Here is a 56,352-nt window from a genome sequence, read left to right as displayed (position 1 = left end):
GGCCAACCGCCTGGTCGGCAACCCCGAGCCCACCGCCGGCCTGGAGAGCACCCTGACCGGGTGCGCGCTGCGGTTCACCCGCGCCACCACCGTGGCGGTGACGGGGGCGGACACCGACGTGCGGGTCGGCGCCCGCCCCGGTGACGTCGGACGGCCGCTCGCCGTACCGGCCGGCGGGGTCGTCCGGGTCGGTCCACCCCGCACCGGCGTGCGGTCGTGGCTGGCCGTCGCGGGCGGGATCGGCGTCGAGCCGGTGCTCGGCAGCCGCGCCACGGACACGCTCTCCGGGCTGGGCCCGCCCCCGCTGCGGGACGGCGACCGGCTCCCCCTCGGTACGCCGGCCGGCCCGCCCGCCCCGGTGGACGTCACCGTCCCCGCGCCCCCCTCGGCCGAGCTGCGGTTGACGCTGCGCCTCGGCCCACGCGACAACTGGTTCACACCGCTCGCGCTCGACCGGCTGTTCGGCACCGCGTACACCGTCTCGCCGGTGAGCAACCGGGTCGGCGCGCGACTGACCGGCGCTGCCCTGCCCCGCGCGGTGGCCGGGGAACTGCCCAGCGAGGGCCTGGTGCTCGGCGCGGTGCAGGTGCCGGCGGACGGCCAGCCGCTGGTGTTCCTCGCCGACCACCCGACGACCGGCGGATACCCGGTCATCGGGGTGGTGGCCGACGTGACCCCGCTCGCGCAGGCCCGGCCAGGGACTACGGTGACGTTCCATGGACCTCAACGCTGACCTCGGTGAGGGCTTCGGCATCTGGCGGCTCGGCGACGACGCGGCGCTGCTGGACCTGGTCACCTCCGCCAACGTCGCCTGCGGCTTCCACGCCGGGGACGCCCCCACGATGCGCCGGGTGTGCGCCGGCGCGGCCGAGCGCGGGGTCGCGGTTGGCGCGCAGGTCGGCTACCGGGACCTCGCCGGCTTCGGGCGGCGGCACATCGCCTACGACTTCGTCGAGCTGCGGGACGAGATCCTCTACCAGCTCGGTGCCCTGGACGCGTTCTGCCGGATCGTCGGCACCCGGGTGCGCTACCTCAAGCCGCACGGCGCCCTCTACCACGCCGCGGCCTGTGCCGAGTCGCAGGCGGCGGCGCTGGTCGCCGCGGTCGGCGAGTACGACGACCAGCTGCCGCTGCTCTGCCCGTCCGGCTCGGTGCTCGCCCAGCTGGCCACCGGTGCCGGGCTGCGGGTGGTCGCCGAGGGCTTCGCCGACCGGGGCTACCTGCCGAACGGGCAGCTCGTGCCCCGGGGCACCCCGAACGCCCTCGTCACCGACCCGGAGCAGATGGCGCAGCGGGCGGTCCGGATGGCCACCGAGCGGAGCGTGGTCGCGGTGGACGGCACGGTGATTCCCTGCCCGGTCGAGTCGATCTGCCTGCACGGCGACACACCGGGCGCCGTGCGGTGCGCCGAACTGGTCCGCGCCGCCCTCGTCGACGCGGGGGTTCCGCTCACCCCGTTCACGTGAAAGGAAGGGCCCCTTGCTAACGCCTCGCGTTGTAGAAGGGGCCCTTGTTAACGGGGCTCAGGCGTCCAGGCCGCGCAGCACCAGCGGGAGGCGGGTGACGGCGCCGTCGACCACCCGGACCGGAACGCCCCAGTCCTGCCGGGTCAGGTGGCAGGCGGCGTGCTCGACGTCGGCGTCACAGGTGGCGGCCTGGGCGGTCACCTGCAGCACGCCCTCGGCCACCGCCTCGTTGACCACGAGCCGCCGGGACAGGTCGGTGCCCGTGCCCGCGCCGTCCAGCAGCAGCTCCGGCGGCGAGGCCGAGACCACCAGCCGGGTCGACGGCCCGTACGTCTCGTCGAGCTTCTGCCCCGGTGCCGGCGTGAAGATGACGTCCAGGGTGACCTCGCCGGCCGCCAGGTCGGTCGGCTTCCGCTCGGCGCGGTGCCGCGGTCCGTCGACGGTGCTGGCCCCCGCGGCGGTGAGCGCGCCCGGCGCGAGCCGGGTCAGCCGGTGGGCGGCCGACTCCACGACCAGCACGCCGCCGTCCGGCGTGACCACCAGGTCGCTCGGCTCGGCGAGCCCGTCGGCGACCGTGCCGACCGCGTCGGTCTCCGGGTCGTAGCGGCGGACCGCGCCGTTGTACGTGTCGGCGATCAGCACCGAGCCGTCCGGCAGCGCGCACACCCCCAGCGGGTGCTGGAGCAGCGCCTCCGCCGCCGGCCCGTCGATGTGCCCGAAGTCGAAGAGCCCCTGGCCGACGGCCGTGCCCAGGACCCCGTTCTCGACGTACCGGATGGCGCTGGTCTCGCTGTCGGCCACCCACAGCCGCGAGCCGTCGGCCGACACCGACAGGCCGGAGGGCTGGGCCATCCACGCCTCGGCCAGCGGGCCGTCCTTCAGCGCCTCGACCGTGGTGCCCGCGTACATGCCGGCGGTGCGCTTCACCGGGTCGAACCACCAGAGCTGGTGGATGCCGGCCATCGCGATCACGACCTTGTCGTCGTACCAGGCCAGGTCCCAGGGGGAGGAGAGGTCCACGGAGCGGGCGTCGTGCGCGTGGTCGTCGACCGTGGAGCGCCACTGCCGGCCGGTGCCGGCGACGGTGACCACCTCGCCGGTGGCGAGGCGCACCCCGCGCAGCAGGTGGTTGACCGTGTCGGCGACCACCAGGTCGTAGCCGGCGACCTCGGCGACGTGCGTGGGCAGCAGGCAGAGACCCTGCGGCTCGGAGAACGTGGCCGCTTCGGCCGGGCCGTCGGCCCGGCCGCGCTCACCGGTGCCGATCCGTCGGACCAGTGTCTCGCCGTCGGGCGCCAGCTCCGCGAGCGAGTGCCGGGCCGAGTCCGACACCAGCAGGTTCCCGTCGTCGAGTACGACGGCCTTGCCGGGGAAGCGCAGCGTGGTCTCCGGCTCGGCGGGCGGCACGTACGGGCCCTCGCCCCGGTGCAGCGTGCCCTTCGCCTCGTGGGTGGCGATCAGGTCGTCGATCAGCCGGGACAGCCCCTCGGCGTGGCCCTCACCGGCCATCGTGGCGACCACGTAGCCCTCGGGGTCGATCACCGCCAGGGTCGGCCAGGCGCGGGCGGCGTACTGCTGCCACATGTCGAGCTCGGGGTCGTCGAGCACCGGATGGTGCACCCCGTACCGCTCGACGGCGGCGGCCAGGGCGTCCGCGTCCTTCTCGTGCTCGAACTTGGGCGAGTGCACGCCGATGACGACGAGCACGTCGCCGTACTTCTGCTCCAGCGGGCGCAACTCGTCGAGCACGTGCAGGCAGTTGATACAGCAGAAGGTCCAGAAGTCCAGGACGGTCACACGACCTCGGAGGTCGGCGAGCGTGAGGACCTTCCCGCCGGTGTTCAGCCAGCCCCGGCCGCGCAGCTCGGGGGCTCGTACTCGTGCGCTCATGACCCCATCGTGCCTGACCACCGGCTGCGGACCGGCCCGAGGGGGCGGACGATCTCCCTGGCGGGCGTCATCCCGGCGAGCGCCGACCACTGCCGGAAGACGGCGGCGGGGCCACGGATCGACCGTGGCCCCGCCGTTCGTCGCGTCGGGTCAGGCTGCCGGCTTGAGGCAGAGCACCCGGTTCGTGCCCTCGCCCGGAAGCACCACGTGCGGCTGCGCCGGGTCGGCGCACTTGGCCGGGGCGTCCACCTTCGACACGACGGTGAACGCACCCGCCTCCCCGCAGTCGACGGCGCTCGCGCCACTGCCGGCCTGCTTGACGCAACTGCCCACCGGCGGGTCGAAGGCCGGGGCCTCGTCACCGCCGATCTTCCCGAGCAGCGCGAGCAGGCCCAGCGGGACGGCCAGGATCAGCACGGCGGCGACCAGCACGGCGGCCAGCACCCGTCCGTTGCGGACCTTCGGCGCGGGCGCGTCGGCGGCCGGCTCGGCGATCGGCTTGAACGAGTCGAAGCGGCTCTGGTCCGCCTCGGAGCCGGTCGGCCCTCCCTGGTCCCACGACGGCACGGTCTGCTGGGGCGCCGGGGGGAACGCGGGCGAGAAGGCCGGCTCGGGCGGAGGCGGGAAGCCGGAGCCGTTGACGGCGGCGGCGCCGGCGCCGGCGGCCGGAGCACCGAACTGGTCCGCGGGCCGGTCCGCGCCACCGTGGGGCCGGACGCCGTTCATCGGCCGGTCGTGGGCCGGCGCGTCGGCGAAGGTCGGCATGCCCGGCGGGAACGGGGGCGGCGGTGCCGGCGAGGCCGGGACGACGGGTGCGGCGCCCGCGAAGGCGGCCGGACCGGCGGGCCGGTCCCGGTCGTCGGCGCCACGGCCGAAGCCGTTGTCCGCACCGAAGGAGTTGCCGGGGGCGAAGCCGTTGTCCGGGCCGAAGCCGTTGTCCGGGGCGAAGCCGTTGTCCGGGCCGTGGTCGGGCCGGGCCTCCGGCCCGAACCGGTGCGGAGCCTGGTCAGCCTGGTGGCCGTTCACCGGCTCCACGTCCTCGGTGGACTCGGGGCGGGCCGGACGGCCGTACACGCGGGGCTGCGGCGCGGGCGTCGTCGGACGCAGGGCCTGGTCCGTCGGGGGCATGACACGGCTGGCCAGCGGCACCGAGGCGCTTCCCGACACGGCGCCGGAGGCGCCGCCGGACGGCACCGCGACCGAGGCGCGGCCCGTGGACTCCGGAGACGTACGCGGAGCGGGCACCACCGGGGCGGCTGCCGGCTCGTCCTGCCGGGCGGCGGCAGCCCAGTCCTGCTGCCCACTCTCGTAACCCGGAATCCCGGCGTCCCGGCCGGGCTGCTCCGCGGCGAACGGCGCCGGAGGCGCGAAGTCGGCCGGCGGGGCGGCAGCCAGGCTGGCGCCTGGTACGCGCTGCTCCTGCGGGGGCAGCGGCACCGCGTTCGCCGGCGAGATCCCCGGCCCGGGAGCGGGCTGGTAGGCCGGCGGCTCGTCCGCCCGCTCCGGCTCCCGCGCGTCCTGCGACGCGGCCGGCTCGGAGCGGCCCCACGCTTCGCCCGGCGCCCACGGCTCGGCCTCCGGAACGGCCGGCCGCTGCGCTGGCACCCAGGGCTGCGGCGCGCCCTCCGCGGGCACCGAGGCACTGGCCCGCGCCGGGGGCGTCGAGGTCGGCTCGGCCGGCTGCCAGCCGCCGTCGTTGGCGGTCGGCGCGGCGGCACGCGCCGCCCACCCGCCGCTCGGCGGCTGCTCGTCGTGACCCCCCCAGGTGTCGCTCGGGCGCGTCTCACCCGGCGCGTCCCGGTCACCGGAGGCCGCCCAGTCGGTCTGCGGCCGGTCGTCCTGGTGGCCGGCGGCCCAGCCACCGGACCGGGCGGGGTCGTCCTGGTGCCGCCGGTCGTCCGGCGTCGGCATGTCCGTGGCCCAACCGCCGGAGGACGCGGCGTCCTGCTGCGGGGCCGGCCAGCCGGACTGGTCCGATGTGGACTGCCGGGCCGCCTCGGCGGGGCGGTCGGGCTCCGGCCATGCCTGGGGCGTGCCGGGCACCTGCGCCGCGCCGCGCACCGCGGGTGCCCAGGCCGGCGCCGCCGCGTCCGCCGCCCAGGCGGGCTGCTCCGGCTGCGCGCCGGTGGCGTCGTCCTGCGGTGCGCCCCACTCGGGCTGCTGCGGCCGGTCGTCCTGGGTGGCGGTGCCGGTCGCCCATCCGCCGGAGGAGGACTGGTCGGGCTGGGTGCCGGGATGCCAGCCGCCGGAGCGGGCCGGGTCGGGGTGGGCGGTCCCGTTGCTCCAGCCGGTGGCCGACTCGGGCTGGCCGGGCGTCGGGTGGGCCGGGGACTCCTGGGCGGGCCATGCCTGCGGCACCTGGGCCGCGCCCCGGGCCGCCGGGCCGGGCTGCCCCCAGGCGGGCGCGGGCGGCTCGGCCTGGGCCCATGCCGGCGCCTCGGGGGCGGGCTGCTCGGTCTGTGCGCGCCACGGGGGAGCACCGCCGTCGGGTGCCCACGCGCCCGGGGCGGGTGCTTCGCTCTGCTGCGGCACCTGGGCGGCACTCCAGGTGGGGGTCGGCGGTGCCTCGTTCGGCCAGGCGGGCGCCGCCGGGTTCGGCTGCGCGGGCGGCGGGGGCGCCCAACCGAGGTCGGGGTTGCCGACGGCGTACCCGTTGTCCTGCTGCGCCGGCCGGTCGCCGTACGGCGTCGGTCCACCAGCGCCCGGCGACGCCTCGTCCGGCTGCTGGCCGGGGTGCTGCGTGCCCTCGGACGTCATGCGTGCGCCTCCTCCATCACCTGTCGGCCGCCGGCACCGCGTGCGCGGCACGGCGACCGGCGTCGCCGGTGGGTACCGGCCGTGCCGGCTCCCCGCACCGTATCCGGTGCCCCTGAAGGGGCATCGGGGAGCACTGGCCGTCACTCCGCGTCGCCGGACCGTGTCGATCGGCCTCTATCGGAACCGACCTGCCCGACGGGCGGGCGACGACCGGATCCCACCGTACCGGGCGCCGGGGTGATGGGGGAATCCCGGTGCCAGCCGGTGTGGGGCGGCCGATCGGTGGGCCCGCGTGAACGCCGACGGCCCGCCCGGGTTCACCCGGGCGGGCCGTCGGCTGAGGAGGCGAGGAACGTCGTGGAGCGTCAGTGCATGTGACGCTGGGCGATGGCGAGGATCTCGTCGCGTACCGCGGGCGAGTTGGCCGAGCGCAGCGCGCGCTCGATGGCGCGGGCGCGGCGGTTGGCGTCGCGGCGGTTGCGGATTCGCTCGATCATGCTCATGGGTCTCTCCATCCTGGCTATTCGGTTGTTGGCCCCTGGTGACTCCTATTTAACCGCGTCCAGCCCGAGATTTCCATCGATTATTAGGTGAGCTGAGACACCTGCCTAACAATCTAAGGCCAGACAGGGGTCCGGGCCGAAGTTCCGTCGCCGAATGGAAACGGCCGGTGTGCCGGGCGTTCACCCGTGGCACACCGGCCGTCCATCGCTCAGCCGAGGCGGACCGGTCAGGTCCAGGCGAGCAACGCCGCCTCCGGATCGGCGAGGAAGTCACCGACGTCCCGGAGGAACTTCGACCCGAGCTCCCCGTCGATGATCCGGTGGTCGAACGACAGGCCGAGCGTCGTGACCTGGCGCGGGCGCACCTTGCCCTTGTGCACCCACGGCATCTCGCGCACCGCACCGAACGCCAGGATCGCCGACTCGCCCGGGGGCAGGATCGGCGTACCCGTGTCCACCCCGAACACACCGACGTTGGTGATGGTCAGGGTGCCGCCGGACATGTCCGCCGGGGAGGTCTTCCCGGCCTTGGCCGTCTGCACCAGGTCGGTCAGCGCGTCCGCCAACTCCCGCAGGGTGAGCCGACCGGCGTCCTTGACGTTCGGCACGATCAGACCGCGCTCGGTGGCCGCCGCGATGCCCAGGTTGACGTACTCCTTGACCACGATCTCGTCACCGGCCCAGGTCGAGTTGACCATCGGGTGGCGCTTGACCGCCAGCAGCACGGCCTTGGCGACCAGCAGCAGCGGCGAGACGCGGACGTCCCGCCACTCCCGCCGGCTGCGGAGCCGGTCCAGGGCCTTCATCGCCCGGGTCACGTCGACGGTCAGGAACTCCGTCACGTGCGGCGCGGTGAACGCCGAGCGGGACATGTTCTCCGCCGTCAGCTTCCGGACCCCCTTGACCGGGATCCGCTGCTCGCGGTCGGCGCCGAAGCTCGCCGCCGCCGGGACCGCCGCCAGCGGCTCGGCCGCCGGGGTGCCGCTCGCCGCCTGATGGACGTCCTCCCGGGTGATCGAGCCGAGCGGGCCCGAGCCGGTCAGGGTCGACAGGTCGACGCCGAGATCCTTGGCGAGCTTGCGTACCGGGGGCTTGGCCAGCACGAGACCACCGGCGGTGGCGCCGCCGTGCCCGTTGCGGCCGCCCGCCGGCGGCGCGGCCACCGGCGCGGGGGCCGGCCGGACCGGCTCCGGGGCCGGCTGGACCGGCGCGGGCGCCGCCTGGGCCTGCGCCGGGACCTCACCCTTGCGCGGGCGGCGCTTCGCGGCGGTCGTACGCGGGCCGTAGCCCACCAGCACCGCCGTCCGGCCACCCGGAGCGGGACCACCGATCAGGCCCGGCTCGACCGCGCCCTCGGTCGGCGCGACCTCCACCGCCGCGAGCGACGCGGCCGACGGGGTGGGCAGGTCCCCGTCCGGCGCGCCGGTGGTGGTCGGCGTGTCCAGCGGGCCGGCGCCCGGGTCGGTGTCGATCGCGATGATCGGCGTACCGACCTCGACGGTCGTGCCCTCCCCGTGGAAGATCGCCTGGACCTTGCCGGCCCACTTCGCCGGGATCTCGACGGCCGCCTTGGCGGTCTCGACCTCGACGATCGGCTGGTTCAGCTCGATCGTGTCGCCGACCTTGACCAGCCAGCTGAGGATCTCGCCCTCGGTCAGGCCCTCGCCCAGGTCGGGAAGGTTGAACTCCTTGATCCGCGACATGCCGCTCACCAGCCGAAGGTGCGGTCGACGGCGTCGAGCACCCGGTCGAGGTCGGGCAGGTACTCCTCCTCCACCCGGGCGGCCGGGTAGGGGGTGTCGAAGCCGGTCACCCGCAGCACCGGGGACTCCAGGGAGTAGAAGCACTCCTCGGTGATCCGGGCCGCGATCTCCGCGCCGAGGCCGACGTTGGACGGCGCCTCGTGCACCACCACCGCGCGGCCGGTGCGGCGCACCGACTCGTAGACCACGCCGAGGTCGAGCGGCGAGAGCGTACGCAGGTCGATGACCTCCAGCTCCCGGCCGTCCTCGGCGGCGGCGGTCGCCGCGTCCAGGCAGGTACGCACCATCGGCCCGTACGCGAGCAGGGTGGCGTCGGTGCCGGGCCGGGCGACCCGGGCGGCGTGCAGCGGGTACGCGTCGCCGAGCGGCGCGTCGACCTCGACCGGGCCCTTCTCCCAGTAGCGGCGCTTGGGCTCGAGGAACACGATCGGGTCGTCCGAGGCGATGGCCTGCTGGATCATCGCGTACGCGTCCTGCGGGTTGGAGCAGGAGACGACCTTGAGGCCGGCGGTGTGCGCGAAGTACGCCTCCGGCGACTCCGAGTGGTGCTCGACCGCGCCGATGCCGCCGCCGAACGGGATGCGGATCACCATCGGGATCCGCAGCTTGCCGCGCGAGCGGTAGTGCATCTTCGCCACCTGCGACACGATCTGGTCGTACGCCGGGTAGACGAAGCCGTCGAACTGGATCTCGCAGACCGGCCGGTAGCCGCGGATGGCCAGGCCGATCGCGGTGCCGATGATGCCGGACTCGGCGAGCGGCGTGTCGATCACCCGCTGGTCGCCGAAGTCCTTCTGGAGCCCGTCGGTGATCCGGAAGACGCCGCCGAGCTTGCCGACGTCCTCGCCCATGATGACGACCTTCGGGTCGTTCTCCAGGGCCTTGCGCAGGCCGACGTTGAGGGCCTTGCCGAGGGTTAGCGTCTCCGTGGCCATCAGTGCGCGCTCCCCTCGAACGACTCCAGGTACCTGCTGAACTGTTCCCGCTGCTCGTCGAGGAGCGGGGACCCGTTGGGGTAGACGTGGTCGAACAGGGTGGTCGGCTCCGGGTTCGGCATGGCGAGTACCCGCTCGCGCAGGTGCACCGACTCGCGCTTGGCCTGCTCGTCGACGTCGGCGAAGAAGTCCGCGTCGGCGATCTGCTGCTTCTCCAGGAAGGCCTTCATCCGGGCGATCGGGTCCTTCGCCTGCCAGGCCTCGACCTCGCTGGCGATCCGGTACCGGGTCGGGTCGTCGGAGGTGGTGTGCGCCCCCATCCGGTACGTGTACGCCTCGATCAGGCTCGGGCCCTGCCCGTGCCGGGCGTTGTCCAGCGCCTGCCGGGTCACCGCGTACGTGGCGAGCACGTCGTTGCCGTCCACCCGGACCCCGGGAAAGCCGAAGCCGGCGGCCCGCTGGTAGAGCGGGATGCGGGTCTGCCGCTCCAGCGGCTCGGAGATGGCGTACTGGTTGTTCTGGCAGAAGAAAACCAGCGGCGCGTTGAAGACGCCGGCCCAGACGAACGACTCGTTCACGTCACCCTGGCTGGTGGCGCCGTCGCCGAAGTACGCGATCACCGCCTCGCCGTCGTCGGTGCCCGTCTTGCCGTCCATGGCGACACCCATGGCGTACCCGGTCGCGTGCAGGGTCTGCGCCCCGATCACGATCGTGTACATGTTGAACTTGAACTCGTTCGGGTCCCAGCCGCCCTGGTCGACGCCGCGGAACAGGCCCAGCGGCATGATCGGGTCGATGCCCCGGCAGTAGAGGACACCGTGCTCCCGGTAGGTCGGGAAGGCCATGTCCTGCGTACGCAGCGCCCGGCCGGACCCGACCTGCGCCGCCTCCTGGCCGAGCAGGCTCGCCCAGATGCCCAGCTCGCCCTGCCGCTGCAGGGCGGTCGCCTCGGCGTCCAGCTTCCGCACCAGCACCAGGTCCCGGTAGAGGCCCCGGTACTCCTCGTCGGTGAAGTCGACGCGGTACTCGGTGCCGTCCGGCCCCGTCACGCTGTCGATCCGCTCACCCTCGGGGGTGAGCAGCTGTACAAGCTCGGGGTCGCCGGTCGCGCCCTTCCTGGACCGGGGTGCGGCCCGTCGTCCGCCTCTGGTGACCCCGGGGTCGCCCTTTGCCATCCGTCTCTCCCTGTCGTGTCTGCGCCGGCACCGGGGGGTCACCCGGCAAACGCGCAACTCCTGCGCCTGTCCGGCTGGTGCCGGACCGGTTCCTGGCGACCGCGCCTAGCCCCGGTGGGGGTTGCCGCGCGGCGTGAGCCGGATCCAGGGGAGTGGATCCGGTTCGGGAGCGCCGGCGCCCAGCCGGGCCGTCCGCGGGGGTGCGCGGCGACCCCGGCTGCGTTGCCGTCGTGGTCCATATTCGCATCACACGTGAGCGGGCCCACAGCCCGACCGGCCCACACCTCACCGCCGGTCCGCTTCGTTACACGGATTGCCGAGTGTCTGCTCCATCGACGCACCGCCTTTCCGGTGATGGTTTGTCACCGTTCGGGCACATAGGCGTGTCGACACGCTGTAACGGGTTGGCTGACTGAGCGTGACTACGCCAGGGTGAGGGACGCGGGATCGCCGCGCCGCTCCCGGGCCGGCCGCGGTCGCCCGCCGTTTCGGGGACGACGAGGAGGAATGTGCGGTGTCCGAGCCAGGTGACGCTCCACGGCCGCCGGTCTACGGCCGGCACCGCTCGGGTACCGGCTACCGCCGGCTCGTCGGCGCCCACCGGGCACCCGCCGACGACGGCCCGTCGCGGGGCTACCTGTTCACCGTGGCACTGCTCGCCGGCACCGCCTCCATGCCGATCCTCGCCGCGATCAGCACCGGCTCGGCCACCGTAGGCAGCACCGCCCTTCCCGACGCGGGCACCCCGTTCATCCCCACCCCGTCCGTGGGTCCGGTGGTGATCCCGCTGCCGGCGACCAGCCAGCCCGGCGTCGTGCCGTCGCCCACGCCGTCGCCCGCCGTGGACGTCCCGAACGCCCCGACCTGGCGCTCCGTCGTGCGGCCGGTGGGGCGGCGTCCGGCCCGTGCCGCCGGCCGGCCGGCGCAGGATGGCCCCGCACCGGCTCCCGCGCCACCACCCCCGCCCGGTACGCCGCCATCCCCGCCGGGTACGACGCCGTCCCCGTCCCCGCCGGCACCGGTCCCGTCGCAGACCCCGACGCCGACCGCCACGCCGAGCCCGACGCCCGATCCGACGGGGAGCCCCACACCGACCGAGGGTCCGACCCCGTCGGTGAAACCGACGTACAGCTGGCCGCCGTCGGATCCCACGCCCACCGACGAGCCGGACGCGCCCACCGCGACCGGTGAGCCCCCGGAGCCCGAGCCGACGGGCGAGCCGTCCGGACCGGTGCCCACCGGTCGGCCGGAGCCGGCGGGGCCGGCCGTCCCCAGCCCGACGGTTGGTCCCCCGGCGGATCCCATCCGTACGTCGCCGACCCCCGCCGACCCGGCGCCGACCAGCGTGCCGCCGCCGGTCCCGGTGGGCACGACGCCGGCTGCCGACTCCCCGGCCGTACCCGTGCCGGGGCGGCCGTCGCGGTCGCCGGCCGCGACGACGGCGACCACCGAGGGCCGGTGAGCCCCGGCCGCCGACGTGCCGACCGGCAACGGGACGGCAGCGGCACGGCGCCGGCCGGAGCGGACCGCCCCGGCCCGGCCCGAGGGGTCAGGCTGGCGCGGATGGTCACCGAGGTGACGGCGCCCGCGATCCTGGTCTCGGTCCTCACCGTCACGGTCGCCTGGCACAGCGCCCGGGGCGGCCTCGACGGTCTGGCGTGGGGGCTGCTCGCCACCGTGTTCGTCAGCGGCATCCCGTTCGCGTACATCGTCGGCGGGGTCCGCCGCGGCCGGCTCACCGACCATCACGTCGGGGTCCGCGAGCAGCGCCGCGTCCCGCTGCTGTTCGGGCTCGGCTCGGTGGCGGCGGGCCTCGCCCTGCTCGCGGTGCTCGGTGCGCCGCGCCCGGTGCTCGGCCTGGCCGCCGCCGGGCTGGTCGGGCTGGTGGTCGCCGCGGCGGTCAGCCACTGGTGGAAGATGTCGATCCACTCGGCGGTCGCGGCCGGCACGGTGGTCGTCCTGGTGCTCACCTTCGGGGCGCGGTTGCTGGTCGCCGCACCGCTGCTGGCCCTGGTCGGCTGGTCCCGGGTGCGGCTGCGGGATCACACCGTGCCGCAGGTGGTCGCCGGTGGGGCGTTCGGCGCCCTGGTGGCGGGCCTGGTGTACGGCACCCTCGGGTGACCCCGTCCACCGTGACCGGCCCGACCACGCCTGACCCGGCCCTTGATCCACTCGGTGCCGCCGGCATCGCGCCGTCCGGCCGGCGGCGACACCACCATGCCGCCGGCACCGAGTTGATCTCGATGGGCGCGGCGGTCGGGGATGCGGTGGACGTCGGGCGCCGAGGCTCAGGCGCCGTCGTCGGTCAGGTGGTGGCGGTTGGCCTCGATCCAGGCGTCCAGCGCGGCCGGGTCGTCCGGGTCGACGCCGTCGGCCAGCAACTGGGCGACCGCCGCGGTCGCCGGGCTGCGCCGCTCACCCGTGGTGTAGAGGCGCGCGAACTCCGGCACCATCTCCTCGATCGCGGCGTCCGTCCGGGCCGCCGCGGTCTCCGGCAGCCCCTTCTTGCGGGCGCCGTACGCGGCCCAGCCGCGCATCACCCGGGGCAGCAGCGCCGCGTCGTCCATGTCCAGCACGGCCCGCCGGTGAACCCAGTCCAACAGGAACAGCCCGGCCACCGTCGGACTCCACCGCAGCGGGTCGGGGTCGGTGAAGGTGGCCGCGTGGTCGAGCAGCAGGCCGAGGCAGAAGTGCAGGGAGGCGAGCTGGGCCCCGTCGACGGCGTCCAGCCCGAACCGGGTGGCCTCCGGTGCGGCGAGGAACCGCCGGACGAGGTCCGTACGCTCCGCGGCGGTGAGCGGCTCCACCACCCGGACCGGCGCCGGCCGACCCACCGGCAGCAGGGCCAGCCGGGCCCCGACCAGCGCCCGGTCGGTGGCCAGCGACCCCTCCCCGGGCAGCTCACTCAGGTCGTCGGTGACGGCCAGGTGCCGGGTCACCTCGGCGTGCATGCGCGCCGGCTCCTCGTCGCGGAACCAGGTCAGCTCGTCACCGGCGCACATCCGGCGGATCTGGTCGAGGACGCGGGCGGGCGGGCCACCCACGAAGACGTCCTTGGTGATCCCGATGTTGTGGTCGACGAGCGCGACGAGCGCGTGCTCCGGCCCGCCCGCCGGGTCGTCGTACGCGAACGTCGCCAGGTACGAGGTCTGGTCGCCGTACACGTCCCCGTACGACCAGCAGCCGGTCAGGTGGACCCGGCCGAGCTGACCCGACCAGGCGGGGGCGGCGGCGCCGGGGCGGACCCGGTCGGCCCCCGCCGCGTCCGGCACCAGGGCGGCGAAGACCGAGCGGATGGTGGTCGCCGCCGCCGCGCGCCGGCGGGAGGTGGCGGCGAGGAAGTCGCCGACGAAATCGCGGACGGCGTCGTCGCGCCGGGTCTCGGCGACCGCGTACACGCTGCCGAGCAACGCCGCGCCGAGCATCTCGGCGTCCAGGGCGTTGTCGAGCTTGGCCACGTCGCGGGCCGCGTGCAGCACCGCGTCGTAAGGGGTCTGCGGAGTTCCCATCCACCGACCCTACGCCGCGACGGGCTCCCAGGTCGGCTGGAGCGGTGTGGGCGCCTCCGCGGGTGCGGCTCGGGCGGCCCCGGCCCGGCATCTCCCGGCCGCGACCTGGGGTCTCTCGGCAGCGGCTCGGCGTGTCTCCACCGGGGCTCGGCGTGTCGCGCGGAGCTGCCCGGCGTCCGCCGCGCCGGTCAGTGGCGGGCGGCCTCCGCCAGGGTCCGGCGGGCCTCGGCGTACGACGCCAGCACGCCGCGCACCGGCACGAGCACGTACGCCGCCCCGACGTCCGCCACCGCGGCGGTGAGCCGCTGCTCGGCCCGCCGCCGTGCCCGCCGCGCCGCCCACCGCAGCGCGGGCCGGGTCAACGCCGCCACCAGCAGCCCGGCGAGCAGGCCGCCGAGCAGCAGCACGGTGGGCAGGGGCACCACGCCGACGGTCGGATTGTCGAGCTCCGGCAGCCCGAGGGCGCGCAGCGCGTACCCCAGGGCCAGCCAGCCCAGCCCGACCACCGCCGCTGCCGTGACCAGCCACTGGAGGCCCCCGACGAGTCGCCACCACAGCGGCCGGCTGCCCATCCCGAGGTCGGTGCGGGCGATCGCGCCGTCCAGCGCGTCGGGCAGGTCGGCCAGCCGGGAGCGGGCGGCGGCGGTCACCGCCGCCGGCCAGGACGCGGGCAGGCCCGCGCCGGCGCGGTCGGCCACCGACCGGATGGCCAGCCCGAGCGCGGAGCGCTGCGCGGCGGTCGGATCGGGCACCGAGGTCGCGGCGACCAGGCTCTCCGCCGGGTCCGTGCCGTCGCCGGGAGCGCCGGGCAGGTGCAGCCGGCGCAGCGGATCGGGCCGCAGCCGCCGCCAGCCCCGGACCAGCGGCCAGCCGGTCGCCGCCGCGCCCCGGTGCCGGTACGCCGCCTCCACCGCCTCGGCGACGGCGGGCACCCCGGCGGCGCCGGCGAGGGCCCGGTGCAGCCCGGCGACCGTGGAGTCGTTCAACCCGGCCGGCTCGCCCGCGTCGACCAGTTCGGTCAGGTCGGCCACCACCGCGTCCAGGTCGCCGCGCAGCCGCCGCAGCGCGGCCTGCCGCTCGGCGACCGTCCGCTCCAGCGCCTCCCGCAGCCCGGCGATGCCGTCCGGGTCGACGGCGGCGGTTGCCAGCAGCGGTACGCCGTCCAGGCCGTCCGCGTCGAGCAGCCGACGCAGGTCGGCGACGACCCGGGGCAGCTCGGCCGGGGGCAGCCGGTCGGCCTGGTTGAGCACGACGAGGGTGACGTCCCGGTGCCGGTGGAACTCGCGCAGGTAGCTCGTGTGGATCACGCGATCGGCGTACTTCTGCGGGTCGACCACCCAGACCACCAGGTCGACGAGGCCGAGCAGCCGGTCGACCTCGAGCTGGTGGGACCGCTGCACCGAGTCGAAGTCGGGCAGGTCGAGCAGGATGAGCCCGTGCAGGGTCGACTCGTCGTCGCCGTCGAGCACGCTCTCCCGGACGAACCGGTGCCGGGGCAGCACGCCGACCCAGTCCAGCAGCCGGGTGGCGTCGTCGAGCGGTCCCCAGACGCAGGCGTGCGTGACGCCGGTGGTCGGACGGCGTACCCCGACGGGCGACAGCTCCATCCGGGCGAGGGCGTTGAACAGGCTCGACTTGCCGCTGCCGGTGGCGCCGGCCAGGGCCACCACGGTGTGGTCACGGGAGAGCGCGAGCCGGGTGCCGGCGCGCTCGACCAGGGTGTGCGCGGCGACGAGCTGCTTGTCCGGTAGGTGGCCGTCGACGAGCGCGAGGAACCGGCTGACCGCCTCCAGCCGGGCGACCAGGGCATTGGCGTCCACCCGTTGCTGACCACGGAACGCCTCGCGCATCCGCCCGACGATGTTGCTCACCGCGGCCCGTCCTCCTCGGCCGGCGCGTCGGCGGCGAGGCCGCTGCGGCGCCGGGCCAGCTCCACCCGGTCGGCGGCCCGGCGCAGCGTCTCGGCGGTCTCCGGGGCGGGCCGCGCGGCCGCCGTCCGGCCGAGGTAGCGCGCGGCCTCCTCGTCCAGCAGCGTCCGCACCCGCGCCAGTAGGTCCGTCCGGGCCTTGTTGGCCAGCGTACGCACCGCCTGGTCGCCGAAGATGGCCTGGAGCACGGCCTGACCGGCGACGGTCGTGCCGGCCCCGGTCGCGACCTCCAGCCCGGTGGGGATGAAGGCGGTCGACGCGAACACGGCGATCATGACGGCGAGCCCGGTGGCGTTCACCGCGTACGCGGCCGTCCGGGCCACGAAGCGCTTGTCGCCCCCTTCAACCCGCACCAGCTCCAGGACCCCGCGCTGCCACTCGCGGACCAGCCGTTCGGCGCGCTCGGGCAGGTCGGGTGACGGGTGGGCGAGCTCCGGGTCGAGCAGCGCCGTCCCGGCGGGGTGCGCCCGCCACGCGGTGTGCGCGGTCTCCGCCGCCTCCGAGGCGACCCCGCGAAGCAGCGTGACCAGCTGGGACTCGATCGCGACGCGTAGCTCGGCGGCGGGGGCGGGGCGGCCGGTCACCGCGGCGACGATGCGGTCCCGCAGGCGCCCGATGCGCGCCTCGAGCGTGCGGAAGAGCTCTCCGGTGCCCACGAACTCCTGCCAACGGGCCAGCACCTCGCCGCGCAGCAGCCGCCCGTCGGAGAGCCCCTGCTCGACCGTGCGGTGGGCGTTCCGGTACGCGGCGGCGACCCGTTCGTCGAGTGCGTCGGCGGTGGCCAGCTGCTCCTCGGCGGCCTCGGCGAGGCCTTCGACGGTCGGGTGGAGTGTCGCGAGCGCCCCGTCGAGGGTCTGCCGGACGACGGCGTCCCGGGCGTCGGCGTCGGCGGCGAGCCGGGCGAACCAGTCGGCGAGCGGCGCGGTGACCTGCTCGGGGAGCAGGCCCTGCCCGTCCACCCAGGTCTCCGGGAGGACGAACAGCGGCGCGGAGCCGAGGCCCTGGTCGGCGAGCATCTCGGAGAGGTGGGCGGCCACCTCGTCGCCCGCCTCCGGCGGCACCCGGTCGAGCACCATGGCGATGACCGTGCCCCGGGCCTGGGCGGTGCGCAGCAGCTCCCAGGGGACGGCGTCGGCGTACCGGGCGGCGGTGGTGACGAAGAGCCAGAGGTCGGCGGCGGCGAGGAGCTGGCCGGCGAGGGCCCGGTTGGCGTCGACCACCGAGTCGATGTCGGGGGCGTCGAGGAAGGCCAGCCCGGGCGGCAGCGCCGGTGCGGTGACCAGGTGCAGGGTGCGGGGGTCCTCGCTGGGGGCGCCGGTGCGGGTGAGGCCGGGCAGCAGCTCGCCCTGGCGGAACCAGCTCGAGTCGGCCGGGTTGCACACCAGCACCGGGGAGCGGGTCGTGGGGCGGAGTACCCCGGCGGCGCTCACCCGGGCCTTGACCAGGCTGTTGACCAGGGTCGACTTGCCGGCGCCGGTGGAGCCGCCCACCACCACGAGCAGGGGGGCGTCGAGCCGGCGGAGCCGGGGCAGCAGGTAGTCGTCGAGCTGGTCGGTGAGCGCCCGGCCGACCCGGGTGGCTGCTTCGGCCGAGGGCAGCGCGAGCGGGAAGTGCGCCGTGCCGATCGCGGCGCGCAGGCCGGTCAGCGCGGCGGGCAGGGTGTCGTCCCCGGTGGTGGCCGGGGCCTCCCCGGCGTCGGTGGGGCCGGTGCGGGCAGCGACGGCGGGCGCGGCGGACTGGGTGGCGGGATCGCCGTGCGTCGTCACCGCTAAAGCGTGCCCGACCGATGCAATGGAAAACAACCGGACGGTAATAACGGGTGGGTTGCGTCGGGTCGGCTCAACCTCGACTTGACGATCGCCGACGGCGTGGCACTATTGAGCCAAGTTCACTCAACTTGTGGTGGGTGTGCTGCGGGCGGTGCCCGTCACCTGCTCAAACGAACGAAGCGAGGAAGCGAAGATGGCACGTGCGGTCGGTATCGACCTCGGCACGACGAACTCCTGCGTCAGCGTCCTGGAGGGCGGTGAGCCCACCGTCATCGCCAACGCGGAGGGCTCGCGGACGACCCCGTCGATCGTCGCGTTCGCCCGCAACGGCGAGGTGCTCGTCGGTGAGGTCGCCAAGCGCCAGGCGGTGACCAACCCGGACCGGACGATCCGCTCGGTCAAGCGGGAGATCGGCACCAACTGGTCCGTCGACATCGACGGCAAGAAGTACACGCCGCAGGAGATCTCGGCCCGCACGCTGATGAAGCTCAAGCGGGACGCCGAGGCGTACCTGGGCGAGCAGATCACCGACGCCGTGATCACCGTCCCGGCGTACTTCAACGACGGCCAGCGCCAGGCCACCAAGGAGGCCGGCGAGATCGCCGGCTTCAACGTGCTGCGGATCGTCAACGAGCCGACCGCGGCGGCCCTGGCGTACGGGCTGGACAAGGGCTCCAAGGAGCAGACCGTCCTGGTCTTCGACCTCGGCGGCGGCACCTTCGACGTGTCGCTGCTGGAGCTGGCCGAGGGCGTCGTCGAGGTCAAGTCGACCAGCGGTGACAACCAGCTCGGCGGCGACGACTGGGACCAGCGGATCATCGACCACCTGGTGAAGACCTTCCGGGGCGAGCACGGCATCGACCTGTCCCAGGACAAGATGGCCATGCAGCGGCTCAAGGAGGCGGCCGAGAAGGCGAAGATCGAGCTGTCCGCCGCCACCACCACCAACATCAACCTGCCGTACATCACCGCCGGTGCGGCCGGCCCGCTGCACCTCGACGTGACCCTCAGCCGGGCCGAGTTCCAGCGGATGACGCAGGACCTGCTGGACCGCTGCAAGGGCCCGTTCGAGCAGGCCGTCAAGGACGCCGGGATCAAGGTCTCCGACGTCGACCACGTCATCCTGGTCGGCGGCTCGACCCGCATGCCGGCCGTGACCGACCTGGTCAAGCAGCTCACCGGCAAGGAGCCCAACAAGGGCGTCAACCCGGACGAGGTCGTCGCCGTCGGTGCCGCCCTGCAGGCCGGTGTGCTCAAGGGCGAGGTCAAGGACGTCCTGCTGCTCGACGTGACCCCGCTGAGCCTGGGCATCGAGACCAAGGGCGGCATCTTCACCAAGCTGATCGAGCGCAACACCACCATCCCGACCAAGCGCTCCGAGGTCTTCACCACGGCGGACGACAACCAGCCGTCGGTGCTGATCCAGGTCTTCCAGGGCGAGCGTGAGATCGCGGCGTACAACAAGAAGCTCGGCACCTTCGAGCTGACCGGCCTCCCGCCGGCGCCGCGCGGCGTGCCGCAGATCGAGGTCACCTTCGACATCGACGCGAACGGCATCGTGAACGTCCACGCGAAGGACCTCGGCACCGGCAAGGAGCAGAAGATGACGATCACCGGCGGCTCCTCGCTGCCGAAGGACGACATCGAGCGGATGCGCCGGGACGCCGAGGAGCACGCCGAGGAGGACAAGCGGCGCCGCGACGAGGCCGAGACCCGCAACCTGGCCGAGGCGCTCCAGTGGCAGACCGAGAAGTTCCTCGCCGAGAGTGGCGACAAGCTGCCCGCCGAGTCCCGGGACCAGATCAACGACGCGCTCGGCGAGCTGCGCAGCGCGCTCGGCGGTCAGGACATCGAGAAGATCAAGTCGGCGCACGAGAAGCTGGCCCAGGTCTCCCAGCAGGCCGGCTCCCTGCTCTACAGCCAGCAGCAGGGCGAGCAGGCGGGCGCCGGTGCGACCGGCGGTGCCCAGGCCGGCGGTGCCCAGGCCGGCGGTGCCCAGGCCGGCGGTGCCCAGGCCGGCGGCGCTCAGGCCGGCGGCGCCGACGACGTGGTCGACGCGGAGATCGTGGACGAGGACAAGAAGTGACGGTCCTCCCACGCAGAGGGATGAGGTAGCCGCATGACGGACAAGCCACGAGCCGCCGACCCGGACAGCACCGGGTCGGCGCCGGGTGGCTCCGCGTCCGCCGGCAAGTCCGGCGAGGAGCCGCGGGTCGTCATCCGTGACAAGCGCAAGATCACCGAGACCGCGGGCGCGGACGCGGCCGCCGCCGACGCCGGGACGGACGTCCCGGCGGAGGGGCTGGTCGAGGAGGCCGAGGTCGTGGTCGACGAGATCCAGGTCGAGGCCGCCGAGGCGGAGGCCGGGCCGCCGGTGGTGGACGCGCCGGCCGAGCCGGTTGACGCCGCCGCCGCGACGTCGCTCGGCGCCGAACTGGAGGCGCTGCGCGCCGACCTCGACGAGCGGACCCGGGACCTCCAGCGGGTGTCGGCGGAGTACGCCAACTACCGCAAGCGGGTGGACCGGGACCGGGGCCTCGTCACCGAGCAGGCGACCGGGGCGGTGCTGGCCGCGCTGCTGCCGATCCTCGACGACCTGGACCGGGCCCGCGAGCACGGCGACCTGGTCGGGCCGTTCGGCGCGGTTGCCGACCAGCTCACCACCGCGCTCGGCAAGTTCGGCCTGACCCCGTTCGGGGAGAAGGGCGACCCGTTCGACCCGACTCTCCACGAGGCGGTGGCGCACCAGACCTCGGCCGACGTCACCGAGCCGACCTGCGTGCAGGTGATGCGACGGGGCTACCAGATCGGCGAGCGGCTGCTGCGGCCGGCGCTGGTCGCCGTGGCCGACCCCGAGTAAGTGGCGCGACACGATGACCGGACCGTCCCGCCCGCCCGCTCCGGGCGGGCGGGACGGTCTCGAAGCGGGAAGGGGGTGGACCGGTGAGTTCCAAGGACTGGATCGAGAAGGACTACTACGCCGTCCTGGGCGTGCAGAAGGCCGCCTCCGCTGACGACATCAAGAAGGCGTACCGGAAGCTGGCGCGCGAGTCGCACCCGGATCACAACCCCGGCGACCCCAGGGCCGAGGAGCGGTTCAAGGCCGTCTCCGAGGCGTACGCGGTGCTCGGCGACGAGGCCAAGCGCCGCGAGTACGACGAGATGCGCTCGCTGTTCGGCTCGGGCGCGTTCCGCCGCAGCGCCCGAGGCGGGGGGCAGCCGGGCGGCATGCCGTTCGACGTCTCCGACCTCTTTGGCGGCGCGGCGGGCGGTGACCGGCGCTTCGGCGGCGCCGGTTTCCAGGACCTGTTCAGTTCGATCTTCTCGGGCGGTGGCGGTGGCGGTGCCGGGCCCCGGGGGCCGGCCCGCGGGCGGGACGTCGAGGCCGAGGTCGCGCTCGACTTCGACGACGCCGTACGCGGGGTGACCCTGCCGCTGACGCTGCGCGCCCCCGGCGTGTGCGACACCTGCCACGGCAGCGGGGCGAAGCCCGGCACCCAGCCGCGCACCTGTGCGGTCTGCCACGGCGCCGGCGTGACCACCCGCAACCAGGGGTCGTTCAGCTTCTCCGAGCCGTGCCGCAACTGCCAGGGCGTGGGCACGGTCGTCGAGGAGAAGTGCCCGGAGTGCCAGGGCACGGGCGGGGTCACCAAGACCCGGACGCTCAACGTCCGGTTCCCGGCCGGTGTGGCCGACGGCCAGCGGATCCGGCTGGCCGGACGGGGCGAGCCCGGCGAGCGCGGCGGCCCGGCCGGCGACCTGTACGTCCACGTCAAGGTGCGCCCGGACGACCTGTTCGGGCGGTCCGGCGACGACCTGACCCTGACCGTGCCGATCACCTTCGCCGAGGCCGTGCTCGGCACCGATCTGCGGGTACCCACGCTCGACGGCGCGGTGACCCTGCGGGTGCCGCCGGGTACGCCGAGCGGGCGCGTCCTGCGGGCGCGGGGCAAGGGGGTGGTCCGCAAGGACGGCCGGGCCGGGGACCTGCTGGTCACCCTGGACGTGGCGGTCCCGGCGACGCTGTCGGACGAGGCGCGGGCGGCGTTGGAGACGTTCGCCGCGCAGACTCCGCCGGCGGCCCGGGAACATCTCGACGCGCGGGTGCGTCGTGTCAGTTGACGTGGTGTTTCAGTGGGCCTGATGCAGTACGTGCGGAGGTGAGCGGGGATGTCGGACGAGTTCGTCGGCGCGGGTGACCCTGCCTACGAGGCCAAGGTACTGATGATCTCGGTGGCGGCGCGGATGGCGGGCATGCACCCGCAGACGCTCCGCCAGTACGACCGGCTGGGGCTGGTGCAGGCCGGCCGGGCGGCCGGGGGCGGTCGCCGGTACAGCGTCCGGGACGTGGTGCTGCTGCGCGAGGTGCAGCGGCTCAGCCAGGACGACGGCATCAACCTGGCCGGCGTCAAGCGGATCATCGGGCTGGAGCGGCTGCTGGAGCAGGCGCAGCAGCGGGTGGCCCGGCTGGAGGCGGAACTGGACGCCGCGTACCGCCGGATCGCCGAGCTGGAGGCGATTGCCCGGTTCCCCGGCAGCGACCTGGTGCCCACCAACCGCACCTCCACCGCGCTGGTGGTCTGGCGCCCCCGCCGGAACCCCGAGCGCTGAGGGCTCGCCCGCATCGCGCCGAACGGCGGTGTCCCCTGCGCGGGACGCCGCCGTTCGCCGTTTCCCGGGTTTTTCCGCGCCAGGCGCGGGGTGGTCCGCTAACCTCAGAATCAGGCACAACCAGCTCAATCCGGACTCCGATGGCAGGGGGAGCCATGGCGGAATCGGCGAAGAAGGTTGCCCAGCAGACGGAAGACCGGCTTGAGCGGGTGGCCGAGAACGTCCGGAGGAAGTTCGACAAGCTCACCGAGGGGAAGCTCGGCGACAAGATCAAAGAAGGGCGGTTCGCCGACGCCGTCGATCACGGCATCGACCAGGGGCGTCGCGAGAGCCGCAACCCGAAGGCGCGCTGACGGCCGACGTCAGCCGACGTGCGGGCCGGGACCCACGGGGGGTCCCGGCCCGCACGCCGCACCTGTTGATCGTGAGTCAACGGGTGAATCGACCCGCCAATTTCCTGATCGACCAGGTAGGCCGTCAATCGCCGGTGCTGTTCCTGGTGTACTCGACCTTGGCCGGTCCCTCGCTCTCCAGCTGGTCCCCGTGCACCCAGCCGCACGCCTCATAGAACGAGTTGGCCGCGGTGTTGTCCGCGAAGCTCTCAAGACGGATGGTCGAGTGCTGGGCGAGGAGCGTTTCCTCCGCGTGCCGAAGCAGGAGACGGCCCAGTCCTCGACGGTGGTGATCGGGGTCGATCATCATCAGGTCGATCGTGGGGCCGTCAAGGATGGCGAAGCCGACGATCCGGGCTTCCTGGCTGAGGCAGAGCACACCACCCCGCTGCAGATGGCTCGCTACGTGGGCGTCAGCAGCGCCACTACCGATGAACCAGTCCACTCCCTCGTCGCCGAGAAACCCGCGGTAACAGGTGTCGATCGTGCGACGCGCGAGCGCCTGAAGCTCATTGAGGTCTTCCCCGGTCCCAGGTCGGATGGTGGGGTGCTGTTCGGTCGGCACGGTGATTGCAACTCCAGGGGTGGGGTGGGCGCTCAAACGTTGCCCGATGCGTCCGGAACGGCGGCGCTCAGGCGAGGCGGCGGTTCTCCCGGACCAGGCCGCCTTCGCACCAGTCGCGGTAGACGAACAGGTCCGGTCGGGCCAGCAGGACCCGGCTGTTGTGCGCCCACGTGCGCATCAGTTCGTCGCCGTCCCGCTCGGCCTGCTCCACCAGTTTGCGGAAGCGGCGCTTCGGGTGGGCGCGGAAGTTCGTCCGGATCCCGTCCGCGGCGTAGATGTAGAGGCAGTGCAGCGCGAAGCGGCGGGCCGGGCAGGCCGGGTCCATGGCCACGTCGAAGAGGGTCAGCACCAGCCGGTCACCGGAGACCAGCAAATCCCAGTCCGGCGGCATCGAGGCCAGCGGCACCGAGTCCGGGTGGTACGCCCACGCCCGCAACTCCGCCGGCGACGGGTCGACGGGATTGGCGAAGCCGTGGAACGTCGATTCCTGCACGCTCACCGGCCAACCTTCCCGCTCATCCACGCGGCGACGACACCCGCGAACCCATGGCTGCTGGGGCGAAACGGTAACGCGGAGGGGCGACCAGCGGTAGACCCTGCCGGAAGCAATTCGGCAACCGTTGGCCGGCCGGGTCCGAGCCAATGGCCCGAAACCGGCCGGGACGACCGAAAGCCGTCAGTCGGCGACGGGCGCCGGCTGGGCCCGCTGCGCCGCCGCCCGGCGCCGCAGCCAGCCCTTGAACCAGGCGAGATCGGGTACGCGTGCCAGCATCGGCCCGGTCACGACCGTGATCAACACGTACGCCGTGGCGAGCGCGGCCAACCGCGGCTCGACACTCCCGGCCGCCACCGCGAGACCGGCGATGACGATGGAGAACTCCCCACGGGGCACCAGGGCGAGACCGGCCCGCCAGCGGCCGGGCTCGGCGATGCCGGCCCGACGGGCGGCGAGGTAGCCCGTCAGCGTCTTCGTCCCCATCGTGATCACGGCCAGCGCTAGTGCCGGCAGTAGCACCGGCGGGATGTCCCGCGGGTCGGTGACCAGCCCGAAGAAGAGGAAGAACACCGCGGCGAACAGGTCGCGCAGCGGGGTCAGCAGCTCGGTGGCGTGGTGCGCCACCGGCCCGGAGATCGCGATGCCGACCAGGAACGCGCCGACCGCGGCCGACACCTGGAGCTTCGCGGCGACGCCGGCGACCAGCAGGGTCAGGCCGAGTACGCCGAGCAGCAGCGCCTCCGGATCTCTGGCCGACATGATGTTCGAGATGATCCGGCCGTACCGGATCGCCACCACCAGCACGACCAGCACCGTGGTGACCGCGATGGCGAGCGCGATTCCGCCGCCGATCAGGCCGGTCCCGGCCAGGACGGCGGTGAGCAGCGGCAGGTAGAAGGCCATCGCCAGGTCCTCGATGACCAGCACCGAGAGCACCACCGGCGTCTCCCGGTTACCGAGCCGGCCCAGGTCGGCGATCACCTTGGCGATGACGCCGGACGAGGAGACCCAGGTGATGCCGGCGAGCACGATCGCGGCCACCCAATCCCAACCGAGCAGCAGCGCGAAGGCGGCTCCCGGCAGCGCGTTGAGCACGCCGTCGATGAGCCCCGCGGGTGCGGCCGCCCGGAGGTTGCCGACCAACTCGCCGGCCGAGTACTCCAGGCCGAGCATGACCAGCAGCAGGATCACGCCGATCTCGGCGCCGATCGCGAAGAACTCCTCGCTGGCCTTGAACTCGAACACGCCGCCGTGCCCGAAGACCAGGCCGGCGAGCAGGTAGAGCGGGATGGGGGAGAGGCCGATCCGTCGGCTGAGCCGGCCGAGCAGGCCGAGCAGGAACAGCAGCGCGCCGACCTCGACGAGCAGCGACGTGGTTTCGTGCATCCGCCTCAGCCGTCCGGGTCACCGTCGGCGAAGATGGCGGTCACGCCGTCGAGGCCCTGCCGGGTCCCGACGACGACCACCACGTCACCGGCCGCGAAGCGGAACGAGGGGTCCGGAGAGACGATCACCTCGCCGTGGCGCAGCACCGCCACGATCGAGGCGCCCGTGCGGGTACGCGCCTTGGTGTCGCCGAGCTTGCGACCGACGTACGACGAGCCGGCCGGGATCGCGATCTGCTCGGTGAGCAGGCCGGCGGCCTGCTCCCGCAGGCCCGACAGCTGGCCGAGCATCAGCGACGCGCCGAGGATGTCGGCGAGCGCCTCCGCCTCGTCGTCGGTCAGCGGAATGTCCGCCTGGCAGGAGTCGGGATCGTCCGGGTCGTACAGGACGAGGTCACGACGGCCGTTGCGGTGGGTGACGACGCCGAGCCGGCGTCCGGACTCCGTCACCAGCTCGTGACGTACGCCGATCCCCGGTAGGGCAGTCTGTTCGACACGTACTCGCACGGGTGCAAGGCTACCTCTGACGGAGGTCGTGATGATCGAGCGGCGTCTCCCCTGGCTGGTCGCACTGGTGCCGATGCTGGCGGCCTGTTCGATCGGGGACATCCGCCGCGACCCGCCGTCCCGGACGCCCCCCATTGGGCCGTCCGCCGCCATCTCGCAAACCCCCGGGCCTCCGCCCACCGCGGTCGCCGTCGCGGAGACGCGTCGCGTGCAGGTTGCGGTGCCCGAGGGGTACGACCGCCCGTACGTCGAGTTCGTCGACGCCTCCCACGGCTACGCCCTCTTCGCCTCCTGCGGCGAGCGGCCACCTGGCCGGGACTGTCCCGCGCTGCTCTACGCCACGACGGACGGCGGCCGCTCGTGGCGGAAACTCCGGCACCCGCGACCCGTCGCCGACAACCAGCAGGTGTACGTCGCCACCGGCGTGCTGGCACTGCTCAGCGAACCGTACGGCTGGTGGGCCTCCACGGACGGCGGCCGGACCTTCCGGCACACCAGGGGCGAGGCGGGGCCCGTCGAGTGGCGGGCCGCCCAGGGGCGCTTCCAGATCGTCGAGGCCGAGGGCGGCGTGGGCCGTTGGGACGGCGCCGGCCTGGACCGGCTTCCGGTGCAGCCCGGGGTACGGGGACTGAACACGGTCGGTGAGAGCAGAGGATTGCTCGCCGCGGCCGGGGCGGCCGGCGGCCTGCCGTACGCGGCGGTCTCCACCGACGGGGGGCGGAGCTGGCGGGCGACCCCGGTGCCGGCACCGGCGACCGGCGACGTGAACATCACCCGGGTCGAGGTCGCGCCGGACGGGGAGCTGTGGCTGATCGGCGAGCGGCCGGACCGCAGGGGATTCCCGGCGCTGTGGCGCTGGGCCGGCTCCTGGCAGCCGGTACGCGCCGAGGGGCATCCGGAGCGGGTGGCCCCGCCGGCGCTGCTGGGTGGTGGGCGAGCGGCGGTGGTCAGCTCACGCGGGGCGGGTGTGGTGGCCGGCGGCCGCTACACCGACGTGCCCTGGCCGGTGAGCCCCGAGCACTACCTCCGGATCCTCGACGACGGCACCCTCACGGCAGCCGCCCCCAAGGAACTCCTCCTGGCCCGACCCCCCTTCACCACCTGGACGAGGGTGGTGCTGGAGGCGGCGTAGGTTTCGAGATCTTGGAAGATCGGGTCACGCCTCGCCGTCACGACGTGTCGGGGCGGGACGGGGAGTGACGTAGGTGCCCTTGCCCTGGTGGCCTTCGATCAGGCCCTCCGCGTGAAGGATCAGCAGAGCTGATCGCACGGGCTCGGCGGAGACTCCGTAGTGAACGGTCATCTCACGCAGCGACGGCAGCTTGTCGCCCGGGGCGTATTCACCTGAGCTGATCTTGTCGCGGATGTCCTGTGCAATCCGCTGGCGGTCGGAAACTCGGGGCATGACGGCACTCCTGGTAGGCCCCAAGATCTTCCCATGATCGCGACCGATCCTCCAACACTTCGCGTGCTTAGCATGGTCACTTGTTGTGTTCGAATGCTTTGCATTGTATGTTGGCTTCGACGGGCGGTCCGTGGCGGAAGTCCTGGTAGGCAACCAACTTCTCGACGGCGCTCATCAGGCCGAGGCGGGCATCCCCCGTGGCTCGTCTCGGCCGCGTTCAACCCTGCGGACGTACTGCCTATGGAGGCTGCGGTGGCAGGGTGGGGCGGCCCGGCCGACGGGACCTGGCCGGGCCGCCCCTTCCACCTGACGGCGAGAGGTTGCGATGAGCGGGCGGTACGTCATCCACCTGCCGGTCACGGCGGCGGACCTGGCCCGGGTCAAGATCCTGGCTCGGGCGGTCGCCCGCTCGCTGGCCTTCCTCGGCTGCGTCGAGGCGGGTGGGATCACCGTGTCGACGGAGGACAATCAGGGCGTACGCCATTGGGTCTTCTGTGACCGCAAGCTCGACGACGGTCGGCGGTGCATCCTCCGGGCCGACCACGGGACGCCCTGCGCTGCGCGGCCACAGCGTCCGAGGTGACTCAGGTCACAGCGGCAGGGTTGAGCGGAATAGGCTCAACTCTGGGAGTGTCCGTACCAGTGGACAACGCCGATCCGGGGGAGCCCATGAACACGGAACGTCTCACCACCAAGAGCCGCGAGACCATCACCGGTGCCGTCGCACTCGCCAACCAGCGCGGTCATGCCACCGTGGAGCCCTGGCACCTGCTGCTGTCCCTGCTGGACACCGAGGGGTCGACCGCGGCCGGCCTGCTGCGCGCCGCCGGGGCCGACCCCGGCGAGCTGCGCCGGACCACCCAGCGCGCGATCGACGCGCTGCCCGCCGCCCGGGGCTCCAGCATCGCCGAGCCGACCCTGGCGCGTGAGTTCGTCAACGCCATCGGCGCCGCCGAGCAGATCGCCCGGCCGCTCGGCGACGAGTACACCTCCACCGAGCACCTGCTCGCCGGCCTGGCCCGGGTGGGTGGCGCGGTGTCGGCCGCGCTCACGTCCGCCGGTGCCACCGAGGAGACCCTGGTCGCCGCGTTCCCGACCGTGCGTGGCGGCGACCGGCGGGTCACCACGGCCGACCCGGAGCAGACCTACCAGGCCCTCGCGAAGTACGGCGTCGACCTGACCGCCAGTGCCCGCGACGGCAAGATCGACCCGGTGATCGGCCGGGACGCCGAGATCCGCCGGGTGATCCAGGTGCTGTCGCGGCGTACGAAGAACAACCCGGTCCTGATCGGTGAGCCGGGCGTCGGCAAGACTGCCATCGTGGAGGGTCTCGCCCAGCGGATCGTGGCCGGTGACGTGCCGGAGTCACTGCGGGACAAGAAGCTCGTCTCGCTCGACCTGGGCGCGATGGTGGCCGGCGCGTCGTACCGGGGGCAGTTCGAGGAGCGGCTGAAGTCCGTCCTGGAGGAGATCAAGAACTCCGACGGCCAGGTCATCACCTTCCTCGACGAGCTGCACACGGTGGTCGGCGCCGGCAAGGGCGAAGGCTCGATGGACGCCGGCAACATGCTCAAGCCGATGCTCGCCCGCGGCGAGTTGCGGATGGTCGGCGCGACGACCCTGGACGAGTACCGCGAGCACATCGAGAAGGACCCGGCCCTGGAGCGCCGCTTCCAGCCGGTGCTGGTCGGCGAGCCGACGATCGAGGACACCATCGGCATCCTGCGCGGGCTCAAGGAGCGCTACGAGGTGCACCACGGCGTACGCATCACCGACGCCGCGCTGGTCGCCGCCGCCGCCCTGTCGGACCGCTACATCACCGACCGCTTCCTGCCGGACAAGGCGATCGACCTGGTCGACGAGTCGGCGTCCCGCCTGCGCATGGAGATCGACTCCCGGCCGGTCGAGGTGGACGAGATCGAGCGGGCGGTGCGCCGGCTGGAGATCGAGGAAATGGCGCTGGCCAAGGAGCCGGACGCCGCGTCCGCCGAGCGGCTGGAGCGGCTGCGCAAGGAGCTGGCCGACAAGCGCGAGCAGCTCACCGCCCTCTCGGAGCGCTGGCAGCTGGAGAAGAGCCACATCACCAAGTTGTCGACCGCCAAGGAGGAGTTGGAGCGGCTCGGCGGGGAGGCCGAGCGCGCCGAGCGCGACGGCGAGCTGGAGCGTGCCGCCGAGCTGCGGTACGGCCGTATCCCCGCGCTCAAGGCCGACCTGAAGCAGGCCGAGGAGGAGCTGGCCCGGCTCCAGGCCGGTGGCGCGATGCTGAAGGAGGAGGTCGGGGCGGACGACATCGCCGCCGTGGTCGCCTCCTGGACCGGCATCCCGGCCGGTCGCCTGTTGGAGGGCGAGACCACGAAGCTGCTGCGGATGGAGGAGTCGCTGCGCGCCCGCGTGGTCGGCCAGTCCGAGGCCGTCGCCGCGGTCTCCGACGCGGTGCGCCGCGCCCGGGCCGGCGTCGCCGACCCGGACCGCCCGACCGGCAGCTTCCTCTTCCTCGGCCCCACCGGCGTCGGCAAGACCGAGCTGGCGAAGGCGCTCGCCGAGTTCCTCTTCGACGACGAGCGGGCCATGGTCCGCATCGACATGAGCGAGTACGGCGAGAAGCACTCCGTCGCCCGCCTGGTCGGTGCCCCGCCCGGCTACGTCGGGTACGAGGAGGGCGGCCAGCTCACCGAGGCGGTGCGCCGCCGGCCGTACTCGGTGATCCTGCTCGACGAGGTGGAGAAGGCCCACCCGGACGTCTTCGACATCCTGCTCCAGGTGCTCGACGACGGCCGGCTCACCGACGGCCAGGGCCGTACGGTGGACTTCCGCAACGCGATCCTGATCCTCACCTCCAACCTCGGGTCGTCGGTGATCAGCGACCTGACGCTGGCCGAGGAACAGCGACGCGAGGGCGTCCTGGCGGTGGTCCGGTCGCACTTCAAGCCGGAGTTCCTCAACCGCCTCGACGACATCGTGGTGTTCGCCGCGCTCCAGGGTGAGGACCTGCGGGCCATCGTGGACATCCAACTGGACCGGATGCGCCGCCGGCTGGCCGACCGCCGTCTGGGCCTGGAGATCACCGAGCCGGCCCGCACCTGGCTCGCCGAGCATGGGTACGACCCGATCTACGGTGCCCGCCCGCTGCGCCGCCTGGTGCAGTCCGCCATCGGCGACCAGCTTGCGAAGGCCCTCCTGAGCGGCGGAATCCGCGACGGCGACACGGTAAAGGTCGACCTGGCCGACTCGAAGGACGCCCTGACGGTAACGGCCGCCCCCTGACCACCATCCCTGGTCGATCATGAAGTTGGCGGGCGATTTGATCTCCTTGGAGCCCGCCAACTTCATGATCAACAGGGTGAGGGTGGGGCGGTGGGGGTAGGAACCGGGCGTGTTCGGGATTGGGAGGAAGAAGGGGCGGGAACTGGCCGCCGCGCTCGCCGAGCTGCACCGGGCGGAGACGGTCGCGTTCGGACCGGTGGGGATCGCCGGGACGCTGCTGCCGGTGACCGAGGCGTACCGCCGGGTCGAGGCCGCGCTGGCCGACGACCCCGACGCGGTACGCGCACAGCTCGACCGGCTGCTCGGCACCGGCTCGCCCGCCGGGCGGGTGTACGCCGCCGCTCTGCTGGAGCGGCTCGACCCGGCGGCCGGACGGTCGGCCTGGGAGCGGCTCCGCGACGACCCCGCGGAGGTCCCCACGTTCACCGGCTGTGTCATGGACCGCACGACCCTGCGGGAGTACGCCGGGGACCGCCTCGGCCAGTCGTGATCAACCGGCCGGTGACGAGCGGCCGAACGGCTATGCCGGCGCTGGCGTCGCAGCCCTACCTTGCCTGACATGACCGCTCCCACCGGCGTCCCGGCACGCCCGCCCCGGCCGCGTACCGTCGATGTCGCCTTCTGGTTGCAGCTCACCGCCGTGCTGGTCCTGCTCGGCCTCCTGGGCCTGGTGATCGCTCAGGCGATCCAGTGGGACGGGCGCATCGACGACGCGGTCCGCGCGGTTCCGAGCGCCGACCCCGACGAGGTACGCGCCGAGCGGTGGGGCAACGTCACCGGTGCGGTCTTCATCGGGCTGCCGGTCCTGCTGCTCGCGGTCTGGTACGCCGCGACGGCCCGGCCGGTCCGCCGGGGCGGCAACACCGCCCGGATCCTGGTCTTCGTGGCCGCCGGGGGCCAACTTCTGGTCTGCCTCGGGCAGGGCTGCTTCGGGGCGCTCTTCTTCCCGATGATGTTCGTCGCCGGCTTCGACGGGGAGGGGCCTCCGTACCCCGACGAGGAGGGCATGCCGGAGGACTTCTGGGGGGACAGCGCCTTCCTCGACGCCCTGTACGGGACGACCGACCCGTTCGAGGCGGTGTTCTTCCCGCTGGGCATGGCCGGGGCGCTGGCGGTGTTCCTGCTGACCGGCGCGGTGGTGCTGCTGCTGGCGCTGCCGCCCGCGCACCGCTGGTTCGTCCCTGCGGTGCCCGTGCGACCAGCGCCGCCGCTGCCTTCGCCTGTCATCCCGCCATACAGCTACGCCCCGCCCGGCTACGCCCCGCCGGGCTACGCCGCGCATGGCTACGCCGCGCATGGCTACGTCGCGCCGGGCTACGTCGCGCCGGGCTACGTCGCGCCGGGACATGTCCCGCCGGGCTACGTCCCCGCCCCGCCCGGATACCTGGTCTGCCCCGACCCGTCGGCGCACTCGCAACCACCCGCTACGGGCACACCCGCCGATCCCGGGCAACCCGGCCCGGACTCGCCCGGCTCCGCTGCCGACGATGGCTGACCCGATCACCGTCGAGCGTCCACAAGGGAGACGGGAAGATACGGCCGGTAGCCGGTCGATCACGCTATCGGGAGAAGTTTCCCCAGGTGCGCGGGGTTGTTACCGTCTGCGCCGACGTACCTGGGGAGGTTGTCGGTGAACGGGTCGGTGGCGTACCTGCTGGCGGGGGCGGGCTGCGTGGTCGGGGTGGCCGGGGTGGTGATCGCCGTACTGGCCCAGCGTCGTTCCCGCCCGCGCCCGTCCGGCGGCAAGGGTCGCGGCGACCCTCTCCGGGACCGGGACGCGGACGCGCTCCGTGGCGACCCGCGCCGGCTCAAGCCCGGCGACATCGTCGAGGTACGCGGCGTGACGTACCCGGTCCGGGGTTCGATCCGCCTGGTCGAGGGCGGGTGGAGCTGGGCGGAGCACCTCCTCGACGAGGCGGGCGGCGTACGCCGCTGGCTCTCCGTCGAGGAGGACCCGGAACTGGAACTGGTGCTGTGGGAGGCCGAGCCGGGAGCAACGGTCACGCCGGGCGCCCCGACCATCGACTTCGCCGGCCGCCGGTACAGCTGGGACGAGTCCGGGCAGGCCCGCTACACCGCGGTCGGCACGACCGGACTCGACCCGAGCGGCACCATGCGCTACCACGACTACCAGGCGCCGGGCGGCGCGCGGCTGTCGTTCGAGGCGTACGGCGAGACCGGGTGGGAGGTGGCCCGGGGCGAGAAGCTGCACCGGGCCGAGGTGATGATCTACCCGCAGGCCGAGGTGGGCTGAGTGCTCGTCACCCTCCACGCCCCGTACGTCGACACCAGCGCCGCCGACCTCAGCCTCGCCCTCGACGACGCCGAGCGCCCCGCGCTGCACGTGCTCGACCTCGACCTGCCCGGCGGCGTCCACGTACGGCTGCGCCTGCTCGGCGCCTCGCACCAGGTGGTGCTGCGGGCGCCCGGCACCACGTTGACCGAGACGGTGGCCTGCCTGCCCGGCCGCCGGCCCGACCTGCCCGGCGCCCTGCACGACGAGCGGGCCGGCTACCGGTTCACCGCCACCGTGCTGCGTCCGGAAAGCAACGGCCTGCGGGACCGGGTGGCCGCGCTCCGCGCGGACCTGGCCGACGACCCGTACGCGCTGGTCGGGGTCTTCCCCGGCGACGTCGACGCGGTCACCGCGCTGTCGGTGCGCCCCGACCCGCCGGACGGCGCCCTCGGCTGGCGCACCTGGCACGCGTACCCCCAGACCAACGAACTCGTCCTGACCGAAACGGTGGTGGCCCTGCGATGACGTACCGACGCTGGTTCGTGGTGGGAGTGGTGTTCGCCGTCATCGGCGCGCTCGTCGCCGCCTTCGCCATCTTCTACGGCAACTTCTCCCCGCGCGGCTTCGTGCAGGACCGGTACGACCGGGCCTCCGCCCGGGACATCGGCGGCGCGGCGGTCGCCTACACGTCGTCGCGCCGGCCGAGCCAGGTCGCCGAGGAGATCACGGACGCCTGGAAGCCGGCCGACCGGTACGTCGACGGCAGCGGCGTCTACCTGCGCTACGACGACGACTCGGTGGTGATCCTGCCGGTCGCCGCCGGTTCGCTGATCCTCCTGGAGAAGCTCGACACCGCGTACCCGCGCTACCACTCCACGGTCGGCAACCACTGGGGTTGGGGCCGGGGGAACACCGTCCGGGGCGGCGGTCCCGGCAGCGGCAAGTAGATCCAACACCTCCGAAGTCCGAACGATCCCTGGAGCACCCCTGTGCAGACCCTCGTCACCGACCTGCTGGTCACCCTCGCGTACGGGGTGGTCGGCGTCGTCCTCATGGGCATCGGCTACGTCCTGGTCGACGTAACCACCCCGGGAAAGCTGAACGAGCTGATCTGGAACGAGCGCAACCGCAACGCCGCGCTGCTGCTCGCCTCGAACCTGGCCGGTGTCGGCGTCATCGTGGTCGCCGCGATCGTCGCCAGCGAGGACGACTTCGTCCTCGGGCTGGTCGGCGCGGCGTCGTACGGGATCCTCGGCCTGGTCATCATGGCCGCCGCGTTCCTGGTGCTGGACGTCGCCACCCCCGGCAAGCTCGGCGAGATCCTGGTCGACCCGGAGCCGCACCCGGCGGTCTGGGTGTCCGCGGTCGTCCACCTCGCCACCGGCGCGATCATCGCCGCCGCGATCAGCTGATGGCCGGCGGCAGGGCGCCCGGGAAGGCGGCGCCGAAGAAGAAGGGCGGCCAGGCCGCACTGATGTGGGGCATCGTGACCCTGGTGCTGGTCGGCGCCTGTGTGATCGGGGTGGCCACCGGCGGTGACGACGACAGCACCGTGGTGCCGCCGCCCACCGCCACCGAGCGGAACGACACCGTGCCGATCCTGCGCCAGGCCTTCGAGAGCCAGGGCATCTGCTACGGCTGGAAGCTCCAGGACGGTTACCGCGACGACGACGTGGTCAGTGCCGGGTCCAACCTGGGCGACGGCGTCCCGGTGGAGAACCACCCACAGTGCCCACGCTGGGTGCAGGTCAGGGGCATCGTCACCTACACCTCGGACAGCAGCGAGGCCGAGGACTACGCGTCCGTGGCGGTGCAGGGCTCGCCCGACTTCGAGGCCAGCGACCTGATCCTGGTGCAGACCGGGCTCTCCCGCTTCGACCTGACCGACGACGCCTTCGTCGACGACCCGGGGTGGGCGGTCACCCGCGCCGCCGTCACCCTGCCGCTGCTCGTCGCCGAGCGCGGCGCGGCCAGCCCGGAGCCGGTGGACACCGCCGCCGCGCCCGCCGACCCGACACCGCTCAAGGACGCCGGCAGTGACCTGTGGCGGGACCGGTGGGGCTGGTTCATCGGCGCCGCCGCGCTGCTGCTGATCACCGCCCTGCTGGTCACCGTCGGTCTGGTGCTGCGCCGCAGGCAGCGCCGGGAGGCCGCCGCACCGGCGGTTCCGGGCCCGCGCCCCAGGGGCGGGACCGCCGCGCGTACGCCGGAGAAAGCGTGACGGTCGACGCGCCGGCACGGTGGCGCCTCGCCCGCGCCGCCGTGCTGGCCGCGGTGTTCGTCTGCGCCGCCTGCGGCCTGGTCTACGAGCTGGCCCTGGTCGCGCTCGGCAGTTACCTGATCGGCGACACGGTCGGCCAGGCGTCGATCGTGCTCGGTGTGATGGTGTTCGCCATGGGCGTCGGCGCGCTCGCCGCCAAGCCGTTGCAGTCGCGCGCCGCCGCCGCGTTCGCCGCGATCGAGCTGGCCCTGGCCCTGCTCGGCGGCCTGTCCGTGCTCGGCCTCTACGCGGCGTTCGCCTGGCTGGACCTGTACGGGCCGGCCCTGGTCGGCACCGCCTTCGTGCTGGGGCTGCTGATCGGCGCGGAGATCCCGCTGCTGATGGTGCTGCTGCAACGCATCCGGGCGCAGGCCGCCGGAAGCGCGGTGGCCGACCTGTTCGCGGCCGACTACGTCGGCGCGCTGCTCGGCGGCCTGGCGTTTCCGTTCCTGCTGCTGCCGCTGTTCGGCCAGCTCAAGGGCGCGCTCGTGGTGGGTGCCGTGAACGCGGTCGCCGGCCTGGCACTGGTCTTCACCGTCTTCCGGCGGGAGCTGAGCGGCCGGGCACGCGTCGCGCTCACCGCCGGCTCCGTGGTGGTTGCCCTCTGCCTCGGGTACGCGTGGCTGACCGCCCGCGACTTCGAGGTGACCGCCCGGCAGCAGCTCTACCGCGATCCGGTGGTGCACGCCGAGCGCAGCCGCTACCAGGAGATCGTGCTGACCCGGTCGGTCGCCGAACCCGGCCGCGGCGCCACCGACCTGCGGCTGTTCCTCAACGGTGACCTCCAGTTCAGCTCGGTCGACGAGTACCGCTACCACGAGGCGCTGGTGCACCCGGTGCTCGCCGGGCCGCGCGGCGAGGTGCTGGTGCTCGGCGCCGGGGACGGGCTCGCGGTCCGGGAACTGCTGCGCTACCCGGACGTCCGGCGGATCACCGTGGTCGACCTGGACCCGGCGGTGGTGGCGCTGGCCCGCAGCGAGCCGCAACTGCGCCGGCTCAACGGGGGCGCCCTCGACGACCCCCGCGTACGCGTGGTGCACGCCGACGCGTTCGGCTGGCTGCGGACCACCGCCGAACGGTTCGACGCGGTGGTCGCCGACCTTCCCGACCCGGACGAGACGGCCACCGCCAAGCTCTACACCGTCGAGTTCTACGCGCTGGTCCGCAACGCCCTCGCCGCCGGCGGGCGGCTCGTCGTGCAGGCCGGTTCGCCGTACTTCGCGCCCCGGTCGTACTGGTCGATCGACGCGTCGCTGCGGGCGGCCGGGCTCGCCGTCACGCCGTACCACGTGGACGTTCCCTCCTTCGGCGACTGGGGTTTCCTGCTCGCCGCGCCCGGCGCGACCGCCCCTGTCCTGGCCCTGCCGGCCGGCGTGCCGCCGCTGCGCTTTCTCGACGCGGCCACGTTGGCCGCCGCCGCGGCCTTTCCGCCGGACCGGCGCCGCGTCGACGTTCCGGCCTCCACGCTGCTGCAACCCCGGGTGCTGGAGTACGCGCGCGCCGAGTGGCGCGGCTACTGATCCGTCGCGCCGCCCTGCCCTGTTGGTCCGCACTCGGTACGGTGTGTGCGCGATCTAGGGAAGGAGAATCGTGGTCGATCCCCACCAGCAGTCCGCCCGGGTACGCCCGAGCGTCGTGACCATTTCCAGCTACCTGCTCATGTTCTACGCCGCCCTCTCCGTGCTGAGCCTGATCATCGGTCTGAGCACGCTGGGCACGTTCCAGGACGTCTACCGGGACGCCTTCGCCGGCACCGAGGCGGAGGGCAGCGAGGGCGTCATCGCCTTCGCACTCGTCGGGGGCAGCATCGTCAGCCTGCTCTTCGCGGTCGGGCTCGTCGTCCTCGCCCTGCTGAACAACCGGGGGAAGAACGTCGCCCGGATCATCACCTGGGTGGTCGGCGGCATCGCCCTCTGCTGCTCCGGTCTGGCGCTGGCCGGCACCGCCGCCGGCAACGCGATGGGCGGCCAGACCAGCGGCGACGTGCCGAGCCAGGAGGAGATCAACCGTCGTCTCGACGAGGCCCTGCCGTCCTGGTACGAGCCGGTGACCCTGCTGCTCACCGTTCTCAGCATCATCGCCCTGCTGGCGGCCCTGATCCTGCTCGCCCTGCCGAAGGCCAACGAGTTCTTCCGCAAGCAGGAGCCGGCGTGGGAGCCACCGGTTCCCGGCGCCGCCTACCCGGCGTACCCGTCGACCCCCGGCCAGCCCGGGTACCCGCAGACCCCGGGTTACCCGTCGGCCCCGGGCGAGCCGGGCCACCCGCAGGCCGGCCCCACGCCGGGCGCCCCCGGCCAGCCGGGCGGCCCGGAGCAGGGCGGCGAGGCGCACCCCGGGTCCGACCGCCCCGGTCCGACCCCGCCGCCGGTGAGTTGAACGTCGGATAGCGGCGACGACGACGATCCCTCCGGATAGGTTGCAACCCGACGCCTATCCGGAGGGACCAGTCGTGTCGTACCCCGATCGGGTCCGTCGCCCCGCGGTGGTGACGGCGGCCGTCGTGCTGCTGGTGGCGATGGCGGCCGTCGCCGTCGCGTACGCCGTCACGAGCGTGTTCGTTCTGGCCGGCACGGTCGACGCGTTCCGGTCGGCGGCGCGGGACACCTCGGCCAGCGCCGACGAGATCGACACGATGGTGTTCGGGGTCGGCGCCTGGACCGTGCTCGGCGCACTGGTGAGCCTGGTCGCCGGGCTGCTGCTTGCCGTCCTCGCCGTCGGCGTGGGCGCCGGCCGGTCCGGCGCCCGGGTCGGGACGTGGGTCGTCGCCGGGTTGGGGATGCTCGCCGGCTGCTGCGGGCTGGCGGGGCTGGCCGTCCAGCGGGCCACTCCGTTGGAGCTCGACGAGAACGAGCGGGGTGTGGCCGAGTTGCTGGCCCGGCTCGACGACGCGTACCCGGGCTGGTGGATCCCGCTCGGCGCAGGGCTTTCCGTCGGGCAGGTGCTCGGCTACCTTGTGGTGGCCGTGCTGCTGGCGCTCCCCGCGGCGTCCGCCTGGTTCCGCCGGCCGGCACCGGCGCCGTACGCCCCGGCGTACCCGCCCCCGTACCCCCCGAGGTGAGGACCGCCCGTGACGCTCGACCAGCCGACCACCGAGCGACGGGCCCTCGTCACCGGCGCGACCGCCGGCATCGGCGCCGCCTTCGCGCGGCGGCTCGCTGCCGACGGCTGGCACCTGGTGCTCGTCGCCCGGGACACGGCCCGGCTGGCGGAGTTCGCCGCCGAGCTGACCGGCCGGCACGGCCACGAGGTCGAGACGATCTCGGCGGACCTGTCCACCGACGACGGTTGCGCGGCCGTGGAGCGGCGGTTCGCCGAGGGTTCGCCGATCGAGCTGCTGGTGAACAACGCGGGCATCAGCCTCAACACGCCGTTCCTGCGTTCGTCGGCCGAGGCGGAGGCCCGCCTGCTCCGGCTCAACGTGCACGCCGTGATGCGGCTGACCCTGGCCGCCCTGCGTCCGATGACCGAGCGGCGGCACGGGGCAGTGATAAATGTCTCTTCCGTTGCCGGATTCGGAGCGGTCATGCCCGGATCGACGTACTCGGCCAGCAAGGCGTGGGTCACCAACTTCAGCGAGTCGGTCGGGCTCTCCGCCCGCCCGTTCGGCGTACGCGTGATGGCGCTCTGCCCCGGCTACACCCGCACCGAGTTCCACGGTCGGGCCGGCATCGACATGTCGAAGACCCCGGAGTGGATGTGGCTGCGGGCCGAGGACGTCGTCGACGAAGGCCTGCGTGACCTGGGCAAAGGCAAGCTGGTCAGCGTGCCGGCGTGGAAGTACAAAGTGGCCGTTGCCGGCCTGCGGCACGCGCCTCGGCGGCTTCTCGAGGCCGTCTCCCGCGACACCCGCGGCCGGATCGGGCGCGACGCACGCTGACCGACCCGGGGCACGACGGGCCCCGCCGTGCCGGTGAGCAGTGGCTCAGCGTAGCGGGACATCGCCGTCCGTCTTATCGCCCGCAGGGTTGACACGGGTGGACCCGACACGCGGCTCACAGCGTCGAGCAGTACCCTCTATCGCCATGGGGGACCACGACGACCTGCGTAAATTCATTACCGACCTGGCTGTGGTCCATGGACGGGTGGTGCTGTCCTCGGGACGCGAAGCGGACTGGTACGTCGATCTGCGACGCGTCACGCTGCATCACGAGGCGGCCCCGTTGGTGGGCCGGGTGATGCGGGAGCTGACCGCCGACTGGGCGTACGACGCGGTGGGTGGGTTGACGCTCGGGGCCGACCCCATCGCGATGTCGATGCTGCACGCCGCCGCCGGCACCGACCGCCCCCTGGACGCCTTCGTCGTCCGCAAGACGGGCAAGGCGCACGGCCTCCAGCGTCGGATCGAGGGGCCCGACGTGACCGGGCGACGGGTGCTGGCGGTCGAGGACACCTCCACCACCGGTCAGAGCGTGTTGACCGCCGTCGAGGCGCTTCGCGAGGCCGGGGCCGACGTGGCGGGCGTGGCGGTTATTGTTGATCGAGGCGCCGGCGACGCGGTGCGAGCCGCCGGACTGCCGTACCGAGCGGCCTATACGTTGGCTGACCTCGGCCTTGTGGCGTAAAAGTCTGCCGATTCGGATCTGCTGATATGCAGGCGGATCGATGCTGCTGGTGGAAGGATGGAATACGTGGGAACTGCGTTGGCTGAAATGACCATGCCTCAGATCTCGCCGCTTGCCGGCGAGCCGATCGAACGTGCCGATGCCGAGCGGCTGGCCGGGGTCCTCAAGGCCCTCGCCGACCCTGCCCGGTTGCGGCTGCTCAGCCTGATCCAGTCGGCTCCGGAGGGGGAGGCGTGCGTGTGCGATCTGACCGCGCCCCTCGGCCTCTCGCAGCCGACGGTCAGCCACCACCTGCGTATCCTCACCGAGGCCGGCTTGCTGGAGCGGGAGAAGCGCGGGGTCTGGGCGTACTACCGGCTGGTGCCGAGCGCGATCGCGACCATCGCCGATCTGCTGACCCCGCCGCGCAAGCGCGCCACCAAGAAGGCGCGCTGACCCGTACCGCTCGTCCGGCGCCCTCCCCGACCAGGGATGGCGCCGGACGGCCGGCCGGGACTGCCGGACGGCCGAAGCCGTCACGATCAGTACCGCCCCGGTAGGCGCCCGCCCCGGGCCGTTGCCGGCCCGGCTCAGTGCTTGCCGTAGTGCTCCCGGGTCTCCCGGATCGCCTCCTCGGCGGCGGCCCGCTCCGCGGCGGTCGTGCCGCGCTTCGCCGCCATGCGCGCCCGCAGCAGCTCGACCACGATCGGCACCACCGAGATCGCGACGATCGCGATCAGGATCACCTCGATGTTCGCCTTGACGAACGGGATCTGGCCGAGGAAGTAGCCGAGGACCGTCACGCCGGTGCCCCAGAGGATGCCGCCGATCACGTTGTAGACGACGAACGTGCGGTAGTTCATCCGGCTGACGCCCGCGACGATCGGCGTGAACGTCCGCACGATCGGCACGAAGCGGGCCAGCACGATCGAGCGGGCGCCGTACTTCTCGAAGAAGTCGTGCGCCTTCAACAGGTTCTCCTGCTTGAACAGCTTCGAGTTCGGCCGGCGGAACAGCGCCGGGCCCACCTTGCGGCCGAACGCGTACCCCACCTGGTCGCCCGCGATGGCCGACAGGGTGATGAGCAGGCAGACCAGCCAGAGCGGCCAGGTGATGTACTGCCCGTCGGCCGTGAGCAGGCCCGCCGTGAACAGCAGCGAGTCACCGGGCAGGAAGAACCCGATCAGCAGGCCCGACTCGGCGAAGACGATCACCAGGATGCCGAGGAGGCCGAACGTCGAGATCAGCACCTCGGGATCGAGCCAGTCCGGGCCCAGGGCCAGGGTGGTGGTGGGCGTCGACACGAGGGTGACCTCCGAGGTCGGTCGGCTGGCGGACGGTCGTCACCGGCGGCGACGGACGTCCGTAGTCTAGGCGGCTGCCCGATCCGGCCGGTGGGCGACGTCACAGTGGCCTGGTGACCCGCTGACCGCCGCGCCCGCCGGGCCGCATCCGCGTCAGCGCGGGGCCACCACCAGCGTCTGCAGCGCCTCGCCGACGGTGCCGTCGAGATCGGCGAGGCGGCTGGCCGCGACGCCGGAGCCGTGCGGACCGATCGTGGTCGCCGAGTCGAGCAGCAGCCACTCGCCGCGCGGCGGCCGGTGCAGCGTCACCGTGAGGTCCACGTTCACGAAGAGCCAGCGGGCCAGGTCCAGCCGGGCGCTCACCCCGCTGCCCGAGTCGGCCACCAGCAACGCGAGCTCGGCCGGGCGTACCGGCTCGCCGGGCACCAGCGGGATGCGGGGCCGCGCCCACACCCGGGCCGGGCCGGGCTCCGCGAACCCGCCGGACACGACCCGCCACTGCATGCTCGACAGGTAGCCGCCGGTGTGGGCGGTCGCCCACAGCTCCGGATCGGCGCCGGAATCCGGGCCGGGCACCGCCGGGGCGTCGTCCGGAGTGGCCGGTGTCCGCTCGGCCGGCGCGATGATGCGCCAGCCACGGGCGTGCAGCACCTCCTGGCCACCGGCCTCGGCGACCCCCTCGACGAGGGTGATCCGGCGGCCGGCGCGCAGCGTCCGTACGCGCAGCGTCAGCTCCGCCACCGGCACCGGGCGCAGGATGTCCACCGTGACGCGGCTGAGCAGTTGCCCGTCGACCGGCTCGTGGGCGGAGAGGGCCCGGGCGAGCAGCGCCGACGGTGGGCCGGCGTGCTGGGCGGCCGGATCCCACGGGCCGGCCGTCGCCGCGGTGGCGCGGAACCGGCCCGCGCCGGCCGGCTCGTAGAACGCCTCGTACGTCATGGTCGGCGACCCTACCGGCCGCCGTGCCCGCTTGATCGACCCGGATGACCGGGCGGCCAGCCGTGCCGCCCCGACCGCGCGGAGGTCGAGGCAGCCTGCACCTACAGGCGCGGGTCGACCGGCTCGGACTCGCAGGCGAGGATCGCGAACACCAGCTCGTGACGACGCCACAGCGGCGCCCCGGCGACCAGCGCGTCCAGGGCGGCCAGCCCGAGGCCGTGCTCCCGCAGGGCGAGGCCACGCTTGCGGCCCAGGGACCGGCGACGCAGCAGGGCCAGCTGGTCCGGCTCGGTGTAGCCGGGACCGTAGATGATCCGCAGGTACTCCCGGCCCCGGCACTTGACGCCCGGCTGGAGCAGCGATCCCCGCGCCGACCGTGCCGCGAGCCCGGCGTACGGCTTGACGACCATGCCCTCGCCGCCGGCCGCCGTGAGCCCGAGCCACCAGTCGGTGGCCTCCGCCTCGGCCGCCGGGTCGGACAGGTCGACCACCCGACGGCGGGTCGGCGTCACGAACGCCGGGTCGGCGGCGTGGAGCCGGTCGGCCAGGTCGAGGTGCCAGCCGTGGTCCCGGTCCGGGTAGGCCGACTTCGCCCCGGCCAGCACCGCGAACGGTGCCAGGGTCACCCCGCGTAGGCCGTCGGTCGGCCCTACGTACGCCCGGTAGGCCGCCGAGTACGCGGCCACGTCGTCCCGGCGGCGGGTCGTCCGGTCCCGCAGCTCGCCCAGGTCGATCCCCCGGGCGGTGGCGGCGTCCAGCGCGGCCAGCGCCGCGGGCAGGGCCGCCCGGCCGGCGGCGCCGACACTCGCGTACTGCTCGCGGATCAGCCCGCCCGCCTTCGCCGACCAGGGCAGCAGCTCACAGTCGAGCAGCAGCCAGTCGGTGTCCAGCTCGGCCCAGAGCCCGGCGACGCCCACCGCCGTCCGGACCCGGGCGAGCAGCTCGTCGTCCAGCGGCGACCCGAAGAACGGCCGGCCGGTCCGCGTGTACACCGCGCCGCCGCCGAACGGGCCGAGGGCCGGCTCCCGGTCGACCAGGACGACCGCCCGCGAGCCCATGTGCTTCTCCTCGCAGACCACCCGGTCCACGCCCGCCGCGCGGTAGTCGGCGAACGCCTCGGCCGGGTGCTCCAGGAAGCCGTCCACGGTCGACGTCGAGCACGGCGCCATCGTGGGCGGCAGCCACACCAGGCGCTGCGGGTCCACGGCGAAGCGGCTCATCACCTCCAGCGCCGCGGCGGCGTTCTCCGCCGGCACGGTCAGCGACCCGTACGGGTGCTCGACGTGCCGCCGGCCGGTCACGTCGGTCAGCTCCAGCACCTCGTCGGGACGGGCCGGCGCGGCGGTCAGCGGGCGGACCGGCGCGTACCACTCCCGCTCCGCCGGCACCGAGACCAGCTCCCGCTCGGGGTAGCGCAGCGCCGTGAGCCGGCCGCCGAACACGCAGCCGGTGTCGATGCAGATCGTGTTGTTGATCCACTCCGGCTCCGGCGTGGGCGTGTGCCCGTACACGACCGTCGCGGACCCCCGGTACTCCCGTGCCCACGGGTAGCGCACCGGCAGCCCGTACTCGTCGGTCTCGCCGGTGGTCTCCCCGAACAGGGCGAACGCGCGGACCCGGCCGGACGCGCGGCCCTGGTACTCCTCCTTCAGCCCGGCGTGCGCCACCACCAGCCGGCCGCCGTCGAGCACGTAGTGGCTGACCAGGCCATCGACGAACGCCGCCACCTCGGCCGCGAACGTCTCCGGCTCAGCGGCGAGCTGCGCCATCGTCTCCGCCAGGCCGTGGGTGAGCCGCACGTCCCGGCCGCGCAGCTTGCGCAGCAGCTTCTGCTCGTGGTTGCCGGGCACGCAGAGCGCATGTCCGGCCGCGACCATGCCCATCGCCAGGCGGAGCACGCCGGGCGAGTCCGGGCCGCGGTCCACCAGGTCACCGACGAAGACCGCGGTACGCCCCGACGGGTGCGTCGCGTCCACCGGCCGGCCGGCGTCGTCCCGCACCAGCTCCCAGCCGAGCCGGACCAGCAGCGCCTCCAGCTCGGCCCGGCAGCCGTGCACGTCGCCGACGATGTCGAACGGCCCGGCCAGCTCCCGGCGGTCGTTGAAGAGCTTCTCGTAGCGAATCTGCGCGGCCTCGATCTCCTCGACCCCGCGCAGCACGTGCACCTTCCGGAAGCCCTCGCGGGCGAGCTGCCCGTACGTGCGCCGCAGGTCCCGCTGCATCCGGGCCAGCACCGGCCGCCCGAAGGTGCGGTCGGCCCGCGACTCCGTACGTTCCCACGCCAGGGCCTCGGGCACCTCCAGCACAATCGCGACCGGCAGCACGTCGTGCTCCCGGGCCACCCGGACCAGGGCTGCCCGCGCGTGCGGCTGGAGGTTCGTCGCGTCGACCACGGTGAGCCGGCCGGCCCGCAGCCGCTTGCCGGCGACGTAGTGCAATACGTCGAACGCGTCGGCGGACGCCGACTGGTCGTTCTCGTCGTCGGCGACCAATCCCCGGAAGGCGTCGGACGAGAGCACCTGCGTCGGCGCGAAGTGCCGGCGGGCGAAGGTGGACTTGCCCGAGCCGGAGACGCCGACCAGCGCGACCAGGGCCAGCTCGGGAATGTCGAGGACGGTCATCGGTCGGCCTCCGTCCGGGTGAACACGGCGAGTTGGGTCGGTGCGCCCACCTCGGGGTCGTCGTCGCCGACCCCCCGCAGGACGACGGTGTAGCCGTACGTGGAACCGACGCGGGCGGCCCAGCCGGCGAACTCGGCGCGGGTCCACTCGAACCGGTGGTCGGCGTGCCGGAGGCGTCCGGCGGGGAGACCCTCGTAGCGGACGTTGTGCTCCACGTTCGGGGTGGTCACCACGACCGTGTGCGGTCGGGCGTGGCCGAACACGGTGTCCTCCAGCGCGGGCAGCCGGGGCGGGTCCACGTGCTCGATCACCTCCATCAGCACCGCCGCGTCGTACCCGCGCAGCCGGTCGTCCCGGTAGGTCAGCGCGGACTGCCAGAGCCGGATCCGGTCGCGCTGCCGCTCCGGCAGCCGCTCCAGCCGCAGCCGCCGCGCGGCGAGGGCCAGCGCCCGGGTGGAGACGTCGGTGCCGACGATCTCGGTGAACCGTCGGTCGCCCACCAGCGCCGCGAGCAGCGCCCCGCCGCCGCAGCCCAGGTCCAGCACGCGGCTCGCACCGGCCTCGGCCAGCGCCGCGAGCACGGCCTCCCGCCGGCGCACGGCGAGCGACGGCCGGACCGGTCCGGCCTCCTCGGTGGCCTCCTCCACGGTGTCGGCGTCGACGGCGGCCGGCTCGTCGGCGAGCCGCTCCTCGGCCAGCCGGGCCAGCGCCAGCCCGGCCAGCGCCCGCCGGTGCGCCAGGTAACGACGGCTGATCATCGCCCGTTCGGGGTGGTCGGCCAGCCAGCCCGCGCCCGCCCGGAGCAGCTTGTCCACCTCGTCCGGAGCCACCCAGTAGTGCTTCGCGTCGTCCAGGACCGGCAGCAGCACGTACAGGTGGTTGAGGGCGTCGGCCACCCGCAGCGTGCCGGTCAGCGTGAGGTCCACGTACCGGCTGTCGCCCCACTCGGGGTGCGTCTCGTCGAGGGGGACCGGGGTGGCGGTGACCGTCCAGCCGAGCGGGCCGAACATCCGCGCCGCGACGTCCACGCCGCCGCGGCAGCGCAGCACCGGCACGCGGACCTCCAGCGGGATCGGCGTACGCGCCAGCTCCGGCCGGTCCCGGGACTCGCCGCGCAGCGCCGAGCGGAACACCCGGGACAGGGCGGAGGAGAGCAGGCTGGACGCCGCGTACGGCCGGTCGTTGACGTACCGCCCGAGGGTGAAGGTGTCGGGGGTCGCCGCCGCCTGCCGGCCCTTGCCCCGCGGGCCGGCGAGGCGCAGCGGGTCGACGTCGAGCAGCAGGGCGGCGGTGCAGCGGTCCTCGCCGGCCTCCGGGTAGAACACGTGCGCGGTGCCGACGGGCACGTCGAAGGAGTGCGCCCGGTCGGGGTGCTTCACCAGCAGGTGACCGAGGTCGGTCGCCGGACGGTGGGTGGTGGAGAGGGTGAGCAGCACGCCGCCCATGGTGTCAGTCTCGTCGATCTTGTGTCGTCCCGTTTTGCCCTGCCGTCGGGCCTGGATCGCGCCCGTAACGGACGGTGCCCCGCCGACCGGACAGGTCGGCGGGGCACCGGGTGGTGGGAGGTGTCAGGCCACGAAGCGCGTCTTGCGACGGCGGGTCACCACGTAGCCGGCGGCGCCGGCGATGAGCAGCAGGCCGCCGATGACGGTCACCAGGGTGGTCGAGTCACCGGTGATCGGCAGGGTCGGGTCGTCCCCGTCACCGCCACCCGCGCCGCCACCGTTGCCGGTCGCGTTGACCACGAGCTTGGCGGTGTCGTTGGCCGGCTTCAGGTCGTTGGGGAAACCACCGTCGCACTCGCACTTCTCGTTGATCTTCACGGTGCCGGTCGCGTTCGGGACGACCTTGTCGATCTTCAGCGCGAACTCGACGACCGGCTCCTCCCCGGCCTTCACGAACGGCTCCGAGTAGCAGAAGTACTTCCGCGCACCGGGCTCACCCGGCTCACCCATCTCGTCCTCGCCCTTGACCGGGAGGCAGACGTCGGGGGCGCCGATCGCGGTGGTGCCCGCCGGGATCTCCACGGTCATGTACGTGACGGAGGACCAGGAGCGGGTGTAGTCGAGGGTGGCCGGACCGTTGTTGCGGAAGCCGACGGTCGCGACGACCTCGTCACCGGCCTTGCCCGCGACCTTGTCGCCGATCGCCTCCAGGTCGGCGCCGTTCTTTCCGGTCACGGTCACCTCGAGGCCGGACCAGTTGTTGTCCGGGTTGGTGTCGGCCTGCACACCACGGGTGACCGCGGCGGTCGAGAGGGTGAGCGCCGGGCCGTCGCCCGGCTCGCCGACGGAACCGCCGAGGTCCTTCACGTAGGCGGCGAAGTCCTCGAACTCGGCGACGGTCATCCAGCTGTAGTAGGCGTACTCGTTGCCCGGCGCGTACGTGTCGGCGCCCAGCGCGTACGCCAGGTCGGCCCGGAGCGACTCGCCGACCGACACGGTGTCGTCGAAGCGGCAGGTGCGCAGCGCGTCGCCCTCGTACGTGCAGTTGCTGTAGCGCTTGCCGGCGCGGATGCCGTAGTCGGTGTCGAAGATCGCGACGGCGCCCTTGACGGTCGTCTCCCCCGCGTTGCGCAGGGTGATCGGGCTGGTGAAGCTCGCCCCCGGAGCGGCGGAGACCGTGGTCTCATCCTCGGTGCCCGCGAGGTCGACGCCCTCGCCGACCCGGACCGTGGAGGTGTAGGTGGCCGGGTCGAACCCGTCCGCGCTCACAGTGATCTTGAGATCACCGCTGTCCCCCTCCGCGGCGTCGTCCGTGGCGGTGAAGAGGACCTGGAGGACGCCGTACTGCCAGTCGTACAGCTCGGTCTCGAACGGCGACGTGCAGACCAGCACACCGGCCTCGGGCGCCTCGCAGCCGTCGAGCGTCGGCTCCTGGGACTTCACCTCGATCTTGCCGGCCAGGGCGCGGTAGTCGAAGCGGAGCGCCAGGCCCTCGACGACGACCGGCTCGGACGCGAACAGGAGCGGTCCGTCCATCTTGCCCGCGGAGTCCGTGGCGATGGTGAGGTCGTTCATGTAGACGCCAAGCTCCACGTCGGGAGCCTGCGCGGTCGCGGGAGTCGCGGAGGCGGCGACGAGCGCGCCTGCGACGCCGATCCCGGCGAACCAGCGCCGGGTGGAGTGCTTGAGCATGGGGGTTCCTTCGATGGGGGTCGCCAGAGGTGGTGGCCAGCGGATCTTAAGGAGTCCTTAAGCACGTCTGCTGTCCCTGACGCTGCCCGAGCGGCAACATCGACCGAACGGCTGATCATCTCCGCCGCAACGGCCGGGTCCGCCGTCACGCGAGGTGAGCGCATCGACCGTCCTGGTGCTGCGTCCGTCCCGGCCGTCCCGTCCGCTGACATGGATCCGGCCGGTGCCGCACCCCGTGTCCGGGGGCAGCACCGGCCGGCCGGTCCTGCCGAGCGTCAGCGGTAGTCGTCCTCGTCGGCGGCGACGACCCGGGCCTGCTCCATGGCATCCCAGTCGGCGACCTCCAGGCCGCGGTGCGGCTCGACGTCGACCTCGCTGGGACCGACGACCGTGGCCTGCTCCACCGCGTCGGCCGGCTCCGCCTCCAGGTCCCGCTCCTCCGGAGCGAGGTGGTCGCTCGGGGCGAAGTCCTCGTCGGGCTGACCCATCGTCCCTCCCTGGATCTCGTGCGGACAGCTACCCCACACACCGTACGGGTTGACCACCGTCCCCGCTCGGAGCCGGGACGAACGAGGAAACCGGAATGGCGCCCCCGCCCGGTGCGCCGGTGCCACGATGGATGGCATGGGCTTCCTGATCCGGCTGGCGATCACCGCGGTCGCGCTGTGGATCACGACGCTCATCGTGCCCGGGGTGGAGGTGAGCGGCCGGTCCGGCGCGAACACCGCCCTCACCCTGATCGTGGTGGCACTGATCTTCGGTGTGGTCAACGCCGTGCTCAAGCCGCTGATCCAGGTGGTGGGGTGCGTCTTCTACCTGCTCACCCTCGGGCTGTTCGCGCTGGTGGTGAACGCCCTGCTCTTCCTGCTCACCGACTGGATCGCTGGCGTGTTGGACCTGCCGTTCCAGGTGGACGGTTTCTGGGCGGCCTTCTGGGGTGCGATCGTGATGGCCGTCGTGACCTGGCTGATCAGCGTCGTCGTGCCGGACAGCCTGGAAGGGTGATGACCGCGGGCACCGGGTCGGTTGTGCCGGCCGCCACCTTCTACGGGATACTGCCGGCGGTGGACAGCGCGGTCCGGCGCACCCAAGGACAACAGCGGCCGGTGACGGCCGAGAGCGGTAAGTAAGGAGCGTTCGACATGCCCATCGCTTCCCCCGAGGCCTACGCGGAGATGCTGGACCGGGCCAAGGCAGGCCGGTTCGCGTACCCCGCGATCAACGTGACCTCCTCGCAGACCCTCAACGCGGCGCTGAAGGGGTTCGCCGACGCGGAGAGCGACGGCATCATCCAAATCTCCACCGGCGGCGCCGAGTACCTGTCCGGCCCGTCCGTGAAGGACATGGTCACCGGCGCGACCGCCTTCGCCCTGTACGCCCGCGAGGTGGCGAAGAACTACCCGGTCAACATCGCGCTGCACACCGACCACTGCCCGAAGGACAAGCTGGACAAGTTCGTCCGGCCGCTGATGGGCATCTCCCAGGAGCGCGTCAAGAACGGCCAGGAGCCGCTGTTCCAGTCGCACATGTGGGACGGCTCGGCGGTGCCGGTCGCGGAGAACCTGGAGATCGCCGAGCAGCTGCTCACCGAGGCCGCCAAGGGCAAGATCGTCCTCGAGATCGAGGTCGGCGTCGTCGGCGGCGAGGAGGACGGCGTCGAGAACGCCATCAACGAGAAGCTGTACACCACCGTCGAGGACGGCCTGGCCATGGTCGACGCGCTCGGCCTGGGCGAGAAGGGCCGCTACATGGCGGCGCTGACCTTCGGCAACGTGCACGGCGTCTACAAGCCGGGCAACGTCAAGCTCCGCCCTGAGGTGCTCCACGACATCCAGGTGGCCGTCGGCGGCAAGTATGGCAAGGACAAGCCGCTCAGCCTGGTCTTCCACGGCGGCTCCGGCTCGCTGCTGTCGGAGATCCGGGAGGCGCTGGACTACGGCGTGGTGAAGATGAACATCGACACCGACACCCAGTACTGCTTCACCCGTCCGGTCGCGGACCACATGTTCCGCAACTACGACGGCGTCCTCAAGGTCGACGGCGAGGTCGGCAACAAGAAGATGTACGACCCGCGGGTCTGGGGCAAGGCCGCCGAGGCCGGCATGGCCGCCCGGGTGGTCGAGGCCTGCGAGGCCCTGCGCTCCACCGGCACCAGGATGAAGTGACGCGCTGACGCGTACCGCGGCCGGCTCCCCGCAGGGGAGCCGGCCGCTCGCGTCTTCAGGCCCCGGTGAGCAGGCGTACGGCCACCCGGACGTCGTCGGTCACGTGGATGGTGGGTGAGAGGTCCCCGAACGGGGACGCGGCGAGCAGCGGGCGCAGCAGCGACTCCACCGGCAGCTCGCGGGTCCAGTACGCGCGGTCCAGGAACACGTACGCGCCGCTCGCCCCGTCGGTGCCGTAGTAGGTCTTCGTCGCCGCCTGGAACACCTCCTGCACGGTGCCGGCCCGGCCGGGCGCGAACACGATCCCGCCCCGGGCCAGCCGCAGGATCGTGTCCTCCCGGATGGCGTTCGAGAAGTACTTGGCGATCCGCCCGGCGAACAGGTTCGCCGGCTCGTGCCCGTACAGCCAGGTCGGGATGGCGAGCCCGCCGCCGCGCGCCCAGTCCACGTCGCCGGCCGTGAGGGCGGCCGAGTCGGCGCGGGACCGACTGGCCGCGTCGCCGGTGCCCGCCGGCGGCGGGAGCGCCGCACCGAACAACTCCCGGACCCGCAGCGCCGCCGCCGTGTACCGGTCGTGGTCGGTGAAGTCGGGTGCCCCGGCCAGCAGGTCGATCGCCGCGTCCAGGTCGGCGGCCGGCCGCAGCGCCAGGTACGCCCCCAGGTTCGCCGCCTCCATCACGCCGGGCCCGCCGCCGGTGACCACCAGCCGGTCGGCCCGGGCCAGCTCGCGACCCAGCACGGCCGCCATCCGGTACGGCGTGCTGCCCCGCGGCACCGCGTGCCCACCCATGATGCCGACCACCGACTGCGGGCCGTGCGTGGCCAGCCAGGCGCGGGTGGCGTCGGCGAGGGCGTTGTCCACACCGTGGTCGTGTAGCCGCTGGCCGAGCGCCTCCCGGACGTCCGGCAGCGCACCGCCGTGGGTGCGGAAGTGCGCGTACACGCGGGTGTCGTACATGCCCTCGAAGCCGCCGTCGGCGAAACCGGCGGCCAGGTCCTCCGGGGTGTACAGGTGCGACGGCTGCGTGGGGTACGGCAGCCCGGAGAAGGGCGGCACCACGTTCGCGCCGCGCCGGACCAGGTCGGCACCGACCTCCCGGGAGGCGAACCGGCAGCCGACGAAGAGCGTGCCGGCGACGGCCACGCCGCGGAGGTCGGGAGGGTCGAGGTCGAGCCGGAGGCCCTGCACGGTCAGCCCGGCCAGGCTGCCGGTGGCCAGCCGCCGGTCGAACTCGGTGCGGGTCTCGACCTCGTCGGCGCAGATGTGCGGCTCGATGACGTCCGCGGGTGGTGGGGTCGGCACCGGATCATCCTGCCCGGTCCCGGCAACCCGCCAAACCACCCGCGGGCCGGGCGGAACCGGCCCCCATGGGCAGGAGCCCGGTGGCGCGGCCACCGGGCTCCTGCGAAACCGGGTCCTGGGGAGGCTCCGGACCATTAGTTGTAGTGGAAAACATCCCGCTCCGGCATGGGCCGCAGGCGTGACCAACTCCTCACCCGTTCAGCCGACCGGGTCCGCCAACCCTCTCGCGTGTCGCGTTGCGAAGCGGGTTGAATGGGACGATGCAGAACCTGTTGCCGGAGCCACCGGCCACCCTCCTGCCCGCGCACGACGAGGCCGACGCTGCCCTGGCCGCCGCCGAGGAGACCGGCAGCGACGAGGCGTTCGCCGAGGTGGCGGCGCGCTTCCCGACCTTCAGCGCGGCCTGGGCCGCGCTGGCGGCCCGCGCCTTCGCGGCGGGCCAGGTCATTCCGGCGTACGCGTACGCCCGCACCGGCTACCACCGGGGCCTCGACCAGCTGCGCCGCAGCGGCTGGAAGGGGCACGGCCCGGTGCCGTGGTCGCACGAGCCGAACCGGGGCTTCCTGCGCTGCCTCTACGTGCTGTCCCGGGCCGCCGACGCGATCGGGGAGGCGGACGAGGCGGCCCGCTGCGCCCAGTTCCTCCGCGACTGCGACCCGGCTGCGGCGGACGCCCTGGCCAGCAACTGACCGCACCACCGAGGGCCGGCCGGGTGCGTGGCCGGCCCTCGTCGTGGGTCAGAGGCCCTCGGCGACCGCTGCGGCGATCTTGAGCCAGGCGTCGCGGGTGGCGGCGGAGAGCGCCCCGTACCGGATCGGCTCGCCGGTGTCGATGAGCCGCTCGTACGGGGCCAGCAGCACCGACCGGGTCCGCGCCGAGAAGTGCTCCTGGATGGCCGGCAGGTCGATCTCCTTGCGCGACGGCGGCATCGAGACCACCGTCACCGCCTGCCGGACCAGCCGCTGCCGCCCGCTCTGCTCCAGGTGGTCGAGCATCCGGGCGGCCGTCTCGGCCGAGTCGTTCCGCGCCGACATGGTGACCACCAACTGGTCGGTGGCGTCCATCGCGGCCTGCCAGTTCTGGGCCCGGACGTTGTTGCCGGTGTCCACGAAGATCAGCTTGTAGAAGCGGCTGACCACCTCGCGGATCTCGGCGAACGCGGCGGCGGTGAGCATCTCGCCGCCGGTGGCCGACTCGTCCGAGGCGAGGACGTCGAACATCCCCTCACCCTGCGACCGCACGTACTGGGACAGGTCGCCGACCCGCCCGTGCGAGCCGTGGAACTGCCCCAGGTCGCGCAGCAGGTCCCGGACGGTACGGGCGTGGAAGTCCTGCTGGGCGCGCATGCCCAGGGTGCCCTGGGTCTCGTTGTTGTCCCAGGCCAGCACGTAACCGCCGCGCTTCTGGCCGAACGTCATGGCGAGCAGCAGGATGGCGACGGTCTTGCCGGCGCCGCCCTTCGGGTTGACCACGGTCACCTGCCGCAGCCCGCCGAAGTTGCGGCGGACCATCTCGATGTCCCGCCGCAGTTCCTGCTCGTGCCGGCCGGGCGGCAAGCGCAGCCCGATGCGGTTGGCCACCGCCCGGACGCCCATCGTGGCCACCGGGTCCGCGGGGCGCACCTGCCGGCGCCGGGCGAAGTCCTCGGCCGTCGGCGGGGCACCCACCTCCGGGCTCCACCCCGCCTGGGGGGCCGCTTCCGGTGTCGGGTACTGCCCGGGCTGCGCCACCGGGCTCTGCTGCCAGGGCGGCGGATACCAGCCGGGCTGGGGCGGGAACGGGCCGGGTGGCGGTGGCACGGCAGCCGCCTCGCCGGGGGCGCCCGACTCGGGCGGGGTCGCGGCCGGGACGGCTTCGGTCGGCGCCGCCCAGGCGGGGGCGGTGTCGTTGCCCCAGGCGGCGGACGGCGTGCCCGCCTCGGCCGGTGGCGTCCAGGCGGGTTCCGGCGGGGTCCCCCCGGCGTCCGGGTGGGTCGGCTCGGCGGGCGATGCCGTGCCCGGATGGCCGGGTGGCTCGGTCGGCCCGGGTCGCTGCGGGGGCTGGGCCCACGGAGACTCGCCGGCCCGGCCGGCGGGCGTGCCGCCGGGCGCGGTGTGGTCCCCGCCGGCGTGCCGGGCCGCCGACGTCCCGCCCCGCGCTCCGGCGTAGCTCTCCGCGGCCCGCGGGGCCGCCGACCCCTCGCCCCGCGCTTCGGCGTAGCCCTCGCCGGAGTGCCCCGCCCTCGATGGCTCCCCTCGCGCCCCGGCGGTGCCCGGAGCGCCGGTGCCCGGGCCGGCGGGACCGGCCGCGTCGAGGCTGAACGGCAGGTCGAGGTCGACGCCGGCGGGCTGACCGGGTCGGGGCGCCGGCACCGCCGCCGCGCCGGAGGCCGGTGGCGGGCCGGCGTGGCCCGCGCCCGTGCCGCCGGACGCCGTACCGGTGTGTGGGGCGGGGTGCGGGAAGGCCGAGCCGCCGCTCACCGGCGCGGTTGCGGCGTCCGGTCCAGGGAGGTTGCCCCCGGTCGTCGCCGGATGGGTGCCGTGGGCCGGACCGGGCGGCAATGGGGGCAGCGGGGTCTGGCCGCCCCACCGGGCCGGATCGCCGCGTTGGGCCGGAGCCCCTCCGGGCGCCCACCCGGACGGGGAAGGGCCGCCGGGCGCCCAGCCGGATGCGGCGTCGGCGGGTGCCCACCCGGACGAGGCGCCACCGTCGGGCGACGCGCCGGTGCGGTCGTCGGTCGGGTCCGGGGTCCACGGACGGGTGGCTCCGGGCGGGCCGATCATCGCCCAGCCACCCGGGACCGGCGCCCCGCCGCCCACCGCCGGCCCGGCGGACGCGGGTGGCTGGCCGGGGACGCCCGGTGGCGCCCAGGACGGCGCTCCCTCTGCCTGGGCTGCGGGCCACAGTGGTTCGATGTCCCGCTCGGGCACCGGCTGCTGGCCGGGCGCGTACGACCGGTCGGCGTTCTCGTCCACCACGAGTCCTCCCCATTCCTCCTGCCGAGGATAGGCCCCCGGACCGGCCGGGTCGGATCGCCGGGACCGGTCAGGCCGACCACACCGCCCAGGCGCCCGGCTCGGTCCACCAGGACCGCTTGCGGCTCAACGTGCCCTCGGCGCCGTCGTCGACGAACGGGACGGAGCCCTCGCGGGGCACCACGGCCACCGCCCGCCCACGGGCGCGGCGGACCTCGAGTCGTACCCGCTTGCGACCCCACCGCGACCGGGCGACCACCGGGACGGCCACCGCGACCTCGACCAGGCCGTCGGTCGGGTCCGGGGTCGCGAGCAGCGCCACGTCGTCCAGCCGGGCGTACCCACCGGCGTTGCCGATCGCGCAGGCGAGCAGCGGTTCGTCGCCCGCGGTGAGGATCGTGTCGTCGACCTCCACCCGGCCCCGCCAGTGCAGCGGCCGGCCGCCCTCGTCGGCCGCGCCGAGCAGCGCGCCGTCGAGCGTCACCGAGCCGCCGTCGTTGCGCAGCAGGTCCAGCCGTCGGGGTGCGCCGTCCAGCACCGCGGCGGCGACCGCCGCCGGGTCACGGGGCAACCCGAGCTGCGCCGCCAGGTCCCGGTGCGCGCCGCTGCGGGCCGGATCGAGCGGGAGTACGCCGACCGGCGGCAGGTCCGGCACGGTCCGGTTGGCGGCCAGGTCCTCCGGGCGGCGGCTCGGCGGTGGGGCGTACCGCCGGACCAGCCGGCGCACCACGGCGCGCAACTGTGCGTCACTGGCTGTGGCGACGACGAGGCGGGTCTTGGAGTCGGGGTCGGGCCAGGCGAGGCCGTCCGGCCGGGGTGGGCCGTCGAGGCGGGCGAGCACCTCGTCGATCTCCGCGTCCGAGCGGGCGGTCACCGTCTCCACCCGCGCGCCGCGCGCGGTCAGCGCGTCCGCGCAGGCCAGCACCGGTACGCGCGGCGTCTCGCAGCGTTCCTCGGCCGGCTTGGCGGCCGCCTCGCCCGCGCCACCGCAGCAGCCGTCGCCGCTGCCGCAGCCGCCGGGGGCGTCCCGCTCCGAGCCGAGGGTGAGCAGCACCACGTCGTACACGGGTTGGAGCCTCCTGACTCTCGGCGCAACCCCTGCCGGTCGCGCCGTCACTACTTGTTAGCCTGACACCCCGGGCTCGCTGACCGGTCGCCACCTGGCACCCGAGCCTTCTGGAGGCTGAGAAGATGCCAGCGATCGTGCTCCTCGGTGCCCAGTGGGGCGACGAGGGCAAGGGCAAGGTTACCGACCTGCTGGGTGAGCGGGTCGACTACGTCGTGCGCTACTCCGGCGGCAACAACGCCGGTCACACGGTGATCACGCCGGACGGGCAGAAGTACGCGCTGCACCTGATGCCGTCGGGCGCCCTCTCGCCGAGCGCGAGGATCGTCATCGGCAACGGCGTGGTGGTCGACCCGAAGGTGCTGCTCACCGAGATCGACGGGCTCGCCGAGCGCGGCGTGGACGTCTCCCGGCTGCGCATCTCGGGCGACGCGCACCTGATCATGCCGCACCACCGGGCGCTGGACCGCGTCGTCGAGCGCTACCTCGGTTCGTCCCGGATCGGCACCACCGGCCGGGGCATCGGGCCCGCGTACGGCGACAAGGTCGCCCGCATGGGCATCCGCGTGCAGGACCTGCTCGACCCGGGCATCCTCCGGAAGAAGCTGGAACTCGCCCTGCGCGAGAAGAACCAGATCCTGTTCAAGGTCTACAACCGCAAGGCGATCGACGTCGACGCGACCGTCGAGGAGTACCTGGAGTACGCCGAGCGGCTCACGCCGTACATCGCGGAGACCCGGGCGATGCTCTGGGACGCGCTGGACCGCGGCGAGACCGTGCTGCTCGAGGGCGCCCAGGCGACCATGCTCGACATGGACCACGGCACGTACCCGTTCGTGACCTCGTCGAACCCGACGGCCGGCGGGGCGTGCGTCGGCGCGGGCATCCCGCCGACCGCCATCACCAAGGTCATCGCGGTGAGCAAGGCGTACACCACCCGGGTCGGCTCCGGGCCGTTCCCGACCGAGCTGTTCGACGACAACGGCCAGCACCTGCGCAAGATCGGCCACGAGTACGGCACGACCACCGGCCGGGAGCGCCGGTGCGGCTGGTTCGACGCCGTCGTCGCCCGGTACGCGTGCCGCCTCAACGGCGTCACCGACCTGGTGGTGACCAAGCTGGACGTGCTGACCGGGTTGCCGAAGGTGCCGATCTGCGTCGGGTACGAGATCAACGGCCGGCGGGTCGACGACATGCCGATGACGCAGACCGACTTCCACCACGCCACCCCGGTGTACGAGGAACTCGACGGCTGGTGGGAAGACATCACCAAGGCCAGAACCGAGGACGAACTCCCGGAGAACGCGAGGCGCTACATCGCCCGCATCGAAGAACTCTGCGGCACCCAGGTCAGCGTCGTCGGCGTAGGACCAGGCCGCGAGGAAAACGTACTCCGCCACCCCCTCCTCCCCTGATACGAAAATCGGGCGGTCGTGGTGATCAGGTCAGGCTGCTTGTGCGGGGTGGACCGTGACTTGGTAGCCGAGTTGGTGGAGTTGGTCGATC

At 73.7% G+C, this 56,352-nt stretch carries 52 protein-coding genes (1 of these 52 only partly in view); 29 read left to right on the top strand and 23 right to left on the bottom strand.

All coding sequences use genetic code 11. The features are described from left to right. Positions 1-733: the 3' portion of a biotin-dependent carboxyltransferase family protein gene (locus AB0873_RS18740; RefSeq protein ID WP_366600965.1), read on the top strand. 146 nt of this gene lie to the left of the window's left edge; the window shows 733 of its 879 coding nt (coding positions 147-879); the start codon falls outside the window, past its left edge; the stop codon is at positions 731-733. Next, a complete protein-coding gene (locus AB0873_RS18735) occupies positions 717-1,466 on the top strand; it encodes a 5-oxoprolinase subunit PxpA (RefSeq protein WP_366600964.1) in 750 nt (249 codons plus the stop codon). Before AB0873_RS18740 ends, AB0873_RS18735 begins: the two co-directional genes overlap by 17 nt. A 57-nt stretch (positions 1,467-1,523) precedes the next feature. On the opposite strand, the gene AB0873_RS18730 is transcribed toward AB0873_RS18735, so the two are convergent. The 6 genes from AB0873_RS18730 to pdhA form a co-directional block, all read right to left on the bottom strand. Then, positions 1,524-3,356, bottom strand: coding sequence for an NHL domain-containing thioredoxin family protein (locus AB0873_RS18730; RefSeq protein WP_366600963.1), 1,833 nt, complete (start codon positions 3,354-3,356; stop codon positions 1,524-1,526). A gap of 150 nt (positions 3,357-3,506) precedes the next feature. After that, complete coding sequence (locus AB0873_RS18725; protein WP_366600962.1) at positions 3,507-6,113, bottom strand: hypothetical protein; 2,607 nt, start codon at positions 6,111-6,113, stop codon at positions 3,507-3,509. Between the two features lie 365 nt (positions 6,114-6,478). Beyond that, positions 6,479-6,616, bottom strand: a complete 138-nt coding sequence (locus AB0873_RS18720; RefSeq protein WP_196255796.1) for a hypothetical protein — start codon at positions 6,614-6,616, stop codon at positions 6,479-6,481. A gap of 227 nt (positions 6,617-6,843) precedes the next feature. Next, the gene (locus tag AB0873_RS18715; RefSeq protein WP_366601025.1) at positions 6,844-8,319 is read right to left on the bottom strand and encodes a dihydrolipoamide acetyltransferase family protein; all 1,476 of its coding nucleotides are present in this window, start codon (positions 8,317-8,319) and stop codon (positions 6,844-6,846) included. Between the two features lie 5 nt (positions 8,320-8,324). Then, entirely contained in the window at positions 8,325-9,314 is a 990-nt protein-coding gene (locus AB0873_RS18710) for an alpha-ketoacid dehydrogenase subunit beta (RefSeq protein WP_366600961.1), read from the bottom strand. Then, the gene (gene pdhA, locus AB0873_RS18705; protein ID WP_366600960.1) at positions 9,314-10,489 is read right to left on the bottom strand and encodes a pyruvate dehydrogenase (acetyl-transferring) E1 component subunit alpha; all 1,176 of its coding nucleotides are present in this window, start codon (positions 10,487-10,489) and stop codon (positions 9,314-9,316) included. Before pdhA ends, AB0873_RS18710 begins: the two co-directional genes overlap by 1 nt. 514 nt (positions 10,490-11,003) lie before the next feature. On the opposite strand from pdhA, the gene AB0873_RS18700 reads away from it, so the two are divergent. Further along, positions 11,004-11,951: a hypothetical protein gene (locus AB0873_RS18700; protein WP_366600959.1), complete on the top strand. Its 948-nt coding sequence runs from the start codon at positions 11,004-11,006 to the stop codon at positions 11,949-11,951. A gap of 101 nt (positions 11,952-12,052) precedes the next feature. Continuing rightward, complete coding sequence (locus tag AB0873_RS18695) at positions 12,053-12,610, top strand: phosphatase PAP2 family protein (RefSeq protein ID WP_366600958.1); 558 nt, start codon at positions 12,053-12,055, stop codon at positions 12,608-12,610. Positions 12,611-12,777: 167 nt separating this feature from the next. On the opposite strand, the gene AB0873_RS18690 is transcribed toward AB0873_RS18695, so the two are convergent. The 3 genes from AB0873_RS18690 to AB0873_RS18680 all read right to left on the bottom strand — a co-directional run bounded on the left by AB0873_RS18690 (position 12,778) and on the right by AB0873_RS18680 (position 17,692). Then, positions 12,778-13,998 carry a hypothetical protein gene (locus tag AB0873_RS18690; RefSeq protein ID WP_155329493.1) on the bottom strand — a complete coding sequence of 407 codons (1,221 nt, stop codon included), beginning with the start codon at positions 13,996-13,998 and terminating at the stop codon, positions 12,778-12,780. Positions 13,999-14,186: 188 nt separating this feature from the next. Next, the gene (locus tag AB0873_RS18685; RefSeq protein ID WP_366601024.1) at positions 14,187-15,848 is read right to left on the bottom strand and encodes a GTPase; all 1,662 of its coding nucleotides are present in this window, start codon (positions 15,846-15,848) and stop codon (positions 14,187-14,189) included. A 17-nt stretch (positions 15,849-15,865) separates the two neighbouring features. Then, the gene (locus AB0873_RS18680; RefSeq protein WP_366600957.1) at positions 15,866-17,692 is read right to left on the bottom strand and encodes an ABC transporter; all 1,827 of its coding nucleotides are present in this window, start codon (positions 17,690-17,692) and stop codon (positions 15,866-15,868) included. A 196-nt stretch (positions 17,693-17,888) separates the two neighbouring features. Between AB0873_RS18680 and dnaK the strand changes: the two genes are divergently transcribed. The 5 genes from dnaK to AB0873_RS18655 all read left to right on the top strand — a co-directional run bounded on the left by dnaK (position 17,889) and on the right by AB0873_RS18655 (position 22,659). Then, the gene (gene dnaK / locus AB0873_RS18675) at positions 17,889-19,781 is read left to right on the top strand and encodes a molecular chaperone DnaK (protein ID WP_155329491.1); all 1,893 of its coding nucleotides are present in this window, start codon (positions 17,889-17,891) and stop codon (positions 19,779-19,781) included. Between the two features lie 33 nt (positions 19,782-19,814). Next, on the top strand, positions 19,815-20,555 hold the full coding sequence (grpE, locus tag AB0873_RS18670; RefSeq protein ID WP_366600956.1) for a nucleotide exchange factor GrpE: 741 nt from the start codon (positions 19,815-19,817) through the stop codon (positions 20,553-20,555). A gap of 83 nt (positions 20,556-20,638) precedes the next feature. Beyond that, the gene (gene dnaJ, locus AB0873_RS18665; protein WP_366600955.1) at positions 20,639-21,817 is read left to right on the top strand and encodes a molecular chaperone DnaJ; all 1,179 of its coding nucleotides are present in this window, start codon (positions 20,639-20,641) and stop codon (positions 21,815-21,817) included. A 48-nt stretch (positions 21,818-21,865) separates the two neighbouring features. Beyond that, entirely contained in the window at positions 21,866-22,306 is a 441-nt protein-coding gene (locus tag AB0873_RS18660) for a MerR family transcriptional regulator (RefSeq protein WP_155329488.1), read from the top strand. 155 nt (positions 22,307-22,461) lie between these two features. Then, positions 22,462-22,659, top strand: coding sequence for a hypothetical protein (locus AB0873_RS18655; RefSeq protein ID WP_366600954.1), 198 nt, complete (start codon positions 22,462-22,464; stop codon positions 22,657-22,659). Positions 22,660-22,783: 124 nt separating this feature from the next. Here the strand turns inward: AB0873_RS18655 and AB0873_RS18650 are convergent, their stop codons facing one another. The 4 genes from AB0873_RS18650 to AB0873_RS18635 all read right to left on the bottom strand — a co-directional run bounded on the left by AB0873_RS18650 (position 22,784) and on the right by AB0873_RS18635 (position 25,651). Continuing rightward, positions 22,784-23,263: a GNAT family N-acetyltransferase gene (locus AB0873_RS18650; RefSeq protein ID WP_366600953.1), complete on the bottom strand. Its 480-nt coding sequence runs from the start codon at positions 23,261-23,263 to the stop codon at positions 22,784-22,786. Between the two features lie 67 nt (positions 23,264-23,330). Continuing rightward, complete coding sequence (locus tag AB0873_RS18645; protein WP_366600952.1) at positions 23,331-23,762, bottom strand: hypothetical protein; 432 nt, start codon at positions 23,760-23,762, stop codon at positions 23,331-23,333. Between the two features lie 177 nt (positions 23,763-23,939). After that, entirely contained in the window at positions 23,940-25,145 is a 1,206-nt protein-coding gene (locus AB0873_RS18640; RefSeq protein ID WP_366600951.1) for a cation:proton antiporter, read from the bottom strand. Positions 25,146-25,150: 5 nt separating this feature from the next. Beyond that, on the bottom strand, positions 25,151-25,651 hold the full coding sequence (locus tag AB0873_RS18635; RefSeq protein WP_155329484.1) for a cation:proton antiporter regulatory subunit: 501 nt from the start codon (positions 25,649-25,651) through the stop codon (positions 25,151-25,153). 31 nt (positions 25,652-25,682) lie between these two features. Here AB0873_RS18635 and AB0873_RS18630 point away from each other — a divergent pair, with 31 nt between their 5' ends. After that, positions 25,683-26,783 carry a hypothetical protein gene (locus tag AB0873_RS18630; protein WP_155329483.1) on the top strand — a complete coding sequence of 367 codons (1,101 nt, stop codon included), beginning with the start codon at positions 25,683-25,685 and terminating at the stop codon, positions 26,781-26,783. 24 nt (positions 26,784-26,807) lie between these two features. Here AB0873_RS18630 and AB0873_RS18625 read toward each other — a convergent pair whose 3' ends face one another. Beyond that, a complete protein-coding gene (locus AB0873_RS18625; protein WP_155329482.1) occupies positions 26,808-27,056 on the bottom strand; it encodes a winged helix-turn-helix domain-containing protein in 249 nt (82 codons plus the stop codon). Between the two features lie 325 nt (positions 27,057-27,381). On the opposite strand from AB0873_RS18625, the gene AB0873_RS18620 reads away from it, so the two are divergent. The 15 genes from AB0873_RS18620 to AB0873_RS18550 all read left to right on the top strand — a co-directional run bounded on the left by AB0873_RS18620 (position 27,382) and on the right by AB0873_RS18550 (position 39,813). Continuing rightward, positions 27,382-27,639 (top strand): hypothetical protein, encoded by a 258-nt coding sequence (locus tag AB0873_RS18620; protein ID WP_366600950.1) that lies wholly within the window; start codon positions 27,382-27,384, stop codon positions 27,637-27,639. Positions 27,640-27,725: 86 nt separating this feature from the next. After that, a complete protein-coding gene (gene clpB, locus AB0873_RS18615; protein ID WP_366600949.1) occupies positions 27,726-30,320 on the top strand; it encodes an ATP-dependent chaperone ClpB in 2,595 nt (864 codons plus the stop codon). A gap of 109 nt (positions 30,321-30,429) precedes the next feature. Beyond that, positions 30,430-30,810, top strand: a complete 381-nt coding sequence (locus AB0873_RS18610) for a hypothetical protein (RefSeq protein ID WP_155329479.1) — start codon at positions 30,430-30,432, stop codon at positions 30,808-30,810. A gap of 69 nt (positions 30,811-30,879) precedes the next feature. Then, the gene (locus AB0873_RS18605; protein ID WP_366600948.1) at positions 30,880-31,815 is read left to right on the top strand and encodes a hypothetical protein; all 936 of its coding nucleotides are present in this window, start codon (positions 30,880-30,882) and stop codon (positions 31,813-31,815) included. A 135-nt stretch (positions 31,816-31,950) separates the two neighbouring features. Beyond that, the gene (locus AB0873_RS18600) at positions 31,951-32,574 is read left to right on the top strand and encodes a DUF4178 domain-containing protein (protein WP_366600947.1); all 624 of its coding nucleotides are present in this window, start codon (positions 31,951-31,953) and stop codon (positions 32,572-32,574) included. Next, complete coding sequence (locus AB0873_RS18595; RefSeq protein WP_155329476.1) at positions 32,575-33,081, top strand: DUF2617 family protein; 507 nt, start codon at positions 32,575-32,577, stop codon at positions 33,079-33,081. It abuts the gene before it with no gap. Then, on the top strand, positions 33,078-33,503 hold the full coding sequence (locus AB0873_RS18590) for a DUF4247 domain-containing protein (RefSeq protein WP_366600946.1): 426 nt from the start codon (positions 33,078-33,080) through the stop codon (positions 33,501-33,503). The genes AB0873_RS18595 and AB0873_RS18590 overlap by 4 nt, the downstream gene beginning before the upstream one ends. Before the next feature lie 42 nt (positions 33,504-33,545). Next, positions 33,546-33,968, top strand: coding sequence for a DUF350 domain-containing protein (locus AB0873_RS18585; RefSeq protein WP_155329474.1), 423 nt, complete (start codon positions 33,546-33,548; stop codon positions 33,966-33,968). A gap of 62 nt (positions 33,969-34,030) precedes the next feature. After that, complete coding sequence (locus AB0873_RS18580; RefSeq protein ID WP_366601023.1) at positions 34,031-34,777, top strand: hypothetical protein; 747 nt, start codon at positions 34,031-34,033, stop codon at positions 34,775-34,777. Next, positions 34,774-36,336 (top strand): polyamine aminopropyltransferase, encoded by a 1,563-nt coding sequence (locus tag AB0873_RS18575; RefSeq protein WP_366600945.1) that lies wholly within the window; start codon positions 34,774-34,776, stop codon positions 36,334-36,336. The genes AB0873_RS18580 and AB0873_RS18575 overlap by 4 nt, the downstream gene beginning before the upstream one ends. Positions 36,337-36,406: 70 nt before the next feature. Then, positions 36,407-37,192 (top strand): hypothetical protein, encoded by a 786-nt coding sequence (locus tag AB0873_RS18570; RefSeq protein ID WP_366600944.1) that lies wholly within the window; start codon positions 36,407-36,409, stop codon positions 37,190-37,192. 73 nt (positions 37,193-37,265) lie between these two features. Further along, complete coding sequence (locus AB0873_RS18565) at positions 37,266-37,874, top strand: hypothetical protein (RefSeq protein WP_366600943.1); 609 nt, start codon at positions 37,266-37,268, stop codon at positions 37,872-37,874. A gap of 9 nt (positions 37,875-37,883) precedes the next feature. Further along, the gene (locus tag AB0873_RS18560; RefSeq protein ID WP_155329470.1) at positions 37,884-38,693 is read left to right on the top strand and encodes an SDR family oxidoreductase; all 810 of its coding nucleotides are present in this window, start codon (positions 37,884-37,886) and stop codon (positions 38,691-38,693) included. 145 nt (positions 38,694-38,838) lie between these two features. Further along, the gene (gene pyrE, locus AB0873_RS18555; protein ID WP_155329469.1) at positions 38,839-39,378 is read left to right on the top strand and encodes an orotate phosphoribosyltransferase; all 540 of its coding nucleotides are present in this window, start codon (positions 38,839-38,841) and stop codon (positions 39,376-39,378) included. 57 nt (positions 39,379-39,435) lie between these two features. Further along, a complete protein-coding gene (locus tag AB0873_RS18550) occupies positions 39,436-39,813 on the top strand; it encodes a metalloregulator ArsR/SmtB family transcription factor (RefSeq protein WP_007454255.1) in 378 nt (125 codons plus the stop codon). Between the two features lie 134 nt (positions 39,814-39,947). Here the strand turns inward: AB0873_RS18550 and AB0873_RS18545 are convergent, their stop codons facing one another. The 6 genes from AB0873_RS18545 to AB0873_RS18520 form a co-directional block, all read right to left on the bottom strand. After that, on the bottom strand, positions 39,948-40,661 hold the full coding sequence (locus AB0873_RS18545; protein ID WP_155329468.1) for a VTT domain-containing protein: 714 nt from the start codon (positions 40,659-40,661) through the stop codon (positions 39,948-39,950). Positions 40,662-40,814: 153 nt separating this feature from the next. Beyond that, a complete protein-coding gene (locus AB0873_RS18540; protein ID WP_366600942.1) occupies positions 40,815-41,600 on the bottom strand; it encodes a thioesterase family protein in 786 nt (261 codons plus the stop codon). A gap of 101 nt (positions 41,601-41,701) precedes the next feature. Then, positions 41,702-44,221, bottom strand: a complete 2,520-nt coding sequence (locus AB0873_RS18535; protein WP_366600941.1) for a polynucleotide kinase-phosphatase — start codon at positions 44,219-44,221, stop codon at positions 41,702-41,704. Beyond that, positions 44,218-45,657, bottom strand: a complete 1,440-nt coding sequence (locus tag AB0873_RS18530) for a 3' terminal RNA ribose 2'-O-methyltransferase Hen1 (RefSeq protein ID WP_366601022.1) — start codon at positions 45,655-45,657, stop codon at positions 44,218-44,220. Before AB0873_RS18530 ends, AB0873_RS18535 begins: the two co-directional genes overlap by 4 nt. A gap of 132 nt (positions 45,658-45,789) precedes the next feature. Beyond that, positions 45,790-47,358, bottom strand: coding sequence for an LPXTG cell wall anchor domain-containing protein (locus tag AB0873_RS18525; protein WP_366600940.1), 1,569 nt, complete (start codon positions 47,356-47,358; stop codon positions 45,790-45,792). 275 nt (positions 47,359-47,633) lie between these two features. After that, a complete protein-coding gene (locus AB0873_RS18520; RefSeq protein WP_155329464.1) occupies positions 47,634-47,846 on the bottom strand; it encodes a hypothetical protein in 213 nt (70 codons plus the stop codon). 136 nt (positions 47,847-47,982) lie between these two features. On the opposite strand from AB0873_RS18520, the gene AB0873_RS18515 reads away from it, so the two are divergent. Both AB0873_RS18515 and fbaA read left to right on the top strand, forming a co-directional pair. Further along, positions 47,983-48,363, top strand: a complete 381-nt coding sequence (locus AB0873_RS18515; RefSeq protein ID WP_366600939.1) for a phage holin family protein — start codon at positions 47,983-47,985, stop codon at positions 48,361-48,363. A gap of 137 nt (positions 48,364-48,500) precedes the next feature. Next, entirely contained in the window at positions 48,501-49,523 is a 1,023-nt protein-coding gene (gene fbaA, locus AB0873_RS18510; protein WP_366600938.1) for a class II fructose-bisphosphate aldolase, read from the top strand. Between the two features lie 55 nt (positions 49,524-49,578). Here fbaA and AB0873_RS18505 read toward each other — a convergent pair whose 3' ends face one another. Next, a complete protein-coding gene (locus tag AB0873_RS18505; RefSeq protein ID WP_366600937.1) occupies positions 49,579-50,826 on the bottom strand; it encodes a hypothetical protein in 1,248 nt (415 codons plus the stop codon). A gap of 260 nt (positions 50,827-51,086) precedes the next feature. Between AB0873_RS18505 and AB0873_RS18500 the strand changes: the two genes are divergently transcribed. Next, complete coding sequence (locus AB0873_RS18500; RefSeq protein ID WP_155329460.1) at positions 51,087-51,515, top strand: DUF3151 domain-containing protein; 429 nt, start codon at positions 51,087-51,089, stop codon at positions 51,513-51,515. Positions 51,516-51,563: 48 nt separating this feature from the next. Here AB0873_RS18500 and AB0873_RS18495 read toward each other — a convergent pair whose 3' ends face one another. Next, complete coding sequence (locus AB0873_RS18495) at positions 51,564-53,783, bottom strand: chromosome partitioning protein (protein WP_366600936.1); 2,220 nt, start codon at positions 53,781-53,783, stop codon at positions 51,564-51,566. 67 nt (positions 53,784-53,850) lie between these two features. Further along, entirely contained in the window at positions 53,851-54,846 is a 996-nt protein-coding gene (locus AB0873_RS18490; RefSeq protein WP_366600935.1) for a hypothetical protein, read from the bottom strand. A 125-nt stretch (positions 54,847-54,971) separates the two neighbouring features. Here AB0873_RS18490 and AB0873_RS18485 point away from each other — a divergent pair, with 125 nt between their 5' ends. Continuing rightward, positions 54,972-56,261 carry an adenylosuccinate synthase gene (locus AB0873_RS18485; RefSeq protein WP_155329458.1) on the top strand — a complete coding sequence of 430 codons (1,290 nt, stop codon included), beginning with the start codon at positions 54,972-54,974 and terminating at the stop codon, positions 56,259-56,261. Positions 56,262-56,352 lie beyond the last annotated feature (91 nt).

This window comes from Micromonospora sp. NPDC047707, assembly GCF_040704235.1.
Lineage (GTDB): Bacteria > Actinomycetota > Actinomycetes > Mycobacteriales > Micromonosporaceae > Micromonospora.
Note: the sequence above shows the minus strand (reverse complement) of the source record. Positions and strands in the feature narration are given on the sequence as shown.

What these genes read in the sequence shown, in the direction of transcription:
- pdhA (WP_366600960.1), bottom strand. Translation starts at nt 10,489, where the DNA reads ATGGCAAAGGGCGACCCCGGGGTCACCAGAGGCGGACGACGGGCCGCA.
- AB0873_RS18625 (WP_155329482.1), bottom strand. Translation starts at nt 27,056, where the DNA reads ATGCCCCGAGTTTCCGACCGCCAGCGGATTGCACAGGACATCCGCGAC.
- AB0873_RS18730 (WP_366600963.1), bottom strand. Translation starts at nt 3,356, where the DNA reads ATGAGCGCACGAGTACGAGCCCCCGAGCTGCGCGGCCGGGGCTGGCTG.
- AB0873_RS18535 (WP_366600941.1), bottom strand. Translation starts at nt 44,221, where the DNA reads ATGACCGTCCTCGACATTCCCGAGCTGGCCCTGGTCGCGCTGGTCGGC.
- fbaA (WP_366600938.1), top strand. Translation starts at nt 48,501, where the DNA reads ATGCCCATCGCTTCCCCCGAGGCCTACGCGGAGATGCTGGACCGGGCC.
- AB0873_RS18540 (WP_366600942.1), bottom strand. Translation starts at nt 41,600, where the DNA reads ATGACGTACGAGGCGTTCTACGAGCCGGCCGGCGCGGGCCGGTTCCGC.
- AB0873_RS18620 (WP_366600950.1), top strand. Translation starts at nt 27,382, where the DNA reads ATGAGCGGGCGGTACGTCATCCACCTGCCGGTCACGGCGGCGGACCTG.
- AB0873_RS18590 (WP_366600946.1), top strand. Translation starts at nt 33,078, where the DNA reads ATGACGTACCGACGCTGGTTCGTGGTGGGAGTGGTGTTCGCCGTCATC.
- AB0873_RS18685 (WP_366601024.1), bottom strand. Translation starts at nt 15,848, where the DNA reads ATGCGCGAGGCGTTCCGTGGTCAGCAACGGGTGGACGCCAATGCCCTG.
- AB0873_RS18580 (WP_366601023.1), top strand. Translation starts at nt 34,031, where the DNA reads ATGTGGGGCATCGTGACCCTGGTGCTGGTCGGCGCCTGTGTGATCGGG.
- AB0873_RS18710 (WP_366600961.1), bottom strand. Translation starts at nt 9,314, where the DNA reads ATGGCCACGGAGACGCTAACCCTCGGCAAGGCCCTCAACGTCGGCCTG.
- AB0873_RS18550 (WP_007454255.1), top strand. Translation starts at nt 39,436, where the DNA reads ATGGAATACGTGGGAACTGCGTTGGCTGAAATGACCATGCCTCAGATC.
- AB0873_RS18690 (WP_155329493.1), bottom strand. Translation starts at nt 13,998, where the DNA reads ATGGGAACTCCGCAGACCCCTTACGACGCGGTGCTGCACGCGGCCCGC.
- AB0873_RS18525 (WP_366600940.1), bottom strand. Translation starts at nt 47,358, where the DNA reads ATGCTCAAGCACTCCACCCGGCGCTGGTTCGCCGGGATCGGCGTCGCA.
- AB0873_RS18660 (WP_155329488.1), top strand. Translation starts at nt 21,866, where the DNA reads ATGTCGGACGAGTTCGTCGGCGCGGGTGACCCTGCCTACGAGGCCAAG.
- AB0873_RS18520 (WP_155329464.1), bottom strand. Translation starts at nt 47,846, where the DNA reads ATGGGTCAGCCCGACGAGGACTTCGCCCCGAGCGACCACCTCGCTCCG.
- AB0873_RS18485 (WP_155329458.1), top strand. Translation starts at nt 54,972, where the DNA reads ATGCCAGCGATCGTGCTCCTCGGTGCCCAGTGGGGCGACGAGGGCAAG.
- AB0873_RS18695 (WP_366600958.1), top strand. Translation starts at nt 12,053, where the DNA reads ATGGTCACCGAGGTGACGGCGCCCGCGATCCTGGTCTCGGTCCTCACC.
- AB0873_RS18725 (WP_366600962.1), bottom strand. Translation starts at nt 6,113, where the DNA reads ATGACGTCCGAGGGCACGCAGCACCCCGGCCAGCAGCCGGACGAGGCG.
- AB0873_RS18735 (WP_366600964.1), top strand. Translation starts at nt 717, where the DNA reads ATGGACCTCAACGCTGACCTCGGTGAGGGCTTCGGCATCTGGCGGCTC.
- pyrE (WP_155329469.1), top strand. Translation starts at nt 38,839, where the DNA reads ATGGGGGACCACGACGACCTGCGTAAATTCATTACCGACCTGGCTGTG.
- clpB (WP_366600949.1), top strand. Translation starts at nt 27,726, where the DNA reads ATGAACACGGAACGTCTCACCACCAAGAGCCGCGAGACCATCACCGGT.
- grpE (WP_366600956.1), top strand. Translation starts at nt 19,815, where the DNA reads ATGACGGACAAGCCACGAGCCGCCGACCCGGACAGCACCGGGTCGGCG.
- dnaK (WP_155329491.1), top strand. Translation starts at nt 17,889, where the DNA reads ATGGCACGTGCGGTCGGTATCGACCTCGGCACGACGAACTCCTGCGTC.
- AB0873_RS18715 (WP_366601025.1), bottom strand. Translation starts at nt 8,319, where the DNA reads ATGTCGCGGATCAAGGAGTTCAACCTTCCCGACCTGGGCGAGGGCCTG.
- AB0873_RS18515 (WP_366600939.1), top strand. Translation starts at nt 47,983, where the DNA reads ATGGGCTTCCTGATCCGGCTGGCGATCACCGCGGTCGCGCTGTGGATC.
- AB0873_RS18500 (WP_155329460.1), top strand. Translation starts at nt 51,087, where the DNA reads ATGCAGAACCTGTTGCCGGAGCCACCGGCCACCCTCCTGCCCGCGCAC.
- AB0873_RS18640 (WP_366600951.1), bottom strand. Translation starts at nt 25,145, where the DNA reads ATGCACGAAACCACGTCGCTGCTCGTCGAGGTCGGCGCGCTGCTGTTC.
- AB0873_RS18655 (WP_366600954.1), top strand. Translation starts at nt 22,462, where the DNA reads ATGGCGGAATCGGCGAAGAAGGTTGCCCAGCAGACGGAAGACCGGCTT.
- AB0873_RS18630 (WP_155329483.1), top strand. Translation starts at nt 25,683, where the DNA reads ATGATCGAGCGGCGTCTCCCCTGGCTGGTCGCACTGGTGCCGATGCTG.
- AB0873_RS18605 (WP_366600948.1), top strand. Translation starts at nt 30,880, where the DNA reads ATGACCGCTCCCACCGGCGTCCCGGCACGCCCGCCCCGGCCGCGTACC.
- AB0873_RS18720 (WP_196255796.1), bottom strand. Translation starts at nt 6,616, where the DNA reads ATGAGCATGATCGAGCGAATCCGCAACCGCCGCGACGCCAACCGCCGC.